Annotated in this window: 70 protein-coding genes, 1 tRNA gene and 2 pseudogenes (2 of these 73 running past the window's edge); 38 read left to right on the top strand and 35 right to left on the bottom strand. The window is 52.8% G+C overall.

Features of this window, described 5'->3' with window-relative positions; translation table 11 throughout:
- Both A4S02_RS09570 and A4S02_RS09580 read left to right on the top strand, forming a co-directional pair.
- Positions 1-19: the end of an META domain-containing protein gene (locus tag A4S02_RS09570; RefSeq protein WP_019089936.1), read on the top strand. Its footprint begins 806 nt before the window's first position; the window shows 19 of its 825 coding nt (coding positions 807-825); the start codon falls outside the window, past its left edge; the stop codon is at positions 17-19.
- Between the two features lie 217 nt (positions 20-236).
- Positions 237-737 carry a CHRD domain-containing protein gene (locus A4S02_RS09580; protein ID WP_070324238.1) on the top strand — a complete coding sequence of 167 codons (501 nt, stop codon included), beginning with the start codon at positions 237-239 and terminating at the stop codon, positions 735-737.
- Between the two features lie 112 nt (positions 738-849).
- Here the strand turns inward: A4S02_RS09580 and A4S02_RS09585 are convergent, their stop codons facing one another.
- From A4S02_RS09585 to A4S02_RS09595, 3 genes are all read right to left on the bottom strand, one after another.
- The gene (locus A4S02_RS09585) at positions 850-1,284 is read right to left on the bottom strand and encodes a hypothetical protein (protein ID WP_019089939.1); all 435 of its coding nucleotides are present in this window, start codon (positions 1,282-1,284) and stop codon (positions 850-852) included.
- A 110-nt stretch (positions 1,285-1,394) separates the two neighbouring features.
- The gene (locus A4S02_RS09590) at positions 1,395-1,787 is read right to left on the bottom strand and encodes a DUF805 domain-containing protein (protein ID WP_019089940.1); all 393 of its coding nucleotides are present in this window, start codon (positions 1,785-1,787) and stop codon (positions 1,395-1,397) included.
- A gap of 93 nt (positions 1,788-1,880) precedes the next feature.
- On the bottom strand, positions 1,881-2,828 hold the full coding sequence (locus tag A4S02_RS09595; protein ID WP_070323624.1) for a hypothetical protein: 948 nt from the start codon (positions 2,826-2,828) through the stop codon (positions 1,881-1,883).
- A gap of 243 nt (positions 2,829-3,071) precedes the next feature.
- On the opposite strand from A4S02_RS09595, the gene A4S02_RS09600 reads away from it, so the two are divergent.
- Together A4S02_RS09600 and A4S02_RS09605 are read left to right on the top strand one after the other, a co-directional pair.
- On the top strand, positions 3,072-3,758 hold the full coding sequence (locus A4S02_RS09600; RefSeq protein WP_019089943.1) for a YoaK family protein: 687 nt from the start codon (positions 3,072-3,074) through the stop codon (positions 3,756-3,758).
- A 31-nt stretch (positions 3,759-3,789) separates the two neighbouring features.
- A complete protein-coding gene (locus A4S02_RS09605) occupies positions 3,790-4,593 on the top strand; it encodes a hypothetical protein (protein WP_070323625.1) in 804 nt (267 codons plus the stop codon).
- A gap of 65 nt (positions 4,594-4,658) precedes the next feature.
- On the opposite strand, the gene A4S02_RS09610 is transcribed toward A4S02_RS09605, so the two are convergent.
- On the bottom strand, positions 4,659-4,847 hold the full coding sequence (locus A4S02_RS09610) for a hypothetical protein (protein ID WP_019089945.1): 189 nt from the start codon (positions 4,845-4,847) through the stop codon (positions 4,659-4,661).
- A gap of 167 nt (positions 4,848-5,014) precedes the next feature.
- Between A4S02_RS09610 and A4S02_RS09615 the strand changes: the two genes are divergently transcribed.
- Positions 5,015-5,287: a hypothetical protein gene (locus A4S02_RS09615; protein ID WP_019089946.1), complete on the top strand. Its 273-nt coding sequence runs from the start codon at positions 5,015-5,017 to the stop codon at positions 5,285-5,287.
- Positions 5,288-5,389: 102 nt separating this feature from the next.
- Here the strand turns inward: A4S02_RS09615 and A4S02_RS09620 are convergent, their stop codons facing one another.
- Entirely contained in the window at positions 5,390-5,836 is a 447-nt protein-coding gene (locus A4S02_RS09620) for a hypothetical protein (RefSeq protein ID WP_208858877.1), read from the bottom strand.
- A 5-nt stretch (positions 5,837-5,841) separates the two neighbouring features.
- Complete coding sequence (locus A4S02_RS09625) at positions 5,842-6,138, bottom strand: YggT family protein (RefSeq protein ID WP_157885539.1); 297 nt, start codon at positions 6,136-6,138, stop codon at positions 5,842-5,844.
- 135 nt (positions 6,139-6,273) lie between these two features.
- On the opposite strand from A4S02_RS09625, the gene A4S02_RS09630 reads away from it, so the two are divergent.
- Positions 6,274-6,349: transfer RNA gene (locus tag A4S02_RS09630), tRNA-Ala, on the top strand.
- 323 nt (positions 6,350-6,672) lie between these two features.
- Complete coding sequence (locus A4S02_RS09635; RefSeq protein WP_070323628.1) at positions 6,673-7,791, top strand: DNA-methyltransferase; 1,119 nt, start codon at positions 6,673-6,675, stop codon at positions 7,789-7,791.
- Position 7,792: 1 nt separating this feature from the next.
- On the opposite strand, the gene A4S02_RS09640 is transcribed toward A4S02_RS09635, so the two are convergent.
- From A4S02_RS09640 to A4S02_RS09660, 5 genes are all read right to left on the bottom strand, one after another.
- Entirely contained in the window at positions 7,793-8,374 is a 582-nt protein-coding gene (locus A4S02_RS09640; RefSeq protein WP_070323629.1) for a hypothetical protein, read from the bottom strand.
- Between the two features lie 172 nt (positions 8,375-8,546).
- Positions 8,547-9,596: a tyrosine-type recombinase/integrase gene (locus A4S02_RS09645; protein ID WP_070323630.1), complete on the bottom strand. Its 1,050-nt coding sequence runs from the start codon at positions 9,594-9,596 to the stop codon at positions 8,547-8,549.
- Positions 9,596-9,853 carry a helix-turn-helix transcriptional regulator gene (locus A4S02_RS09650; protein ID WP_070323631.1) on the bottom strand — a complete coding sequence of 86 codons (258 nt, stop codon included), beginning with the start codon at positions 9,851-9,853 and terminating at the stop codon, positions 9,596-9,598. The genes A4S02_RS09645 and A4S02_RS09650 overlap by 1 nt, the downstream gene beginning before the upstream one ends.
- Positions 9,850-10,197, bottom strand: coding sequence for a hypothetical protein (locus tag A4S02_RS09655; protein WP_070323632.1), 348 nt, complete (start codon positions 10,195-10,197; stop codon positions 9,850-9,852). Before A4S02_RS09655 ends, A4S02_RS09650 begins: the two co-directional genes overlap by 4 nt.
- On the bottom strand, positions 10,173-10,469 hold the full coding sequence (locus A4S02_RS09660; protein ID WP_070323633.1) for a hypothetical protein: 297 nt from the start codon (positions 10,467-10,469) through the stop codon (positions 10,173-10,175). Before A4S02_RS09660 ends, A4S02_RS09655 begins: the two co-directional genes overlap by 25 nt.
- 84 nt (positions 10,470-10,553) lie before the next feature.
- On the opposite strand from A4S02_RS09660, the gene A4S02_RS09665 reads away from it, so the two are divergent.
- Positions 10,554-11,378, top strand: coding sequence for an IS5-like element IS12528 family transposase (locus A4S02_RS09665; RefSeq protein ID WP_082246712.1), 825 nt, complete (start codon positions 10,554-10,556; stop codon positions 11,376-11,378).
- Here A4S02_RS09665 and A4S02_RS09670 read toward each other — a convergent pair.
- The 4 genes from A4S02_RS09670 to A4S02_RS09685 all read right to left on the bottom strand — a co-directional run bounded on the left by A4S02_RS09670 (position 11,350) and on the right by A4S02_RS09685 (position 13,614).
- Complete coding sequence (locus A4S02_RS09670; protein ID WP_157885540.1) at positions 11,350-11,631, bottom strand: hypothetical protein; 282 nt, start codon at positions 11,629-11,631, stop codon at positions 11,350-11,352. The two genes, A4S02_RS09665 and A4S02_RS09670, sit on opposite strands and share 29 nt — an antisense overlap.
- Before the next feature lie 105 nt (positions 11,632-11,736).
- Positions 11,737-12,491 (bottom strand): IS5 family transposase gene (locus A4S02_RS15190; protein WP_087651418.1). Its coding sequence is split into 2 segments (ribosomal slippage): positions 11,737-12,152 and positions 12,152-12,491, totalling 756 coding nucleotides; the frame shifts between segments, so codons are not numbered across the junction.
- Between the two features lie 216 nt (positions 12,492-12,707).
- Positions 12,708-12,968 carry a hypothetical protein gene (locus tag A4S02_RS15800; RefSeq protein ID WP_162272820.1) on the bottom strand — a complete coding sequence of 87 codons (261 nt, stop codon included), beginning with the start codon at positions 12,966-12,968 and terminating at the stop codon, positions 12,708-12,710.
- Between the two features lie 4 nt (positions 12,969-12,972).
- Positions 12,973-13,614: a LexA family transcriptional regulator gene (locus A4S02_RS09685; RefSeq protein WP_070323635.1), complete on the bottom strand. Its 642-nt coding sequence runs from the start codon at positions 13,612-13,614 to the stop codon at positions 12,973-12,975.
- An 84-nt stretch (positions 13,615-13,698) separates the two neighbouring features.
- Between A4S02_RS09685 and A4S02_RS09690 the strand changes: the two genes are divergently transcribed.
- From A4S02_RS09690 to A4S02_RS09750, 13 genes and pseudogenes are all read left to right on the top strand, one after another.
- Positions 13,699-13,950 (top strand): transcriptional regulator, encoded by a 252-nt coding sequence (locus tag A4S02_RS09690; protein ID WP_019089958.1) that lies wholly within the window; start codon positions 13,699-13,701, stop codon positions 13,948-13,950.
- 605 nt (positions 13,951-14,555) lie between these two features.
- The gene (locus A4S02_RS09705; RefSeq protein WP_070323639.1) at positions 14,556-15,035 is read left to right on the top strand and encodes a hypothetical protein; all 480 of its coding nucleotides are present in this window, start codon (positions 14,556-14,558) and stop codon (positions 15,033-15,035) included.
- Positions 15,035-15,229, top strand: coding sequence for a hypothetical protein (locus A4S02_RS09710; protein ID WP_070323640.1), 195 nt, complete (start codon positions 15,035-15,037; stop codon positions 15,227-15,229). The genes A4S02_RS09705 and A4S02_RS09710 overlap by 1 nt, the downstream gene beginning before the upstream one ends.
- Positions 15,216-15,401 (top strand): hypothetical protein, encoded by a 186-nt coding sequence (locus A4S02_RS09715; RefSeq protein WP_070323641.1) that lies wholly within the window; start codon positions 15,216-15,218, stop codon positions 15,399-15,401. Before A4S02_RS09710 ends, A4S02_RS09715 begins: the two co-directional genes overlap by 14 nt.
- Positions 15,394-15,813, top strand: a complete 420-nt coding sequence (locus A4S02_RS09720) for a hypothetical protein (RefSeq protein ID WP_070323642.1) — start codon at positions 15,394-15,396, stop codon at positions 15,811-15,813. Before A4S02_RS09715 ends, A4S02_RS09720 begins: the two co-directional genes overlap by 8 nt.
- Positions 15,810-16,010: a hypothetical protein gene (locus A4S02_RS09725; protein ID WP_070323643.1), complete on the top strand. Its 201-nt coding sequence runs from the start codon at positions 15,810-15,812 to the stop codon at positions 16,008-16,010. The genes A4S02_RS09720 and A4S02_RS09725 overlap by 4 nt, the downstream gene beginning before the upstream one ends.
- 32 nt (positions 16,011-16,042) lie before the next feature.
- On the top strand, positions 16,043-17,125 hold the full coding sequence (locus A4S02_RS09730) for an IS5 family transposase (protein ID WP_208858931.1): 1,083 nt from the start codon (positions 16,043-16,045) through the stop codon (positions 17,123-17,125).
- A gap of 176 nt (positions 17,126-17,301) precedes the next feature.
- A pseudogene (locus A4S02_RS16410) lies at positions 17,302-17,355 on the top strand (hypothetical protein); the annotation flags it as partial.
- Complete coding sequence (locus tag A4S02_RS15945; protein ID WP_208858878.1) at positions 17,356-17,535, top strand: hypothetical protein; 180 nt, start codon at positions 17,356-17,358, stop codon at positions 17,533-17,535.
- A complete protein-coding gene (locus tag A4S02_RS09735; RefSeq protein ID WP_070323644.1) occupies positions 17,532-17,714 on the top strand; it encodes a hypothetical protein in 183 nt (60 codons plus the stop codon). The genes A4S02_RS15945 and A4S02_RS09735 overlap by 4 nt, the downstream gene beginning before the upstream one ends.
- A complete protein-coding gene (locus tag A4S02_RS09740; RefSeq protein WP_070323645.1) occupies positions 17,707-18,018 on the top strand; it encodes a hypothetical protein in 312 nt (103 codons plus the stop codon). The genes A4S02_RS09735 and A4S02_RS09740 overlap by 8 nt, the downstream gene beginning before the upstream one ends.
- Positions 18,019-18,059: 41 nt before the next feature.
- Positions 18,060-18,440: a hypothetical protein gene (locus tag A4S02_RS09745; RefSeq protein WP_019089525.1), complete on the top strand. Its 381-nt coding sequence runs from the start codon at positions 18,060-18,062 to the stop codon at positions 18,438-18,440.
- Between the two features lies 1 nt (position 18,441).
- Positions 18,442-18,642 carry a hypothetical protein gene (locus A4S02_RS09750; protein ID WP_019089524.1) on the top strand — a complete coding sequence of 67 codons (201 nt, stop codon included), beginning with the start codon at positions 18,442-18,444 and terminating at the stop codon, positions 18,640-18,642.
- A gap of 152 nt (positions 18,643-18,794) precedes the next feature.
- Here the strand turns inward: A4S02_RS09750 and A4S02_RS15680 are convergent, their stop codons facing one another.
- Complete coding sequence (locus tag A4S02_RS15680) at positions 18,795-19,265, bottom strand: hypothetical protein (RefSeq protein ID WP_157885542.1); 471 nt, start codon at positions 19,263-19,265, stop codon at positions 18,795-18,797.
- Between the two features lie 887 nt (positions 19,266-20,152).
- Here A4S02_RS15680 and A4S02_RS09755 point away from each other — a divergent pair.
- Complete coding sequence (locus A4S02_RS09755) at positions 20,153-21,229, top strand: Hint domain-containing protein (RefSeq protein WP_408736032.1); 1,077 nt, start codon at positions 20,153-20,155, stop codon at positions 21,227-21,229.
- A 115-nt stretch (positions 21,230-21,344) separates the two neighbouring features.
- On the opposite strand, the gene A4S02_RS09760 is transcribed toward A4S02_RS09755, so the two are convergent.
- The gene (locus A4S02_RS09760; RefSeq protein ID WP_070323647.1) at positions 21,345-21,587 is read right to left on the bottom strand and encodes a hypothetical protein; all 243 of its coding nucleotides are present in this window, start codon (positions 21,585-21,587) and stop codon (positions 21,345-21,347) included.
- Positions 21,588-21,854: 267 nt separating this feature from the next.
- Positions 21,855-22,679 carry an IS5-like element IS12528 family transposase gene (locus A4S02_RS09765; protein WP_082246809.1) on the bottom strand — a complete coding sequence of 275 codons (825 nt, stop codon included), beginning with the start codon at positions 22,677-22,679 and terminating at the stop codon, positions 21,855-21,857.
- Positions 22,680-22,830: 151 nt separating this feature from the next.
- Between A4S02_RS09765 and A4S02_RS09770 the strand changes: the two genes are divergently transcribed.
- From A4S02_RS09770 to A4S02_RS09785, 4 genes are all read left to right on the top strand, one after another.
- The gene (locus A4S02_RS09770) at positions 22,831-23,202 is read left to right on the top strand and encodes a hypothetical protein (RefSeq protein ID WP_019089518.1); all 372 of its coding nucleotides are present in this window, start codon (positions 22,831-22,833) and stop codon (positions 23,200-23,202) included.
- A gap of 315 nt (positions 23,203-23,517) precedes the next feature.
- Positions 23,518-23,733: a hypothetical protein gene (locus A4S02_RS15685; protein WP_228142357.1), complete on the top strand. Its 216-nt coding sequence runs from the start codon at positions 23,518-23,520 to the stop codon at positions 23,731-23,733.
- A gap of 81 nt (positions 23,734-23,814) precedes the next feature.
- Positions 23,815-24,569, top strand: a protein-coding gene (locus A4S02_RS15200; RefSeq protein WP_087651418.1) for an IS5 family transposase whose coding sequence is annotated in 2 segments (ribosomal slippage) — positions 23,815-24,154 and positions 24,154-24,569 — 756 coding nt in all. Because the reading frame shifts where the segments join, the coding sequence is not laid out codon by codon here.
- Between the two features lie 63 nt (positions 24,570-24,632).
- Positions 24,633-25,655 carry an MFS transporter gene (locus tag A4S02_RS09785; protein ID WP_265733683.1) on the top strand — a complete coding sequence of 341 codons (1,023 nt, stop codon included), beginning with the start codon at positions 24,633-24,635 and terminating at the stop codon, positions 25,653-25,655.
- Positions 25,656-25,735: 80 nt separating this feature from the next.
- Here the strand turns inward: A4S02_RS09785 and A4S02_RS09790 are convergent, their stop codons facing one another.
- Entirely contained in the window at positions 25,736-27,415 is a 1,680-nt protein-coding gene (locus tag A4S02_RS09790) for a Hint domain-containing protein (protein WP_070323649.1), read from the bottom strand.
- Between the two features lie 403 nt (positions 27,416-27,818).
- Between A4S02_RS09790 and A4S02_RS09795 the strand changes: the two genes are divergently transcribed.
- On the top strand, positions 27,819-28,028 hold the full coding sequence (locus A4S02_RS09795) for a hypothetical protein (protein ID WP_070323650.1): 210 nt from the start codon (positions 27,819-27,821) through the stop codon (positions 28,026-28,028).
- Positions 28,029-28,042: 14 nt separating this feature from the next.
- On the opposite strand, the gene A4S02_RS09800 is transcribed toward A4S02_RS09795, so the two are convergent.
- The gene (locus tag A4S02_RS09800; RefSeq protein ID WP_019089514.1) at positions 28,043-29,140 is read right to left on the bottom strand and encodes a class I SAM-dependent methyltransferase; all 1,098 of its coding nucleotides are present in this window, start codon (positions 29,138-29,140) and stop codon (positions 28,043-28,045) included.
- 107 nt (positions 29,141-29,247) lie between these two features.
- Between A4S02_RS09800 and A4S02_RS09805 the strand changes: the two genes are divergently transcribed.
- The 4 genes from A4S02_RS09805 (at position 29,248) to A4S02_RS09820 (ending at position 34,390) form a co-directional block, all read left to right on the top strand.
- Positions 29,248-30,324, top strand: coding sequence for a glycosyltransferase family 61 protein (locus tag A4S02_RS09805; RefSeq protein ID WP_070323651.1), 1,077 nt, complete (start codon positions 29,248-29,250; stop codon positions 30,322-30,324).
- A 106-nt stretch (positions 30,325-30,430) separates the two neighbouring features.
- Positions 30,431-30,892: a (2Fe-2S)-binding protein gene (locus A4S02_RS09810; protein WP_070323652.1), complete on the top strand. Its 462-nt coding sequence runs from the start codon at positions 30,431-30,433 to the stop codon at positions 30,890-30,892.
- Positions 30,889-33,081 carry a xanthine dehydrogenase family protein molybdopterin-binding subunit gene (locus A4S02_RS09815; protein WP_070323653.1) on the top strand — a complete coding sequence of 731 codons (2,193 nt, stop codon included), beginning with the start codon at positions 30,889-30,891 and terminating at the stop codon, positions 33,079-33,081. Before A4S02_RS09810 ends, A4S02_RS09815 begins: the two co-directional genes overlap by 4 nt.
- A 4-nt stretch (positions 33,082-33,085) precedes the next feature.
- On the top strand, positions 33,086-34,390 hold the full coding sequence (locus A4S02_RS09820) for a cytochrome c (protein ID WP_070323654.1): 1,305 nt from the start codon (positions 33,086-33,088) through the stop codon (positions 34,388-34,390).
- Positions 34,391-34,504: 114 nt separating this feature from the next.
- On the opposite strand, the gene aldA is transcribed toward A4S02_RS09820, so the two are convergent.
- From aldA to A4S02_RS09880, 12 genes and pseudogenes are all read right to left on the bottom strand, one after another.
- Positions 34,505-35,953: an aldehyde dehydrogenase gene (gene aldA, locus A4S02_RS09825; RefSeq protein ID WP_070323655.1), complete on the bottom strand. Its 1,449-nt coding sequence runs from the start codon at positions 35,951-35,953 to the stop codon at positions 34,505-34,507.
- 105 nt (positions 35,954-36,058) lie between these two features.
- Entirely contained in the window at positions 36,059-36,925 is an 867-nt protein-coding gene (locus A4S02_RS09830) for a LysR family transcriptional regulator (RefSeq protein WP_070323656.1), read from the bottom strand.
- Positions 36,926-36,931: 6 nt separating this feature from the next.
- The gene (locus tag A4S02_RS09835) at positions 36,932-37,828 is read right to left on the bottom strand and encodes an aldo/keto reductase (protein ID WP_070323657.1); all 897 of its coding nucleotides are present in this window, start codon (positions 37,826-37,828) and stop codon (positions 36,932-36,934) included.
- A gap of 84 nt (positions 37,829-37,912) precedes the next feature.
- Positions 37,913-38,665, bottom strand: coding sequence for a hypothetical protein (locus A4S02_RS09840; protein ID WP_070323658.1), 753 nt, complete (start codon positions 38,663-38,665; stop codon positions 37,913-37,915).
- Between the two features lie 128 nt (positions 38,666-38,793).
- Positions 38,794-39,384, bottom strand: a complete 591-nt coding sequence (locus A4S02_RS09845; RefSeq protein WP_070323659.1) for a thioredoxin domain-containing protein — start codon at positions 39,382-39,384, stop codon at positions 38,794-38,796.
- A gap of 48 nt (positions 39,385-39,432) precedes the next feature.
- Complete coding sequence (locus A4S02_RS09850; RefSeq protein ID WP_208858879.1) at positions 39,433-40,812, bottom strand: outer membrane beta-barrel protein; 1,380 nt, start codon at positions 40,810-40,812, stop codon at positions 39,433-39,435.
- A gap of 109 nt (positions 40,813-40,921) precedes the next feature.
- Positions 40,922-41,431, bottom strand: a complete 510-nt coding sequence (locus tag A4S02_RS09855) for a c-type cytochrome (RefSeq protein WP_070323661.1) — start codon at positions 41,429-41,431, stop codon at positions 40,922-40,924.
- 2 nt (positions 41,432-41,433) lie between these two features.
- The gene (gene mauA, locus A4S02_RS09860; RefSeq protein WP_070323662.1) at positions 41,434-42,021 is read right to left on the bottom strand and encodes a methylamine dehydrogenase (amicyanin) small subunit; all 588 of its coding nucleotides are present in this window, start codon (positions 42,019-42,021) and stop codon (positions 41,434-41,436) included.
- Positions 42,008-42,550, bottom strand: a complete 543-nt coding sequence (locus tag A4S02_RS09865) for a redoxin family protein (protein WP_228142358.1) — start codon at positions 42,548-42,550, stop codon at positions 42,008-42,010. The genes mauA and A4S02_RS09865 overlap by 14 nt, the downstream gene beginning before the upstream one ends.
- A 59-nt stretch (positions 42,551-42,609) precedes the next feature.
- Complete coding sequence (locus tag A4S02_RS09870) at positions 42,610-43,152, bottom strand: MauE/DoxX family redox-associated membrane protein (protein WP_003625999.1); 543 nt, start codon at positions 43,150-43,152, stop codon at positions 42,610-42,612.
- Positions 43,149-44,353 (bottom strand): annotated as a pseudogene (locus A4S02_RS09875) (amine dehydrogenase large subunit). The gene A4S02_RS09870 and the pseudogene A4S02_RS09875 overlap by 4 nt, the downstream one beginning before the upstream one ends.
- 152 nt (positions 44,354-44,505) lie before the next feature.
- Complete coding sequence (locus A4S02_RS09880; protein WP_019089501.1) at positions 44,506-45,417, bottom strand: LysR family transcriptional regulator; 912 nt, start codon at positions 45,415-45,417, stop codon at positions 44,506-44,508.
- 62 nt (positions 45,418-45,479) lie between these two features.
- Here A4S02_RS09880 and A4S02_RS09885 point away from each other — a divergent pair, with 62 nt between their 5' ends.
- Positions 45,480-46,016: a PACE efflux transporter gene (locus A4S02_RS09885; protein ID WP_082246811.1), complete on the top strand. Its 537-nt coding sequence runs from the start codon at positions 45,480-45,482 to the stop codon at positions 46,014-46,016.
- A 73-nt stretch (positions 46,017-46,089) separates the two neighbouring features.
- On the opposite strand, the gene A4S02_RS16175 is transcribed toward A4S02_RS09885, so the two are convergent.
- From A4S02_RS16175 to A4S02_RS09900, 3 genes are all read right to left on the bottom strand, one after another.
- A complete protein-coding gene (locus A4S02_RS16175) occupies positions 46,090-46,782 on the bottom strand; it encodes a hypothetical protein (RefSeq protein ID WP_228142359.1) in 693 nt (230 codons plus the stop codon).
- Positions 46,783-46,800: 18 nt separating this feature from the next.
- Positions 46,801-47,597, bottom strand: a protein-coding gene (locus tag A4S02_RS09895) for an IS5 family transposase (protein WP_082779839.1) whose coding sequence is annotated in 2 segments (ribosomal slippage) — positions 46,801-47,258 and positions 47,258-47,597 — 798 coding nt in all. Because the reading frame shifts where the segments join, the coding sequence is not laid out codon by codon here.
- 21 nt (positions 47,598-47,618) lie between these two features.
- Positions 47,619-48,389, bottom strand: coding sequence for a hypothetical protein (locus A4S02_RS09900; protein WP_228142360.1), 771 nt, complete (start codon positions 48,387-48,389; stop codon positions 47,619-47,621).
- Positions 48,390-48,613: 224 nt separating this feature from the next.
- Here A4S02_RS09900 and A4S02_RS15205 point away from each other — a divergent pair.
- The 6 genes from A4S02_RS15205 to A4S02_RS09935 form a co-directional block, all read left to right on the top strand.
- Positions 48,614-49,368, top strand: a protein-coding gene (locus A4S02_RS15205) for an IS5 family transposase (protein ID WP_087651418.1) whose coding sequence is annotated in 2 segments (ribosomal slippage) — positions 48,614-48,953 and positions 48,953-49,368 — 756 coding nt in all. Because the reading frame shifts where the segments join, the coding sequence is not laid out codon by codon here.
- 222 nt (positions 49,369-49,590) lie between these two features.
- Positions 49,591-49,824, top strand: coding sequence for a (2Fe-2S)-binding protein (locus A4S02_RS09915; protein WP_026019415.1), 234 nt, complete (start codon positions 49,591-49,593; stop codon positions 49,822-49,824).
- A gap of 66 nt (positions 49,825-49,890) precedes the next feature.
- On the top strand, positions 49,891-50,862 hold the full coding sequence (locus A4S02_RS09920; protein ID WP_070323663.1) for an NAD(P)H-dependent glycerol-3-phosphate dehydrogenase: 972 nt from the start codon (positions 49,891-49,893) through the stop codon (positions 50,860-50,862).
- Between the two features lie 156 nt (positions 50,863-51,018).
- Positions 51,019-51,552 carry a Dps family protein gene (locus tag A4S02_RS09925; RefSeq protein WP_019089540.1) on the top strand — a complete coding sequence of 178 codons (534 nt, stop codon included), beginning with the start codon at positions 51,019-51,021 and terminating at the stop codon, positions 51,550-51,552.
- Positions 51,553-51,725: 173 nt separating this feature from the next.
- Complete coding sequence (locus A4S02_RS09930; protein WP_082246712.1) at positions 51,726-52,550, top strand: IS5-like element IS12528 family transposase; 825 nt, start codon at positions 51,726-51,728, stop codon at positions 52,548-52,550.
- A gap of 321 nt (positions 52,551-52,871) precedes the next feature.
- Positions 52,872-53,276, top strand: the 5' portion of a protein-coding gene (locus tag A4S02_RS09935) for a hypothetical protein (protein WP_070323664.1). It continues 30 nt past the right edge of the window; the window shows 405 of its 435 coding nt (coding positions 1-405); it begins with the start codon at positions 52,872-52,874; its stop codon lies beyond the right edge, outside the window.

Genomic DNA, 53,276 nt, shown 5'->3' on the forward strand with positions numbered 1-53,276 from the left:
TTTGCGGCAGGTGTTTTAACCTTTCCGCGCGGCGGTTCTGGGGTCTGCTTGGCCCCTATCCATCACGCGAGCGTGAGAGGCAGCGGGCTTAACACACTCGCCTGCCCAGCCCCATAATGGCAGTATGTGGTGCAGATACATGCCCTTACCCACCTTTTGGCGCAGGAACCTCTGCCGCAAAGGGTCGTTATAGGCATATCGCATGAATGTTTTTATGCTTGAAAGGGCGCTTTCGTATGATTTCAGCCAGCAAAAAGGTATTTCGCAAGGTGGCTTTGGGGGTCACGCTTGCGGTTACGGTGGCTCCGGCGGCTGTAAGCGCGCTGGTTTCTACCGCCCATGCAGAACGCAGCGAACGCTTTGGCGGTGATTTTACAACCGAGCACAGCGCGACATCCCACCCAACCGGCAAAGTGGTTGCGGTATTTTTCCCTTCCACGCATGAGCTGCGCTACACCATTACGTGGGATGGGCTAAGCGGCCCGGTTACGGTGGCGCATTTTCATGGCCCGGCAGGTCCGGGGCAGGAAGCAGACCATATGATCACCCTGAAAGGCCCGTTTAAAAGCCCGTTTTCTGGCACCGCCATTTTAACGGCAGAGCAGGAAAAAGCGCTGCATGATGGCAAAATGTACCTCAACCTGCACACCGCCGCCTACCCTAAGGGAGAAGCCCGCGCGCAACTGGTATCTCCTTACAATGGTGATACAGATGAGGCAGACCCCAACCGCACCTAAGCCCTGCCCCCACCTATAAAAACGGCCCCGCCGCCTTGCCCCATATCCGGGGTGTAGGCAGCGGGGCCGCTTTGCGTTTTAAGCCCAGATGTTGGGCATAAGGTGCAGCGTATTACAGGTGCTGTGCACCTTCTGGCTGGGCTTCACCACCCTGCGGGGCAGCATTAGGCTGCTGCTGGTTGGGCTGCATGGTGCCCGGTGTGGTGGAATGTTCTACATCATACGCCGTGGCTTTTTGCTGATAGGTGCCTTTGGAACCGGGGTGCTCCTTATCATACAGCGCGGCTTTGGCGCGGGCTTCCTTACGGTATTCATGACGGCGATACATGCCCGCAGCACACCCGGCAGCCGCACCCAGCACACCATGATGGTTGGCCACATGGCCACCCACGGCACCGGCTGCGCCGTACTTCAGGCAGCCGCCCGGTTCACTAGCGTTTGCGGCGGTGCCAATGGTGGCGGCCATAATGGTTGCAAGGCCCAGGGTTACAATCTTACGCATTCTTTTATCCGTCTTTTCTATGGCCTGCCGGTTTGGGGCAGGCATCTGCCAAACTTCTATAGCAAATAGATATGGCAGCAGCTTTGTTCAACACCACCACCCTAACCTGCAAACAGTGGCGGAATGTGGGCCAAGGCAGAATATAGGGGGGCAGGCTATGCGGGCGGCCCATAGGCATTGGGGCCTTGCGTGCCTTTGGCGCATAAAAGGTAAATCCAATAACCCACGCCTATATATGGAAGAAAACACAAAACAGAAAACCAGCCGTTTCTGTCTATGTCATGATGCCTTCTTACCAAAGCAGAAACAATGGCGCATAAAAAAAAGATATATCCTACAAAAAGTGCAGCATAAAACGCATACAGACACGTTGCGGCACTTATAGAAGACCCTCCGTATTTATAAAACAGATACATCACACCTACATGCGCAAGATATGTAAGTATAAATATAAGAACAACCCATGCGCTCCATATCCGAAAATCGGAAACAGACAGGCGGCCTGTGTACTTAAAACTTTGTTTAAGTTGTTCTATCAAAACAGACATACATCCCCCATTTCGCAAAGCCCGCAACGCAAAAGCCCGCCAGCATTCCTGCCAGCGGGCCTGCTTATGTGTTGGGGCTGTGGTTGGTGCGTATTACCGTACCGCCCCCGCCTGTGATGCCGCCTGACGGGCAAATTCTGCCTGTGCTGCGGCTTCTCGCGATTCGGCTTTTTGCGCCACGTCATCCTGAATAGCCTGCTGCGAGGGCAGCGGGGTATAGGGCACCGGCTTGGGTGCTGGCGCAGGTGTGGGGGCCATAACAGCCGGCGGCGGGGCAGAAACAACCTGCGGCGCATGGGCGGAAGGTGCTGCCATATGCGGCGTGGCCGCCACAGCACGCGGGGCCACATAAGCCGGAGCAGATACAGCCGGGCGCGGTGTAGCCACATGCGCAACAGGGGCAGAAACCGCACGCGCAGGCGCTGAAACCCCGTGTGTAGCAGCCACACCTGCCGGAACAGCCGCCGCAGCGGCAACGGGTGGCACGGCACGGATAGGCGGCGGGGGTTCAGACGGCCATCTGGGTTTTTCATCCGAGGCACGCTGGTTATCTATACCCGGTGCGGCGTTGCCATTGCGGGCAGCCTTGAGCAGATCCGGCCCCATAAGGGCGGTGCGAGAGCACACGGCCTCACGCTGGTCTCGGTTCAGGGTGCGGGTATCAAACATCTGGTCTGGGCCAAGGCGCAGCATACCAATGCCGCCCCATGCGTAATCGGACGAGGCCCTTACATCTGGCAGTTCAGACAGTTCCCGCCCCAGTTTTTTAACTGTGGTGTCTGTTATCAGCTTGTTGTGGTAGCAAAAATACATCAGCCCGCCCACATTGGCCGCATTTGTGCCCAATACGGTGGGTATGCCATCGTAATCTAAAATACCGGGCGCGGCTGTGGCCAATGTCATGGGGGCTGGGCCGGGGCGCATCTTCATAATTTGCAGCCCGTAATGAGGGTTCTTCTCCGCCGCATAAGCCGCCGGGGGCGCGGCCAACAGGGCAGTGCAGGCCCCCAACGCCAGAAAAACAGGACGGAATCCCAACATCTACTTTGTTCCTTGCTTTGGTCTGGCCGCAGAATACGGAAAAAACCCACCTACCAGCAAGGCCCGCCGCGCGTGCCATGCCGCATAAACTTGCGCATAGATGCATGATATCCACACCCACGGCCACCCCCATTTCTGTGCAGATACAGGCTTACGCCCCTGTGAATGGCCCATAGCCCCCACAGCGGGCACAAAGGCTGCGGGTGGATTTTCTGTAATGTCTCTGTATGTTCAAGAGTGAATATGGCTGAACTTTCCCCTTCCTCTTCCGTGCGGGTTTCTGCGCGGCGCATTTTGGTGCTGGACCTTTTGGCCGGGTATGTAGATGCGCTGGGCTTTGTGTATTTGGGCGGGCTGTTTGCCTCTGCCATGACAGGCAACACAACACATCTGGCCGCCGCCCTTGTTGGGGGCATTTGGCCGCATGCCTTTATGTTGCTGGGTATTTTAGGCACGTTTTTTGTGGTGGCCATGCTGGCTACTCTGGCGCGGTTGCGCTGGCAGGCGGCCATTGGCATAGCCTGCGTGGGCGTGCTGCTGGGGGCCACGCAAATTGCCATGCTTACGCCGTGGCACCGCACGCTGGCCCTTGTGCTGTTGCCCGCCCTTATGGCCGTGCAGGGGGAAACGATAGCCCGCTTTTCTGGCACCGCTATCCAAACCATTGTGATCACCAGCAATCTGCTCAAATGTGCCTCTGCACTGGCAACATCATTGGCGGCGCGCTGGCCGGGCAGCACTGTTAAACCGCCTGCGCCGGGGGCGGCCTTGTTGCCGGGGCTTTCCTGGCTGGGGTTTGCGGCTGGGGCTCTGTGTGGCACCTTAGCCATGGCGTGGCATGTGCCGTTGCCCTTTATCTGGCCCCTGCCATTATTGGTTTTGCTGTATCTGGACATTGCCCGCGCCGAAGCCCATAACACGCCGCCCTAAACGCCACCCCACCCTTTTACGAACAAGAGTAATGACTGTTCTGCCCTGCCCTTCCCTGCCTTCTTCTGCCTCTGTTGCTTCCCTTTTTTATCGTGCACGCGGGCTTGCCGCGCTGGTGCTGCTGCCCACGCTGGCAGGCTGCGGATATATAGATAGCCGCACCGCCCATAAGGGCCAGTTGGCCGTAATTGGCATGACAAATGAGGATTTACAGGCCTGCGCGGGCATTCCCGATAAAACGCAGAAGATAGATGAGCACACCACGGTTTATCAGTATGTGCGCTCGGTCAACATGCCTTCCACCAACGATTCCTCGCTGTTTCCGCTCCAGACCTTTGTGAACATGACACAAACCACCTTTGGCGGTGCAGGCAAAACCTGTGTGGCCAGCCTGCGGATGGTGGATGGCCGTGTGTATGACCTGCATTACAGCGGCGATAATGACCGCATGATTGGCACAGATGGCGCGTGCTCTACCGTTGTAAAAGGCTGCATCCGTTCCCCCGTGGCCTCCACCAACCGGTTCCATGATAGGTTGATTGGGTTTGGCCCGGTTTCGGCCTTTCATGAACCCAGTATAGAGGCCCAAAGGCGTGCGCTGCATTCGGTTTATGAGCAGCCAGCACCACAGCGTATCCTCAACCCACAGCCGGATTCTGCTGGCACGCCATCTTCCGCCGCAACGCCTGCGGTGCAGGCCGCACCGGCAGCGCAGGCTGTTCCGGTTTCTCAAACGCTTACGGGCTCGCAGGCTGTGGCAGCAGCTTGGGCGGCCAAAGCGCAGGAAGCAACACCCGCTACGGGGCCAGCCCAAAACAGCAACGCCCAGCACTAAGGCCGGGCGTTTAAGAGCATACGGGCTGCGGAATTATGCCCCGCGCCCGATATGTTATGCTGGGTTCAGGCCTGGCCGCGTGCGCCTTCCTGCAACTGGGCTTCCAGCTTGCGCAGGCGTTCACCCAGCGCTTTTGCGTGCTCTGGCCGATCCTTCAGCGCAATATCGTATTCCCGCTTTACCTGTTCCATTTCACGGCTGATATCCGTGGCGGATGGCAGATGATGGGTATGGTTTTCTGTTTTTTCAGACATAAAAATTTCTTCCTTGGTTGCGTAAAGCCTGCCTTAAACATTGGGGCCGCCCCCGCTGCCGACAACCCGCACAAAAGCAGACCAGCATTACCCGCCATAACGCCATGCCCAGATAGCGGTTGACCACGCGGGGCAAAAGAGTAAGGGTGACGCTGTTTTGATTTGGCATGATTCCGGTGGAATCTGCGGGGCTTGAGATGCATGGATATGGCACCAGCCCGGCAACCTGTTTACCGCCGGAGCACTATAAAGGGGTTTTTGGGATGGGCATGTTTCTGTGCATTGCACTGTTGGGCCTGGATCTGATGTTGTATTTCCTGGGCATGAACGTTGCAGCTATGGGTTCTGCTGTTATCGCGTTTCTTGTTCCGGTTATCGTGATGTGCAGCTACAGCCTGATCCACATTGAAAAAGACCCGAACCCTTCTTCCGGTCACTAATACAGGCTGGCGGGTTTTTACCTGCCATACTGCACAAAAGCCGCCGCAGCCTTATTGGCCCCGGCGGTTTTTTTTGTGCCTGCATGTGTAGGGTGCGCGGCCTTACTGCGCGGTGCGGGCCAGTTGCGCATGAGTAAAGGCACAGGCCCCGTTATGATAGGGCGCGCAATTTTGCTCCTCACTCCCTACCACGCCATGCGCCCCCATGCGGAAGGTAATGCGGCATGATTGGCCGTTATATTCCGGATCTGTTGTAATCACCCATGTGTTGCCGTGGTGAGCGGCTGCGCCCTCGGCTGAGCCTGCGCAGGTATCCCCCACAACAGCAACCTCGGCAAAGGTTTCATCCCCCGTTTGCACCAGTTTAAGGGTGCCTTGGCCGCCTGCCATGCTGCCGGTGTAAATTTGGGCGGGGGTGGATGGCGGCGTATCCTGCGCCCATGCCGGTGTGGCGGCTATGGTGGCGCAAAACAGGCCCACTGTGCGAAAAAGATGCGGCATGGCGGTTGCTCCGTTTCTAACAAACCGGGCTAACGCCAGCCGCCGCACGTTATTTAATGAGACATAAGCGCACGAAACAGGCTGACCAGCCCCGGCTGTAGCACATACTGGATAACCAGCAGCACCACCATTGGGCTAAAGTCCATGCCGCCCGGCATTGGCAGCATACGCCGCACGGGGGCCAGCACGGGTTCTGTTATCCGTTCCAGAAACACGCCTATTTTCCAGACAATCTGGTTGCGGCTATCCAGAATGCTAAAGGCATACAGGTTTACAAAAATACAGGCTGCCAGAAGCACCCAGCTATACAGTTCCAGAAGCCGCATCAGCAGCATGAAAACGAAAAACACGAACGCCAAATCCTGCCTTGCTAAAAAACCGGGCACACCCTTATGGCATGCCCGCATATCTGCCATTGGGCGCCTACAATACAGCTTGACAGCGAATTGGTAAGCCCTATACACCCAAAAATCTATGGAACAGGCGGGGCTGTAGCTCAGATGGGAGAGCGCCTCGTTCGCAATGAGGAGGTCAGGGGTTCGATTCCCCTCAGCTCCACCACCCTCCTGTTCAACCCCTTGTTTTTATTGGGTTTTTGGTGAAAAGTGTAAAATTTACAATACCATTTTACAGTTGGTGATGGTTTTCATGGGTTTTAAAGTCAGGCTTTTCCAGCCTCACAAAGCATTCTCAGATCTCAAGACATCAATATCTTCTACCTATTTTTGATACATATCTCCCATTGATGCCTAATGCTTTCAATATAGAGCAAACGTCACAGCAAAGTTGTTCTATAAAATTTCATACCTCCAATGTACCAAATTGGCTTGTACGATCCTTTAGAAATTGGTACCTCTCCTTAGATATCAGTGGAGAGACCAAAAATGAGCGGTGCCGTTTCTTACCCCAACCACCATAAACCTGCGCACATTCGGCCCATCAAACCTCATGGCATACATGAGATAAAAGAACACAAAATTCACCATGGTGACTGCCTAGCTACGCTTGATAAAATCCAGTCAAAATCTGTAGATGTAATAATTACATCTCCACCTTATAATATAAATTTATCTTATAATTCATACAATGATAACAAAACGGAATTAGAATATTTAGAATGGATGGAGCATTTATTTAAACGACTCAAACGAGTTTTAAAAGATGATGGATCTTTTTTCCTGAATATTTCAGGATCAAGCCGCCAACCATGGCTGCCATTTCTGATTACGACTCGTCTCAAAGAATACTTTGAACTACAAAATCATATTGTATGGGTCAAATCCATTGCAGTCGATCGCGAAACAAGTGGTCACTTCAAACCGATCTCTGGTGCTCGCTTCACACACCACAATCACGAACATATCTTTCACCTCACAAAAAAAGGTGACGTAAAGCTTGATCGCCTATCAATAGGCGTTCCATTTGCTGACAAGAGCAATATCAACCGCTTTGGTCATAAAGCAGACATACGTTGTCGTGGTAATACTTGGTTCATTCCTTATAGAACGGTAAATAGCAAAGCAAAAAAATTCTCGCACCCAGGAACCTTCCCTATAGAATTACCATTGTGGTGTATTTTTTTACATGGGAAGAAAAATCCCACCGTATTGGATCCTTTTCTTGGAGCAGGAAGCACTTTAGTCGCTGCCGATTTTTCAGGAGGCAAAGGTATTGGAATTGAGATAGACGATACCTATGTAAAGACAGCAGTGCAACGGCTAAAGGATTCCATTATGACATCCAAAAAAGTTACTTTAAACAAAGAAGAAATGGATCTCCTTTTACTTCAAGATCCTGAAACAAGGAAAGATGGGGGCTTCCAAAGCTTACTAGTAAGCTTACAAGAGCGCCTCAACAAGACAACTGGCGACCTTACTCTGGAAGATTCTGACTTAGAACGCATTCCTAAATATGCTTTTAATTACAACCAAGGCGGCTGGGAAGAGCGGCTAAAAGATATTTTCGGCCGTGTCCTGGGAGCAGATCTCGGTAAAACGAGTTAGTCTAATTCTTTCGAAATATAGTAATTCCTCGGAAGCGATGATTGGTACTTTTCCACATACCAATCGTCGCTTCGACCGTGAATTGATCTTTCCTGTACATTGGCAAAACTTGGTCTAACCAAACAATATGTGTTCCAGAACGCAGACGCTGCAAGGCTCGCATAACTTTGTTACGTTTGACCATAGTTGTGCCGTAATGCTCACAATCTTCCACAGAATACGGTGGATCTGCCAGTACAAGATCGTATTTTTCTAATGGAACCGTTTCAAGTGTTTGTGCATCATCAAGGAAAGTTGGATTAACGTCTGGGTTAATGTCTACAGTATCTCCAGGAAAAGCTTCCAGATCTACTTTGCCACTAAAAACGTGCAAGGTTGAAACTTTATCTGGAAATAACGCCTTGATCCTCCGCAGGTAAGTAGGGGGATACCCACCATAGTAAGAAGACTTTACGCGATAATTATTACCCATGATCCAAGTGCCGACCACACGCTCATCTTCTCCCATAAAAATATTTTCAGGAAAGCCTGTTTCTCGGATATAATTTTGGATACGATCCTGCCACGTAAGAGCGGACTTCATTTATTTCACCACACCTTCTTATTGATGCGGATCTCTTACAAGGTGTATTTTATTTCTCCAAATTTTACCCTTTTTCCTATTATTTTTGAATTTGCTAATTCTCAATTAACCGTTTGAAATAAAACAATATAAAGTGATTTTCCTCTCTCCACGAAAATTAATTAATAGTAAATCATTCATTACCCGATGAAAGTAACTTCTCCGGCCCAACAAGCCGCAGCATAGCCTCCTCAGCCACCACACGCTGTCTCACGCCTTTGGTGTATCGTTCCACCTCTGCCAGTGATTGATGGCCGGTGATGGATGCAATCTGGTGAGGTGTGCAGCCTGCTTCTGCCATGCGGCGTGCAGCTGCTTTGCGCAAACCATGCGGGCCTAGTTTTGCCTGCACGCCTGCCTTGATGGCGCATTCCTTAAACCAGTTATAAAATGCGTTCCCACTGGCGAATGGCTTGCCGGTCTGTGTCACCAGAAAAGCCTGCTCACCACATGGGCCGGCTTCAATAGCCGCCAGTAGCTGTGGGTGCATGGGAATAAACAGATGCGCTTCGGTTTTCTCCTGCACCACCTCTATGCTGCCGTTATGAATGTTCTTTGGCCCCATGCAGATCACGTCACTACGGCGCTGCCCTGTATAAAGTAGCAATGCGAGTGCCAAACGGGCACGTGTTCCTAACGGCCATCGGGCTTCAAAAGCCTCTATGTCGGCCTCTGACCATGTGGGGAACGGCTTCTTCTTGTATTTCAGCTTCTTGATATCCCGCACGGGATTATCCGTCCGCCATCCATGATCAAATGCAAACTGGAACATCTGCCGCAGGACGTTGCGCAAGGCATTGGCTTGCGCTGGTGTGCGGCTCATGCTTTCCAGTATCGCACGGATATGTCGGGGCTCGGCTGTTTTCACCATCTTGTTGCCGTGGATCTCGACAAAGCTGTCGATCAGGCGCCTGTAAGATTTCTGCGATGGTGCTTTCAGCTCCTTAAACTGGTTGGATTTACGCCAGGCAACGGCCAGCGCTTTCATGCTGCCCGGTAATGTACCAGAAGCACCCACCTCTTCCCGCTCTTCGCGCAAGGCTTCGGCATACGCACGCATGAACTCATCCGAACCTAACCGGCCCGGCAGTTCCTTGCGTGGGTATCCCTCTCTGCGGAAGTAGTAATAGGTTTTGCGCTTGCTGCGGATTACCTGGACGAAATCAAGCTTTAGTCTGGCCATCAGTCCCAATCGCTTGTTGGGAAATAGCCTTGACGCCTATCTTCTATCCACGCATCCAAATCATCCCGCACCCAACCTTTTATGGTTCCAGTAATGGGTATGGGCTTCGGCATTTTGCCGCTTGCCACGGCCTGATCCAGCATTGCTGGTGAAATATCCAGATACTGTGCTGCCTTTTCACGCCTCATGATGCGCGGCCAATCTGGCAGCATTGGTTTGGCTTTTGTGCGTACAGGCGCCTGTGCTGTCTGGCTCATGCCGCCCTCTCCTTTCGCGCTGCAATCAGCTCCACATCGTCTGCCCAGCCGATTATGCCGCGCTGTCCGTCTATTTCATCCTGTTCGCATTCAGGAAACCGGATGAGAAAGTTCCTGTCCTCTGTGGCTGTTATTTCAAACAGGCCATCATCCACCTTGCGCATTTCTAAAAACCATTCAGGCAAGCAGGGTGTTGTGCTTTTGCCCGATACAATCCAGCGGCCAGCCTTGCGCTCCTTGCTGCAATCAGGGAATTCAATCTGATTGCCTGTGCGCTGGTCTGTTACCGTGCCTTGGTATCTGCCTGCCTGATTGCGCGTTAGTGCCGCCTGGTATCGGGGCATTCCATGCACTCCGCCAGTGATCCATACTGCGGTTCGTCCGGCATGGCATCTGCAATCGGCACAATCCAAGCTGGTGGAAAGTTCAGTATCTGGCCATCAGCAAAAACTACCGTGTGTTTGACGGGTGTTTTTCCAAACATCAGCGTGCGTGTTTCGCGGCCAATGGTTGGGTATGCGTGCCGGCCTTTGCCGGATGGGTCTTTCACCACAACATCACGGGCTACGGGAACAATGCGCATGCCAGGGAACGTGGCGGATTGTGTGTAGGTCATGGGGTATGATCCTTCTGTAAGAGCCCTTTTGGAAATTCGCTATGATAGGTTTTCAAGAGGTTTTGAGCGTGATTCAAAGGCAGGATGTGGACGCCAGCACAACGAGGCCGCATGGCCGGAATTACACGCAAGACGAAACGCTATCCGTCTGATCTGACAGATGAGGAATGGGAGCGCATAGCGCCTCTGATGCCCCCTGCGAACCGGCGTGGTCGGAAACGGACAACCGATTTCCGTGAGATCATCAATGCTCTGCGCTATCTCGTGCGCTCAGGCTGCGGTTGGGAGATGCTTCCGGTTCATTTTGGCCCATGGCAAACGGTTTACTGGTGGTTCCGCAGGCTGATGCGCCGTTTCCTGTTCCAGACCATTCATGATGTCTGTCTGATGCTCGATCGTGAAGCGACAGGACGCGAAACCAGTCCATCGGGTGGTGTCATTGATAGCCAGAGTATCAAGGCACCCCACGCAAAGACACGTGGTTATGACGCAGGCAAGAAGATCGTCGGTCGGAAACGTCACATCGCAGTTGATACGGATGGCCGCCTTCTCCTGGTCCAGCTGACAACAGCCGATATTTCGGACAGTGCAGGAGGACAGATGATCCTTGATGCCATTCGTAAACGCTGGCCTTGGGTGAAGCACCTGTTTGCCGATGGAGCCTATGACCGTCTCCAGTTGATGGATAAGGCCACGTTTCTCGACTTCACAGTCGAGATCATCCGGCGGTCAGAGACAGCAAAAGGGTTTGAAATCCTGCCGCGTCGGTGGGTTGTGGAACGGACCTTCGGTTGGATGATCCGCTGGCGTCGCCTTGTAAAGGACTACGAACAGCGGATCGACGTCGCAGAGGCCATGATCCACATCGCCATGGGAAGCCTCATGCTACGCCGAAACGCTCATCCGTGAATTTCCAAAAGGGCTCTAAGAATGGTGAGTGTGAGATGCTTTCCATCCATTCATCCAGAGCGGCCACAGTAAACAGGCCATTGCCTTCAACTATGGTGCAGCGCGGGCCTTTGCCTTTTTCACATAGGCCGTGAAAGGTATCTGGTTGCAGGCCGCAATACAGGGCTGCCAAGCCAAAGCCTACGTACCGGGTGGCATCTGCGCCGCTTTCTTCCAGCGCGGTATCCACCAGTTTCAGGGCAGCGCGCTGCACGCGGGCGGCCTGCATGGCGTTTGGTGTGGGTAATGTTGGGTCTAGCAGCGGGCCAATGGCCGTGATCAGCTGCGATGCAGCACGGGAGCGCTCTACGGCGTGTCGTCAGTTAAGCAGGATGATGATTGAGGCGAACTGCACGGCTGCGAGGAAGGTCGATTTCAGTTTATCGTAGCGGGTTGCGATAGCGCGAAACTGCTTGAGTTTATTGAAGAACCTCTCAACAAGGTTCCGTTCGCGGTAGAGAGAAAAATCGGTTTTCCGTCGTGTCGTTCTGTTGCGTTTTGGCGGGATGACCGGGGTAATCCCGCGCTGTATCAGCCGATCGATCAACCTGTCCGCGTCATACGCCTTGTCAGCAAGGAAAGCATCCGGTTCGATGTTTTCCAGAAGTGGTTCTGCCTGGGTGATATCGGCATCCTGTCCCGGTGTGATGCCGAGTTCCACTGGATTGCCCAGAGCGTCGCAGATGGCATGGATCTTTGTAGTTAGCCCGCCTCGTGATCGTCCGATGGCCTGATCCGTGCCCCTTTTTTGAGAGCTCCGGCACTATGCTGATGCGCTCGGACAATTGTGCTGTCGATCATCATGTATTCGTTGTCGTAATCAGCGGCCAGATAACGAAATATCCGTTCGATGACGCCGCTTTCACACCAGCGGCGCAGACGCCGGTGCACGTTTTTCCAGTCACCGAAACGGGCAGGAAGGTCGCGCCATGGAATACCCGCGCGATAGCGATACAACACCGCCTCCACGAACAGACGGTTGTTCACCGCAGTGCCGCCGACATAGCCTTCTCGACCAGGAAGAAGATCCTTTATCCGCTCCCACTGGTCATCGCGTAAACTATAGCGCCGCATCTGTCTGTCTCCCCAAAAAAACGGGAAAACAGTCAGCACACGCAGACACAAAGTACAACCCTCACGTGCCACTCTCAGGGCTTAACTGACGACACGCCGTAGCGCAGCATCCGATACCGTGCGGAGTTCCGCAATAAGTGTCATTCATTCCTCCATCGCGTCATGGCGATAGAGGAATACTAGGCATTGCCTACTTAGTCAGTCAATAGGCAATGCCTAGTTTTTCATCCAAGGTTTATAACCTTTGGAGAAATAGCACTTCTGCATGAGGGATTTTCTAGGCCCAATTTGATCAAGAGTGCCTGTTAATGTCTCTCTTGGAGGGCCGAGTATTTGCGCCACCTGCAGTTCACAAGCTGCCTTATCTTGTGGGCTAACATCAGGGTAATAGACATTATCGTATGAATTCGATCTATTCCCGCCACATCCAGAAAGTAAAAGCATTACACCAACAGCGTATAAAAACTTTCCATTCATGAAATTATCCTAACATATGAAAATCAATAGGCGCTGCCCATTCTATTTCTGGATTATAAATAGGTGGAACCATTGGATTTACTGACGTTAATACAAATGAACCGGGCTCTGGCCCTGCTGCAACGGTTTTCAACACAACTTGGCCATCTGATAATTTGGCTACAATATCGCGCCCGATAAATTTTAAGCCCAAGCATGGCCGTCCAGGTAAGCGAATGCCTATTACTTCACCTGGTCTGTAACGGGGCACCATAGATTCCCCGGTAACTCGCAGCACTATCCCATCGTATATTGGGAATGGCAGATGCACTTCGCCATCTTCTTGAATGTCCCCATTTTCAAAGATAACTACACGATCAGCTCCAGCGACAAACCCTGACACAGGAAGCCGCAACGATGGGTTACCATCACAGTTAGAGTGACGTAATGCTTCTTTGGGAGATCCTAAGTCGTTCCCACACAGCTCTTCTAACGAAACATTATAAAGAGCAGCTAAAGCTGACAGCCGTTCTAGGGAAGGTTTGCTGCGACCTATTTCCCATTGCGCGACTGAGGCTGGTGCGATGCCTAACGCCCTCGCGACCTTTGCTTGAGAAAGGCGTGTTGCATTACGAAACCGCTTCAGTCGTTCAGGCCATGTATCCATAATTTTTTATATCAGTAGGAAACGCCTACTATCACCTAGCATTTGCCTATTGCATTATTGCTAGGCATTGCCTATTGGTTGGATATGAAAGAAGCGGTTGTAGATAGAGCGATCAAATTGGCAGGCGGCCCTACTGAATTGGCTCGGCGTCTCAATATTAAGGCGCCGTCTATCCATTCATGGCGCAAAATCCCGCCAAAACGAGTGCTTACTGTTGCAGAAATCACAGGCATTCCGCCTTGGGAGCTGCGACCAGATCTATACCCTTCTCCAGAAAATTCGACCGGCATCCTGCGTGCCGATCCGCAAATACAAATTGAGGGTGAACTCGCATGAACCATAACCAGAGCAGTACGCCCAAGCCCTCACCCTGTCAGCCGGAATCGTTTCGGGCGTTTAAGGCCGAATTACGCGTGCACTGGCAAATGTCTGCTTTCAGAATGGCGTTCATGCCGCCACGCATGATGCCAGATGTACCAGACCTAAGGTGTCAAACTGAAGGGATAGCTAATCCAACATTGCTATTTCGCTCCGTGCGTGATGGTGAAAGCAATTCTTCACGCCTTATATGGAAACGCTATACCTCATGGCGGGCTTTTTTCCGGCATGTGCATATCTTGGGTTTCCCTGCTCTTTATCTGCGGGGCCACTGAGATGTCAGTTTATCTACAGCCTCTTTCCCGCGCGTGCATTCCGTCCAAGAGCCATCTTCTGGGTGCTCTTCATGCCACTTTATGCATGAAACCGTTGCCCAGTCGTTTTCTCGTTGGAAAGTGGATTTTGAATAGTTCCCGGCCACTTCAAATCGTGCGCCACACTTTTCGCAAACGGCAATACCATACATCGGAATCGTCCTTTTATGTTTTTGGGAAACACATAATGGACGTAGCTGGCAGCGGTATCAATGCTGCTGCCAGCACCCCTGCTGCGGATAATGCGCCATGCTAACCGCAGCTATCAAAACTGCCACCCGCACAGCCATCAAAGCCTGTGGTGGGCTGGATTCAATATCTCGCGCTGTGCGTGTCGGCATCACGCAGCTGTCCGATTACTGCAACCGTGAAAAAGCGGCTGTGGTGCCGGTAGATGTTGCTGTCGAGTTGGATAAAGAAGCGCAAGAGCCGCTTATTCTTTCCGTTATGGCTCAGGCAGAAGGTTTTGCTCTGGTTCCGGTCAAGTTCGGCAACGGTCTGCTACCGCACGATATGGGCAAGTTTGCCAAGGCTACCAGTGAAGTTCTGCAAAAGGGCTTTGAAAGCATGGCAGATGGCAATGTGGATGTGCAGGAAGCACATGAAATCCTCATACATGCGCAACGTGCCCGTACATCGCTGCATCATATTGAAGCCACAGCGCACAGGATCATCGCTGACGGCAAGCCGTTGCAGGTGAGCGTTGCAGATGGAGCAAGCATATCCTGATGGCACGTGAAGCACTCAACTGGCGGGAGCTAGATCCTAAAATCCGGCACTATGCCCGCTGTGGTTTCAGTATTCGCCGTCAAGCCAGCAAGCTGAGTATTTCGGAAATATCCATTAAAAAGCGCCGTGCTTTTCTTGGAATTACAAAGAATAAGCATGCAGCGCAGGAGAATTCTTCTCATGTCGCGTCATAAAAACGCCAAATCTGCACGCCGGTTTTTCCGCCGCCGTCCTCTCAATACGCGGGTATTGCGTGAAAGTGCGCGCGTGCAGCCTGATCTTTCCATGCAGTCGCGCGTGTCCAGTGGCTTTACATGGCGTGCGCCACGCAAGGCCATTCGGCAGACAAGGCAGTACAATGGCTGAGGCGCTGCTGGATGGATATGATTTCTGCGGTCGGTTGCGTAATGCCATTGCTGCGGAAAAAAGCCTTGCTGCCTTTGCCCGTAAGCATGGACTGAAAGAACAGTCCGTGCGTGATGCAGAAGCCATGCAAACTATTAGTGATGGTGTCTGCAAAGCTCTTGGCTTGGTCAAAGTTCTGCGCTATCCAGTGCGGGACGGCAGTGGTCGGCTTGCATCACTCCGCGAAATCCAAGAAAAACTGAATACTTTTATCCGGCGTTGTGGAACGCAGGAAGCTGCTGCACGCCGGTTTGGTATCAGCAAAGGCCACCTGTCTAACATCCAGAATGCACGGCGCGGCGTTATGCCTGTGCTTAATGTGCTGGGTTACGGTTTTCCGGTGCTGTGCTTTATTGTTCGGAACGCAGCATGAGCGGCAAGCTGAAAGCGGCAGAAGTTTCTGCCATGCTGGCCAGCCAGATGGAGGCTTTGGCGCGTGAGCTGCTGCCCGGTGGCAAGAAAACCGGCGCTGAATGGATGGCCGGATCTGTAGCAGGTGAACCGGGCACAAAGCTGGCTGTGCATCTGGAGGGTTCGAAAAACCCTCTGGTTTTAGGTCTCTCTGTGTGATTCCCTCTCTTGTGTGATGACTGGAGGAGTGGCTGATGACGCAGTCTGGTTTCTTTGATGTTGAAGAGCGGCTTGCTCGGTTGAGTGGGCTTGGTGACCAACTTGAAGCATTTTCCCAGACTGTGGATTTTGAGGTATTCCGTCCGGAGCTGAACAAGGCGTTGGCCTATTCAGACAGAAGCAAAGGCGGGCGTCCTCCGTTTGATCCAGTGCTAATGTTCAAAATTCTGGTCATCCAGACGCTGAACAATTTGTCCGACGAACGGACGGAATACCTGATCAACGACCGCCTGTCCTTCATGCGCTTTCTTGGTCTGGGGCTGTCTGACCGCGTGCCTGATGCCAAGACCGTCTGGCTGTTTCGTGAGCGTCTGACACAGGCGGGAGCAATTGATGTTTTGTTCAACCGCTTTGATGCGACCCTGCGGAATGCCGGTTATCTCCCCATGTCAGGTCAGATCCTGGATGCTACACTGGTAGCGGCCCCAAAGCAGCGCAATACCAATGAAGAGAAGGCCGATCTGCGCGAAGGACGGATCCCGCAGGATTGGCAGGACAAGCCCTCAAAGCTGTCCCATAAAGATCGTCATGCCCGATGGACATTGAAGTTCACGAAAGCAAAGCGTCAGGATGACGGGAGTATGCCCGCAACAGATCTGGCCATCCCTTTCTTTGGCTATAAATCGCATGTTTCCATCGACCGGAAATTTCGGCTGATCCGCAAATGGAAAGCGACCGATGCAGCGGCCAGCGATGGTGCCAGACTACGCGAGGGCCTGCTGGATAAAACCAATATGGCATCAACAGTCTGGGCGGATACAGCCTACCGCTCAAAAGCCAATGAGGACTTCATGGACAAGCATGGCTTTGTCTCGAAGGTTCACAGGAAAAAGCCTCATCTCAAGCCGATGCCACGACATATCCAGAGATCCAACGCCGGAAAGTCCGTTATTCGGTCGCGTGTCGAGCATGTTTTTGCCGATCAGAAATCGCAGACAGGACTGTTCATACGAACCGTAGGGATAACCCGAGCCACCATGAGGATCGGGCTGGCCAATATCGTCTATAATATGCGCCGCTTTCTCCTCCTGGAGCGGATTAACGCGAGCGCGTAGCAATTCAGGGCATGAGACCCTCTCTCTGCTCAATACGCAGAGTGAAAATCAGGTCCACGAACCAGCAATCAACTCGCTAAAAACCTGAAATCAGGCAGAAGGGAAATCAATCAACGGTTCTTCGAACCCTCCATCTGGGCACAGCGGCGCTGGCAAGTTCCACACTACTGAAAGATCTGAACGCGGGCCACGATATTGCGGCCAGTGATCAGCTTCTGCTGTGGAACCACATGCACCGCAATGGCCAGCTGATTACGGTGCCCGGCCTTACGGCACGGCGTCATGCGGAATGGCTGCTCTGGAGCGGAGTTAATCCGTGTGATCCGCAGCCAGTAGCACCTGCACCCTCCCCTACTTCCACAGATCAACTCAACGCGGCGGAAATCGACCGCGTGAAGGAAAACGCATGAGTGAGCGAGATCCTCTGTCCCGGCATGAACTGGATTGCCTGGCAGATCTGCTGTTCGACCGTTTTGCCCAGCGTCTGCGGCAAAGCGGCTTTCGGCTAAATGAAGAAAACATCCTCATCGAGCGCGTGGATATCATCAACACGCTGCCCGTGAGCCTGCGTGGCGCTGGCTATGGCTGACACACCAACAGCCAAGGCTACCATCGCCCAAACAGCAAAGGCTGGTGGCATTGCCAGCACATTGGTTGTGGCTCTCACACAGTTGCCTCAGCCATATGCCCATTGGGTGGAAATTGGCCTGAGCGCCGCAGCTATTCTGGGGTTTGTGGCAACGCAGATCCCGGCACCGCCTGCCGGTTCCAAGCTGTGGCCGGTTTACCGGGTTCTTAACGTTTTCGCTGCCAACTGGGGCCAAGCCGCCAACGCAGCCATTCTGATGCGCACAAAGGCTACGGCCACGCCATCAGAGCCAAAGGCTAACTAAAAGTTAGCCTTCTCATCTTCATCTGAGAAAGAAGTCACCAAATGAAAAAAGCATTCCTCGCATTGGGGCTGCTGCCCCTTCTGGCTGCCTGTGGCGCAACCCCGCAAGCCAAGCTGAACCAGACTGTTTTCGATGTGGACAGTTCCTACCACGTTTTGGCGCAGCCGATTCCTGATGCCATTAAAGGCAATGTGCCGGGCATCGCCCTGACGGATACGCAGAAGGATATTGCCAAGCGGGCAAGCCAGACCGTGTTCAATGAAATTTCGTCTCTGGAAACCTCTATTGAGCACGGCAACAGCATCACCCAGACGGGTGTGAATGCACTCCAGACCGATTTTCTATCATTCGAAACCTGCTGGGCAGGCCTGAAAACCGGCACCACGCCGGATGCCTGCGCAGCTCTTGGCGGGAGCAAATAACATGAACGCAACAGAAATCAGCGCCATCCTTGGCGTAGTTGGCACCGTGGCTGGTCTGGCTGAGAAATACGGGCCGGAAGTGTATGAAACGGTCAAGGAAGCCCTGGAGCAGTCCAAGAGCAAAACCGGGCCAAGTGTGGCGGATATTCAGGCCATCTTTGCCAAGTGTCAGGCCGATAACGCGGCCATCCAGTCTGCATGACGCCGGATTTTGAGTGCGGCATGATTGTTGGTGGCGGGGGAGTTTTCCTCGCCACCATCATCTTGGCTGTGGGCTGGCACGCGCTGGTGGCGAGGTCAGACTTTTGGAAATCGCGTTAATGTAATTTAATAACGCATGTCTTTTGCAGCCAATTAAAGAACATCACTCTTCTCTCTATATTTGGAAAAAATATCCTTACAAAAATCTGAACTTGTTATCGTACTTTCGTTAGCTCCGTCCATTTCACCTTCTGAATATGCTGTCTCAAAATAAATTCGTGCTTCCTCATAGTATGGAACATGTAGACGGCGAAAAATTTCTGCAAAATCTGGAATATTAGGATAATCCCAATCGCCTCTAGTAAAATGAGACATGAAGAATGTCCCTGGATACAAAAGTTTTAGTAAATATTGTTGACCTTTCGTGCCAAGAAAATAATGGAGGTGATGATCTCTTCTTGATGGCGACCGAGTATGAAAGAAACACTCGTTTTTGTTGTGAACAATGTGAAAGTTTCTGGGGCCATTACCTTCGTCACTTTCCCATTCAAGCCATCCATTTTCCGCGTTAACAGCTTCGCCACATTTATCGCAGCGCCATGCAGTCAAAGGGGTATGTGACATATTTTGTCCTTTTCCACATAAATTTTCTGAACAAGCTTTTAGCTCAACCTAAATTTATTTGAATATCAAATTTAAGTACGTAAACGTAAATTTTGAGTTTACAGTTTAGATGTAACCCATTGAAAAATAACCAGCCTATTTTACCTGATTTTCCACAGCAACCCATTGATAATAAAAGATTATTACACACCTCTCAGCTCCACCACCCTCCTGTTCAACCCCTTGTTTTTATTGGGTTTTTTGGTGGAAAGTAAAAACTTTCTTCACAAAGTTTTCATACCCCCTCTTTTTCAGGCCGTTTTTAGACCGTTCTGGCTTCGTGTTTCCCAACGTTTTTCATGTAGGTCACGCAGTACCCACAGGGCATTCTTATGCGCTGAGATTGTCCAGACATAAATAGAATCAATAATTTTTATAAGTAGATAACTTATTTTTATTAAACATCACCAAAATATCATTTCATCTTATGCACCATCTCATCAGACCACAATATAAATATGCGCCATTATAGGCTCTTAAGTGGGTGTTTTTAAATAGATTTAAAAATAATTTGTATTATATTAACATTTTTTTATTGCTATTATTTTCCAATCTAAATAGTGTTTTTTCAAGAAAAACTATCCCTTTGAAAATTACATTTTAAATAAACTGGAAACAAAGATGACAACCACTCGGAGGGTTCGAAAAACCCTATTTAAGACTTTTTGTCTGCAACAATATCAATGGGTTATGATTTCATAATTGACCAAAAGGAGGGTTTTTCGAACCCTTCAACTGGCCAGCCAACATGGAGCCAAAATTCCGATGGAACCTATAATCTAACAGGCTCCAATGGCGTAACCATACTGCAAAATGTCAGCTTCTATCTCGGTTCTGACCCTTCTAAAATGGTATGGGATAGTGCTCAGGGCATTCTAAACTGCTTTCTGGCTGGCAGCATGATCCTCACTTCATCCGGCCTTCAGAAAGTTGAAGATATTCGGATTGGTGATGAAATTATTGCATATGTAGATGGCAAAGAAATTTCCCGCCCCGTTATTTGGGCTGGCAAAAAACGTGCATCTGTGCGTGCTGATTTACCAGATGATGAGGCAGGATACCCGGTACGTATCGCAAAAGATGCTATTGCCGAAAACGTGCCTTACAAGGATATGCTGGTTACAGCCGAGCATTGCCTGTTTTTTGATGGCAAGTTTGTACCGGCCCGTATGCTTGTAAACGGTCGCTCTATTTCTTATGATAAATCAATCACTTCTTATGATTATTATCATATCGAGACTGAAAGCCATTCCGTTATCATGGCTGATGGTATGCTAACGGAAAGCTATCTGGATACTGGCAATCGCTCTAGCTTTAAACAGTCAGGTAACCTTGTTTCCATCGCCCCTTCTCGGAACCTGACATGGAATGATGCGGCTGCACCGCTTGATGTCTCTCGTGCATTTGCGGAACCCCTGTTCCGGCAGATTGAAGCACGCGCCAATCAAGCTGGGTACGCAGCGCCAACAGAAGCACCTGCCCTGACAAATGAAGCAGATATACACCTTGTAACCGAAACCGGGGCCATTATTCGTAAGGTGCGTGAGCATAATGGCCACGTCATGTTCATGCTTCCACCTGGCGTAAAATCCGTGCGCATTATCTCCAACGCCAGTCGCCCGACTGATGTTTTTGGCCCCTTTGTAGATGATCGCCGTTACATGGGTGTGGCTGTTGCTGATGTGCGCCTACTTTGCGCCCAACACCAATACGACATTACAGCCCACCTTCAGGCAGAAAAGCCAGAAGGCTGGCATGCTACAGATTGGGCAGATTGCGCATGGACAAATGGTGATGCCGTGCTGCCTCTCGGCAACCATCTGTCGGGCGATAAGGTGGGCATCCTTTCCCTGACCATCCGTGCTGCTGGGCCTTACCTTACCCAAACACAACACATGGCACAGATGAAAGTACACTCCGCTTAACCACTTTATTCGGAAAACATTTTAAACAGGCTCTATTTTTACAAATAGAGCCTGTTTGATACATTTACTGCCTATAAGCCGTTTTTACGCAAGCAGCATAATACACCCATACACCTTATTGTAGGTGCGGTGCTCCGGATGAATGTTCTTTTACTATCTCAAGCGCTTCGGCCATTCCCGGAATTTCCACGCTGCCTGCACACACTTTTTCAAGTGCTTCTTGCAAATTGCGTAAACTTTGCTGGGACAACCCGCTTACGGCAAGCTTTAAAACGTCTTTCAGCCCTTCAACCTGCATATAAAGTTTTTGCGGGTCTAGTTCGGTACCTGTCAGCATACGGGCTTCATCATCAGTCATCTTAATTATCCTGTTATGTCTTTTTTCCTGCCGCATAATGAACGTAGCTGGCTGCAGTATCAATGTGAGGGTAAATTTTTCCGTCATATAGTTAATTATTATAAAACTTAATGAAAGCTTCCTACTATATAGGCCATTATTAAATTTTAAATGTGAAGTATTATATGCATACGTGCAAAAATAATAGGAACAACACCTGTTGCATTATTACACATATCTAATTTTTTTATGCGCATCTCTTGCTGGAATTAGAGCCCTTTTGGAAATTCACGGATGAGCGTTTCGGCGTAGCATGAGGCTTCCCATGGCGATGTGGATCATGGCCTCTGCGACGTCGATCCGCTGTTCGTAGTCCTTCACAAGGCGACGCCAGCGGATCATCCAACCGAAGGTCCGTTCCACAACCCACCGACGCGGCAGGATTTCAAACCCTTTTGCTGTCTCTGACCGCCGGATGATCTCGACTGTGAAGTCGAGAAAAGTGGCCTTATCCATCAACTGGAGGCGGTCATAGGCTCCATCGGCAAACAGGTGCTTCACCCAAGGCCAGCGTTTACGAATGGCATCAAGGATCATCTGTCCTCCTGCACTGTCCGAAATATCGGCTGTTGTCAGCTGGACCAGGAGAAGGCGGCCATCCGTATCAACTGCGATGTGACGTTTCCGACCGACGATCTTCTTGCCTGCGTCATAACCACGTGTCTTTGGGTGGGGTGCCTTGATACTCTGGCTATCAATGACACCACCCGATGGACTGGTTTCGCGTCCTGTCGCTTCACGATCGAGCATCAGACAGACATCATGAATGGTCTGGAACAGGAAACGGCGCATCAGCCTGCGGAACCACCAGTAAACCGTTTGCCATGGGCCAAAATGAACCGGAAGCATCTCCCAACCGCAGCCTGAGCGCACGAGATAGCGCAGAGCATTGATGATCTCACGGAAATCGGTTGTCCGTTTCCGACCACGCCGGTTCGCAGGGGGCATCAGAGGCGCTATGCGCTCCCATTCCTCATCTGTCAGATCAGACGGATAGCGTTTCGTCTTGCGTGTAATTCCGGCCATGCGGCCTCGTTGTGCTGGCGTCCACATCCTGCCTTTGAATCACGCTCAAAACCTCTTGAAAACCTATCATAGCGAATTTCCAAAAGGGCTCTTATACCTATACAGCATAGAAGCTCCCGTACGTTATAATTCTATCTCGGAAAGATGCAAAAAAGTGTCAAAAATTAAAACGGTAGCAATGCTGAGCGTCCTTTTGCTGCCAATGGCAACAGTAGCTTGCTCCAACAGCGGCAATAAAACGCTAAAAAACGCCACGCAGGCTTCTGTGGATGCACAAATTATTGACGGCGTAACCACAAAAGAACAGATAAAGCAGATATTCGGTGACCCGCTGAACGTTAACTATACAGATAGCGGCAAAGAAATCTGGAAATACGAAATGGTGCATAGCTCTGTAGATGGCATCAACTTCGTTCCCGGCATGGCTTATTTTGGGTCTCGCAACCACGGCATTTCCAAACAGCTTGCCATTATCTTTGATGGTGACAAGGTGCTGCACCACACCATGGCAACCTCTAAAACAGTTACCGGCACTGGCGTGCTGAACTAAACGTCATGCAGGAAGTAAGCGTATAAATTTACGCTTACTTCCTTATTTTTAGGCTATTTTAAATCTATATTTTTAAAATTCTTACATACAGATACCTTACTGCGGCCCCAACACTTCGCACTCCCTAAAAACATACATCAATTTCAGCCAAGGCACGTCTATGTTAAGGGGTAAGCTGTCTCTGAAAATTGTGTTGCCTCTCACCAGCAGATAACGTCAGGCCAGATAAGTGTTGTCAGTGTATAGGAATGAAAATTCATATATAAATTTTCAGAATATTTCTTATTGATGACGTAAAAAGTGTGGAAGACAAATATGCCTACCAATATTAACACCCCTCCGCCCCCAACGCACAAGCCCGCAACTTCACTCCAGACACCTTATATTGTTGCCTGGTTTTTGTGCTTGGTCTTTTATCTTCTGCAATACTCTACACGCTCTGCCCCCAGCGTTATGGTGAGCGAGCTTGTTTCCTCCTTTGGGCTTACAACGGTGGGGTTGGGGTCCTTACTACGGCGTGTCGTCAGTTAAGCCCTGAGAGTGGCACGTGAGGGTTGTACTTTGTGTCTGCGTGTGCTGACTGTTTTCCCGTTTTTTTGGGGAGACAGACAGATGCGGCGCTATAGTTTACGCGATGACCAGTGGGAGCGGATAAAGGATCTTCTTCCTGGTCGAGAAGGCTATGTCGGCGGCACTGCGGTGAACAACCGTCTGTTCGTGGAGGCGGTGTTGTATCGCTATCGCGCGGGTATTCCATGGCGCGACCTTCCTGCCCGTTTCGGTGACTGGAAAAACGTGCACCGGCGTCTGCGCCGCTGGTGTGAAAGCGGCGTCATCGAACGGATATTTCGTTATCTGGCCGCTGATTACGACAACGAATACATGATGATCGACAGCACAATTGTCCGAGCGCATCAGCATAGTGCCGGAGCTCTCAAAAAAGGGGCACGGATCAGGCCATCGGACGATCACGAGGCGGGCTAACTACAAAGATCCATGCCATCTGCGACGCTCTGGGCAATCCAGTGGAACTCGGCATCACACCGGGACAGGATGCCGATATCACCCAGGCAGAACCACTTCTGGAAAACATCGAACCGGATGCTTTCCTTGCTGACAAGGCGTATGACGCGGACAGGTTGATCGATCGGCTGATACAGCGCGGGATTACCCCGGTCATCCCGCCAAAACGCAACAGAACGACACGACGGAAAACCGATTTTTCTCTCTACCGCGAACGGAACCTTGTTGAGAGGTTCTTCAATAAACTCAAGCAGTTTCGCGCTATCGCAACCCGCTACGATAAACTGAAATCGACCTTCCTCGCAGCCGTGCAGTTCGCCTCAATCATCATCCTGCTTAACTGACGACACGCCGTAGGGCTGTATTATTACACCTATTCCTTCTGCTCCATTATCTCGGGCGCTGCGGTGGATCGGTGGGGGGCCAAATATACCATCTCATTTGGTGCGCTGGTGCTGGCTATTGGCACCTGCCTGTTTGGCTGGGGTGATGAATGGATGGCAAGCCTTGGCCGCCTTATGCAAGGTGCGGGCTCGGCTTTTGCATTTGTGGGGGCGGTTTATCTGGCTGCTCGGGGCTTTCCCAAAAAGTATCTGGCCACGGCTGTGGGGGCCACACAGTGCGCGGGCATGCTGGGCGGCGCCATGGGGCAATCCACCGTAGCATGGCTGATTCATGGTGTTATCAACTGGCATTTTTACTGGATTGATACCGGGCTGCTGATTGCCCTGATAGCCGTTTTTCTGTTTGTAATGACTCCGCAAGAAAAAAAGGCAGATACCGCACACATAGCCAAAGCCTCTGGCTCCATGTTTGCGCCATATAAAAGCGTGCTCACCAACCCGCAATCTTATCTGTGCGGCCTGTGTGCGGGGTTGCTGTTTTTACCCACCACCGTGGGCAGCATGACATGGGGCATTACGTTTTTAACCCAAAGCTGGCACGTTGGGTGCCACGAGGCCGTTATGCGGGCCGCCATGGTGCCTGTGGGCTGGATGCTTGGCTGCCCTGCCCTTGGGTATTTAACAGATAAAATCGGGCGCAGAAAACCCGTGCTACTGGGCGGCATTATTGTTATGGCGCTTACGGTTGCGGCCATTATCTACCTGCCGGGCAACACCTTTCCGCCTTATGTATTGGCTTTGCTGCTGGGCTTTTCTTCTGGTGCCGCCATGATCCCCTACACCATCATCAAGGAAGTAAATGCGAATGATGTAAAAGGCAGCGCCACAGGGGCCATTAACTTTTTGGTGTTTGTTATGAGCGCCATTGTCTCTCCGCTGTTTGCTGCATTCCTGCAACATCTGGGGCATGGACGACCGCTCAACGGGGCAGACTTTACAGAGGGCTTTAGCTTTGGCTTGGCCGGTATTGTGCTGGCAGGCGCGCTCACCTTTCTGCTGCGTGAAACCGGGCAGAAAAAGCAGTAAACTGGGCGCTTTCCTTACCATATGCAAAAGGCCCTACCCTTTCAGGTAGAGCCTCTTGCAAACACTCAGAACTGCTAAAATCAGGCAGACTGCGTGTTAATTTCAGAAACTTTCTGATCTTCCACAAGATATGGGCCTGCTGCCCGAATAGTCATGGAAAGAATGCCCATTTTGCCGTTGGTCAGATAATCCCCAAGGGGCAGCACCGCATCACCATTGGTCCATGCGCAATCTGCCCAATCGGCATTATGCCAGCCAGCGGGTTTTTCCGCCTGAAGGTGTGCCGTAATGTCATGCGCCTGTCTGGCGCAGAAAAGGCACACATCCGCAACAGCCACACCCATATTACGGCGATCATTCACAAACGGGCCAACCACATCTGCCGGGCGGCTAGCGCGGGAAACCACACGCACAAACTGCGTGCCAGAAGGCAGCATAAAGCTGTACTGCTGGGTTTCCTTACGCAGGGGCCGCACAATGGCACCTGTGTTTGTGATCAGATGCAGATCTGGATCTGTGGTTGTTTCTGCTTTTTTGGCACGCGGAGCATGGCCGGAAATCTTATCTGCACGCACATTCAGCACCCGGAACAAAGGTTCAACAAAAGAACGCTCAACCCCTAGTGGGGCTCCCGCATCACACGCCCAGCTTTTGGCTTTACCGCGCAGCGCCACAACCTTGCCAAGCTGGCGGAAGGTGGAACGGTTGCCGGTATCCAGATAGCTTTCTGTCTGCACACCATCGGCAGTGATAACGGAGTGCTGCTCTGTTTCGATATGATAGTAATCGTATGAAGTAATGGATTTATCGTAAAAGATGGATACGCCATTCACCAGCATACGGGCCGGCACAAGCTTGCCATTAAAGAACAGGCAATGTTCTGCCGTAATCAGCATATCCTTATAAGGCACGCCGGGGGCAATGGCGTTTTCAAGAATACGCACAGGCCAGCCGGCTTCATCATCCGCAAGATCGGCCCGCACATTTGCATGCGCTTTACCGGCCCAAACAACCGGGGCGGCAACGTGTGTGTTCTGCTGCCAGTCAAAGGTTACAACCTCATCACCCAACCGGATGTCTTCCACCGCTTTTTCACCTTCCGGTGTGCGGATCATGCTGCCAGCAAGAAAGCAGGTAACGGTTACGGTATCTCCGTTAAAGGAGTAATCGTCCTTGGTATAACCATCCGCAAAGGTCACGTTTGCCAGAACTGTTCCGTTCTGATCCACAATTTCGTTGCCATTGCCGCTCCAGCTCAGGCTTGTGGTCTCACCATTGGAAAAAACAATCTGATCGCGCGGAGACAGGTTGTTGATTGTGAGCGTTCCGCTGGACGCATAATTGTTCACAATAAGCGTATTAGATGCGCTGGAATCTGACGGAGAGGCCCCAAAGGTAATTGGCGCCTTTAGCGTGCCAACAGACAGGGTGCCACCGTTTGCAATGGTAACGGTATTGCCTGTCAGGGTGCCATTTACTGCAAAGTTGGTCGATTCAACAGTGAAGGATGAGGCATTATTCGTAACCGTACTGTTAATATAAAGATAACCGTCTCCGGTTATCGTAACATCCCCTTCAACGGTCATGGTAGGGGAATGGAAATTGGAATTTGAAGTATCACCTTCAGTCCAACTGCCATAATTATACGCTTCAACGTTAACTGTAATTGGATAGGCGGTTCCGTCTAAAATAACATCGTCATTATCATAAGTATTTGGAACACCCCAGTTACCACTTGTATTTACAGTTATTGTCGTCATGCCCTCATTTTTCACGTAATATGATACTGCATATACAGTCAGAGAGGGATTTAGAGTGACGCTAATTATAATTCAACATAAATGTTAACATATAGGCAACACGTTAACTATGCAGAAACGTTTGTTTTACTTTTTCGAAATAACCCATATAATCTCCGGCTGAGCTCAACACTGCATTCAGGCCGTACTTGCCATATACCGTTTAAAAATGGCCTTTACGGGGATATATCCCTTATAATTATCGTAATACTATATAAATTTATATAGTTTCTTTATCGTTACAAACACCCCACGCCAATACGGTTTATGCCTTCTGCCACGGCCTTGCTGAAACCGCTCCCCAGCATACACCAACATGCGCTACATATACTGAAACCGCTTTTGCCCCGCACAAGGACCACTCATGACAAATGCACCCGCCCCCACGCCAGAAGAAGACTGGACAGAACAAGACCCAATAGACGCAGAAATTGATGCCCGCGTTGCGCAGGTACATCAGGCAGCCGGGTTACCGCCAGAACGGCCCACACGTTTTGGGCCGATGGTTACCATTGCGCTGCCTATGCTTATTGCCGGCTTGTGGATGTTTGTTTTCCCGCTTTTTTTTGGTTGATACGGCAGCGGCCCTTATTTGCGCCGCAGGCCAACCACCTTACGCAGCGGGGCTGTCAGCTTCCATGATGAGGAAGCCCGCATGATCTCCACATCTTGGCGGGCCTGTTGCACTTCCTGCGCCAGATGCTCTTCGCGCAGGCTGCCATAAAACTGCGGGCCCTGCTTTTTAACCGCCTCCAGCGTAGAGCCAGCGCAAATTACCTTTTTGGCTTCGGGGTTCAGTTCTGTGCAGAAAGGCTGCTGCATCATGTCCGGGATAGAGGAGGACAAAAAGTCATCCACCCGCATGTTGCCAAACTGGGCCTTGGCATCATCTGGCAGGCCGTTTTTCCAGTCTTCCATCATCCAGCGCAGGGCATGCACGGGGTGGAAGTGGTCTTCCACAATGCAATACTGAATATCACACCATTTTTCAAAAAGGCTGATATTGCCTTCCGGCGTGGCGTTAAAATAGTGTGATGGATACCCGTGCACGGGCTGCAAAAACGGATAATCTATACGCACAATGCCGCCGGGTTTGAGCACACGGCAGATTTCCGCCGCAACCTCCCACGGGCGCTTGGTGTGTTCCAGCGTGGCAGCACACAGCACAAAATCAAACTGGGCATCGGCAAACGGCAGGTTTTCCCCCACACACACCACATCGGTGCTCAGGGCGGGAAACACATCTACATTCACCATTTGCTCGGTTACGGTATCACGCAGCCCGGCCCCTACATCCAGAAACATCCAATCCGGGTGTTGCTTTTGCAGGCCCGCAATATAGCCGCCGTAATTATGGGCCGAAATGGGCGGAAAAGGCGGAATATGGAACTCCTGCCTTATGGCATCTGTCATGTAATTGGCGGGCTGGCCGTAGGTGCGCGGTGTAACGGGATTTTGGCGGAAGGCAATACGTTCCAGCTTGCGTTCACGCATGGCGGCTACCAAATCCTGATTGGCAGCCTGCATACGCCCTTCGTGCTGGCCATGCTGGGCATAATGCTGGGGGGCAGAAAGCCCGCATGCGGCCACATCCGGGTTGGCCTGCCAGTAGGCCAGATCATCCGCCGGGGTTTTAAAAACTGGTGTTCTGATAACAGGCACTTCGTTATAGGAACCGTCTTGCATCCACTCTACCTTGCATACTGTGCGTGCCAAAGTTCCGCCCTATTGCCTGAACCCAAGCCCCACCCCTATACTTGGCACACCCTTGCCAAACGCTAAAGCCCCCTGCCATGTCTGTACCTCTTTCTACTTTTCCGTGCGTATTTCAGGCTTCTGGAGGCCGGGGGCTGATTGAAGCCTCATGCCGCAAGGCCGGAAACTTTGCCTTTGGCGGCACCCTGCCCGATGGCACACACAGCCTGCTGACAGACTGGCACACAGATACACCGTCCATATACCGCTACAGCTTTGGCCCCGGAGTGTTTGACCCCGCCCTGGCCCTGTTTGCGTGGGAAGGCCACCCCCTGCATGATACGGTTTATACCCAAGGCCTTAATGCACTGGCTCGCTGGCACGCAGCCCCGGCCAGCACCCCCATAGAACAGCACAATTGCACCGCTTGGGCAGGGTTTGACCACTGGAACACCAATTACTACCACTGGGTGGCGCACACGGTTCCGGCACTTTATTATTTTCTAAAATATGCAGGGCAGAACGATGTGTTTTTGCTGCCCCCCCTTACCCCGTGGCAGGAACAGTTTGTAACCCTTGCCGGGCTGGCGCCTGAACGGCGGCTGATCACCCATCCGGGCACGCGCTATGCTTTTTCCCGCGTGGTGTATACAGATTTTGTGCGCGGCAAAACGGATTTTACGGCATCAGAAACATCTCTTGCAGCTTATGCTGCGTTGCGTCAGGCCGCCAGCACCACGCCCAAACGCGGGCGCTACCTGTTTTTGGAACGCGGCGAGGCCACAAACCGCCGCATGCCTAACGAGGCCGAATTGGCCGAGGCCCTGACAACGCTGGGCTTTGCCCGCGTGCGCCCAGAACGCCTGCCCGTAGCCCAACAGATAGACCTGTTTGCACAGGCCGATATGGTGGTGGGCTTTTTGGGCGCGGGCCTTGCCAATGTGGCATGGTGCCAACCCGGCACACTGGTGTACGAACTGGTGCCCAGCCATCACCTCAATCCATGTTTTCTGGCCATGTGTATTCAGGGTGGTTTGCAGTATTGGGCAGACAAGGTGGAAACCGGCGTTGCGCATGAAGACCACTACACACCCGCAAGCTTGCCCCTACCTGTGGGCGAGATTGTCAGCCACGCGCAAGTCCTGCTGCATTTCCGGCAAAAGCAGGTTGGGTGAAAATCCACGTCTGTATTCTTACATATATATTCAAGAGGATTCCGTTTCGCTCCCGCTCCAAAAGTGTTAGGCTGGTATCTCCCCCGCCAGCTACAGGAGCCCTCCTATGCCAACCCTTGTGATAAACGGCCAACCGCACAGCGTGGACGTTGATGCCGACACGCCGTTGCTATGGGTGTTGCGCGATATTCTGGGCTTAAATGCCGCCAAGTTTGGCTGTGGCATTGCCCAGTGTGGGGCCTGCACTGTGTATGTAGATGGCAAGGCCGTGCGTGCGTGCAACCTGCCCGTTGGGCTGGTGGGAGAGCGCGCCATTACCACCCCAGAGGGGCTGGATATGGCCGACCCGATTGTGCAGGCTATCAAATCTGCGTGGGTGGAACTGGATGTGGTGCAGTGCGGATACTGCCAGCCGGGGCAGGTTATGACTGCCGTGGCCCTGCTACGCACCACCCCCAACCCCACGGATGAACAGATAGACAGCGCCATGTCTGGCAATATGTGCCGTTGTGGCACGTATATGCGTATTCGCGCAGCCATTCACCAGGCAGCGGGAGAACTGGCATGAGCACACATTCCCCTTCATCCGCCGCGCGGTTAAAAACTGGCCGCAGGCGCGTACTGCAAGCGGGCGGCGCATTGTTGCTGGCAACACTGTGGCCCACGCCACGCGGGCGGGCGGCGCAGGCCACGCAGGCAGGCACCGGCGTGCTGGTGGAAGATGTTGCCGCCCCTTTTGCACCCAATGCCTTTATCCGTATTGCCGCAGACAATACCATTACCCTCATTTTACCAAACATTGAGATGGGGCAAGGTATTTACACATCCTCTGTGATGCTAATAGCAGAAGAACTGGGGGTAGACCCGTTTGCCGTGCAGATAGAGGCCGCGCCCCCCGGTGGCGGGGCAGAAATTACCGGCGGTTCCACCTCTATCATGACAGAATGGTTGCCGTTGCGCCAGGCCGGTGCGGCAGCACGCACCATGCTGGTGCAGGCCGCGGCCACACACTGGGGCGTTGCACCAAAAAGCTGCACAACCGCTACCGGCGCCGTGATACACCGGCCCTCTAACCGCACTCTGCCATTTGGTGATGTCGCCGCAGATGCCGCCAAACTGCCCGTGCCCAAAAACCCCAAACTGAAAGATGCCGCCAGTTACAAGCTGATTGGCAACAAGCACCATCGACTGGATAGCCAGATCAAAGTGGATGGCACAGCCCGCTTTGGCATGGATGTGCAGGTGCCGGGCATGAAAATTGGCACCGTGGCCGCCTGCCCCGTGCAGGGTGGCACTCTGCGCGGCATGAACCGCAACGCCGCCTTGGCCGTAAACGGTGTGCACGCTGTACTGGTAACAGACAATAAAGATACCGTATGCGTGGTGGCAGACCATTACTGGGCCGCGCGCAAGGGCCTGAAAGCCCTGCATATTCAGTGGGATTTTGGAAAAAATGCCGACATTACCACCCAGACCATTTATGATGATCTGCACGCAGGGCTAAACGGCCCGGCCATAGTAGCCAACGCCAAGGCAGATGCGCCAGGTGTGATTGGCAAATCTGGCACCACTTACACAGCCACCTATCAGCAGCCCTTGCTGGCCCATTCCCCTATGGAGCCCATAAACTGCACCGCCCATGTGCGGCCAGATGGGTGTGATATATGGGCTGGCACGCAGGTGGCCGAGCGTGCGCGAGATACCGCAGCCGAAATAACCGGCCTGCCCGCCAGCAAAATTACAGTGCACAGCCAGTATATTGGCGGCGGTTTTGGCCGCAGGCTGGAGCATGAATACGTGACCCAGTGCGTGCAGTTTGCAAAACAGGTGCCCTACCCGCTGAAAATTATCTGGAGCCGGGAAGAAGACATCACAAAGGACAGGTATCGCCCGGCCTATGTCGATCAACTCACCGCCGCGCTGGATGACAAAGGATATATCACCGCGCTGCAACATCGCATTGTCGGCCCCGCCGTGGTGGCGCGGTGGGACCCACCAGAACTGACAAAGGATGGGTATGATGATGATCTCTCCCTTGCCACGGTGGTTACACCCTACACCTACCCCGCCTATCGGCTGGAATTTGCCCGGCGTGAGGCCCCCGGCATCACCACCGCATGGTGGCGTGGCGTAGGTGGCACGCGCGGCCTGTTTGTGGTGGAAGGGTTTATAGATGAACTGGCCGCCCGCGCGGGGGCAGACCCTGTGGCCTATCGGTGCGCTATGGTGCAGCACAACCCGCGCGCGCTGGCTGTGCTGGAACGCGTGGCGGAATATGCAGGCTGGGGCACACCGATGCCCAAGGGCCGGGCGCGTGGTGTGGCCTTGCAGTTTGCGTTTGGATCCTACATGGCCAGCATTGCAGAAATTGAAATGCCCAGCCCGGATGAGGTTATCATCCACTGCGTAACTGCTGCGGTAGATTGCGGGCAGGTGATTAACCCGGACCAAGTGATTGCGCAAATAGAGGGCGGGCTAATTTTTGGCTTTTCCGCCGCCCTGTATAACGAGATCACATTGGAAAACGGGCGCGTGCAGCAGCAGAACTTCAACACATGGCGCGTGATGCGCATGAACGAGGCCCCGCGCCGCATTGATGTGGTGGTGATGCCCAGCAATGAAGACCCCGGCGGCATTGGTGAAGTTGGCACCGCTGCCGCCGCCCCCCTGCTGGCCAACGCCATGGCAGCGGCACAAAAGCGGCGTTACCGCAGCCTGCCCCTGCTTTCTGCCCGCAACACGGAAGGGAAAGAGTAAGACCATGACACATGATTTTTCTTTCCTACCCGCAAAACGTGTGTCCTTTTCTGGCAAAGGCACATTGGCGGCCCTGCTGCTGGCAACCTTATGCCTACCCACCCACGTGGCCCATGCCAACGCTGCCGAGGAAGGTACACCCGGCAGCACGCCGGTGGAACGCGGGCAGTACCTCACCCGTGCATCGGATTGTGAGGTCTGCCACACAGCCCCCGGCGGCATGCCCTATGCTGGCGGGCGAGCGTTTAAGTTACCGGGCATGGGAGTGGTGTATTCCACCAACATTACGGCAGATAAGCAGCACGGCGTAGGTGCCTGGAGCGATGCGGAGTTTGTTGCCGCCGTAAAGCAGGGTGTTTCCCCCGGTGGCAAGCACCTTTACCCCGCCATGCCCTACCCTGCTTATTCGCGCCTGAGTGATCAGGATGTGCGGGACATTCGGACCTATATGGCCACACTGCCTACATCTGCCACCACCCCGCCAGAAAACAAACTGCGTTTTCCTTTTTCCATACGCAGTTTGATGATTTTCTGGAACATCGTAAACGGCCCGGCCTCTGCCTACCCGGATGACACCACAAAATCCGCCCAATGGAACCGCGGCCGCTGGTTAGTGGAAGGTGCAGGCCATTGTGCAGATTGCCACAGCCCGCGCACACTCACTTTTGGGCTTTCCACCAGCAAGGCGTTTGGCGGCAATATGCTCAATGGCTGGCGCATCTATAACATTTCGTCCGACCGCAAAACCGGTATTGGCGGCTGGACAGATGCCGAACTGGCGCAATACCTTTCCACCGGCCATGCAGATGGCCACGGCACGGCATCTGGTGATATGGCGGACGTTATTGGCCACAGCCTGCGCTACCTTACCCCTGCGGATATTCAGGCTATGGTGACGTATCTGCGCAGCACAAAACCTGTGAACACACCGCAGGATTCCGTAACCTTCCGCAATACAGCCAGCGGAGATGCCAACCTGCCGCAAAATAGCAGGGGCGCGCGGCTTTATGCCTCGGCCTGTGCGGGCTGCCATCTGCCAGATGGCACAGGGCGGCAAAGCAGCTTTGCCAGCATTGCGGGTGGGCGCTCATTGGGTGCGGATAATGGCCGTAACCTGATACAGGTTTTGGTAAATGGCAGTGGCCTGCAAACCACAACAGGCGTGCAGATTATGCCGCACTTTACAGGGGGTGGTTTAAGCAACCGTGATCTTGCAGATATTACCACGTTTGTGATGACACACTTTACCACAGCCCAACCGCATGATCTGGAAAAACAGATTGAGCAGATTATAAAAGATCAGGAGTAAGTCTTTCCTGAAAACACAAAAAAACCGTGCCGGGTGCGTTTTGCTCCGGCACGGTTTTTTGTATCCGCTACGCCACGCCACACAGTTTAAGTGGGTCGTGGCAGAGTTTGGATATTAGGCGTTTAGATAAATGGTTTTGGTGCGCACATAGGCTTCTAACCCGTGCTGGCCGTCCTCACCCCCCAATCCGCTTTCACGATACCCGTGGTGGAAGCCCTGCGGTTCTTCCCCTGAGCCACGGTTGACGTAAATTTCCCCAAAATCCAGCTCCCGGCTCATACGCAGGATACGGGAAAGATCATTGGTGAACAGATAGGCGGAAAGCCCATAGCGGCTATCATTGGCGCGGGCCAGAGCCTCATCAAAGTCCTTCACCTTGATAAGGGAGAGCACGGGGCCAAACACCTCGTCCTGCACAATGTCCATATCCGGGGTAATGTCTGTCAGCAATGTGGGGGCGTAGAATGTGCCTTTATCAAAGGCGCCACCCGTAAGGCGTTTGCCACCCAGTTCCAGCTTTGCGCCCTGCGATACGGCTTTTTGCACAATGCCATCCACTTTTTCCAGTTCGGTTTCGTTCACCTTGGGGCCCATATCGGTGGCATCATCCATCGGGTCCCCCACCTTCAGGCTGGCGATACGATCCTTTAAAGCTATGGCAAAGCGATCATACACATCTTCATGCACATAGGTGCGTTCGTTGGCTGTGCACACCTGTCCGGCATTGAAGAACCGTGCCGTAACGGCGGCTTCTACCGCTGCGGGAATATCTGCATCTTCCATGACAATAAAAGGTGCTTTACCGCCTAGCTCCAGCCGCACTTCCTTAAGATGCTCGGCTGCGGCTGCCATAATCTTTTTACCTGCGGGGGTAGAGCCTGTCATGGTAATGAGTGGGGTATCTTTATGCGCCACCAGCGGCACGCCCACACCTTGGCCGCTGCCCGTAACCACATTGACCACACCTGCGGGAATACCGGCTTCCTGCACCAGTTCAGCCAGCGCCAGGCCAGAAAGCGGTGTGCCATCAGCAGGTTTAAGAACAATGGTGTTACCCGCAGCCAGTGCCGGAGCAATTTTACGCGCGCACAAAGCCAGCGGGAAGTTCCACGCGGCAATGGCCCCTACCACACCATGCGGCACGCGGTCGATCAGGATTTTTTCACCCTCACGTTCACCGGGTATAATTTCCCCCTGAAGCCTGCGGGCATTTTCTGCCGCAAAACGCAGTAGACCAGCCGCAAAATCTACCTCGGCACGGGCTTCCTTAATGGGTTTGCCCATTTCCGAGGTGATAATGGTGGCCAGACGTTCCTTATCCCGCTCTACAAGGTTTTTAAACGCGTAAAGATAATCGGCCCGCTGGCTGGCGGGTTTGCTGCTCCACCCCTTAAAGGCAGCTTTTGCGGCGGCCACGGCTTTTTCTACATCCTGCGGGTTGCCTTCTGCGGCTTGGCCAACTTCTTCCCCCGTAGCGGGGCTGTTGATGGGTGTATAAGTGCCGGATGTGGGTTTGACCCATTCATTATTGATGAACAGATCCTGCTGTTTGACATCAGCCATGAGATGTTCTCCTTTTTTCTGAAATTCTGCTTGCAGTATGACGCACGTATGTGTTCATTAAAAGTAATGATATATCAGTAAACAATTTACAAAAAGTGAACGGTTTTAGTCTGTCTCGGATGGGCAAATAGTGTTGATAAACCTGCGCAGCAAAGGTTTTGCGCCATTGCGCCGCCATACGCAGTAAACCGGGGCTGGGCGTAGCCCCTGCACAGCAAGAACGCGCACATCAACCGGTTCTTTTTGTGCAAAAATAGTTTTGGGAAAACAGGAAATACCAATACCATCGTGCACACAGGCCCGAATGACATCGTAAGATTCCACTGTCTGAATAGCACGGGGGACAAAGCCCTGCTCTGCCATCCAGCGTTCAAAGGCGCTGCGGTAAAAGCAATCTGTATGGAACAAAAGCACCGTGGTGCTAGGCCAATGAATATCCTGCAAACTGCAGATATTTAGTGGGGCCACCAGTACCAGTTCTTCTGTAAAAACAAAGCGGCTTTCAAGAAGCGGATGTACAATGGGGCCATCTGTTATGGCCAGATCCAGTTCCTGATCATCCAGCATATGTTCCAACGTATAGCTGGCACGGCGTAGCAGGCGTATTTCTACATCCGGGTGGGCGGCCATAAAGGCAGGCATATATTGAGGCAAAAAATGTGCCAAGGCCACATCCAGCGCCCCTATACGCAAAATACCACGCGGTACATCGGGCTGAAAAAAGCTTGCAAGGTTATGGGCTTTTTCCACAACATCTCGTGCCTCATGGTAAAAGAGGCGGCCTTCTGGTGTGGGTATAAGCCGCCCTTTTTCCCTCGCAAACAGATCCTGCCCCAAAAGCTGTTCCAGCTCCTTCAGGCGCGCCGTAATGTTGGATGCTACGCAGTGCATGCGGCGCGAGGCCGCAACCACCGAGCCCTCCTCCATCACGGCGCAGAAAATCTGCAACTGCGCCAGACGGAGTGCTTCCATAGTCAATCAGAACTCTTCGTATGTTGCGGGGTCCTGCCCGTGGCTGCGGCCATCTGGGCGGGCAAGGGTTGCCATGTCCTTCATGTCCTGCTCTGTCAGGGAGAAATCAAAGATATCCATATTGGAAATCTGATGCTCCTTGCTGGCAGCTTTAGGAATAGGCACGCACCCAAGCTGATGGTGCCAGCGCAGGATAACCTGCACAGAGGACTTGTTGAGCCGCTGGGCAATTTTTTGAATCAGTGGGTCTTGCAGCAGCTTGTTTGCGCGGCCAAGCGGGCTCCATGACTGCGTAAGAATGTTCAGCTTTTTGTGCACCGCCCGCATCTCATCCTGCGGGAAGTAAGGCGAAAGCTCAATCTGGTTTATAGATGGCAGAACGCCTGTTTCTTTCTGCAATTTTTCCAGATGTTCGGGCAGGAAGTTACACACGGCAATAGAACGTACATAGCCACGTTTCTTGGCTTCAATCAGCGCCTGCCATGCTTCTACATACTTGCCAACCTTGGGGTTGGGCCAATGGATGTAATACAGATCGTAATAATCTAACTGCGCGCGGTAGAGGGATTCCTCAATCGTTGTCAGCGCTTCGTTGTATTCATGGTGGCGGCCCGGCAATTTGGAGGCAATGCGCAGATCCTCCCGCTTTTTGCCGCTTTTGCGCACGGCATGGCCTACGGCACCTTCGTTTTCATAATTAAAGGCGCTATCCAGCGCGTGATACCCTACATCCAATGCGCTGACCATTGCTTCCATGCCAGCTATACCGTTCAGCTTGTACGTCCCAAAGGTAATAACGGGAAAAGTAAGACCATCGTGCAGTGTGATATCGGGGATACCCAAAACGTGCTCTCCTGAATCTGACGTTAAACGGTAACATGCTGGTTTTGCGTGCAAAACCATGCCACATGCTATCCCCAACGCCTACCCGAAGGAGAAGTTGCACTGGGCTGTGCTCATGCCTGCCTTGCAGAAGGTGAACACTGTCTAGGGCAAGGGTGGCAAGCCCAAAAGGTTTTCCCTTAGAGCACGAAAGATTTTTTCATAAACCATTAGATCTTCAGTTTCCGGTAATGTCAGATTCAACAAGATATAGGGCATATCCGGGCGCGTGGTATTCTGCCCCGCAAGCGGCAGCCCTATAAGTGTGGCTTGTGGCGTGTTGTCCTTGGTATCCGGCGCGGAATCTTCTGCCTGTAGGCCAAAAATTTGCGCCTGATCTTTGGCTGGGGGTGCAGGCTGTTCTGTGCTTTGGGCCGGTGCTGCAACAAGCATATCTTTGTCTTCCACAAGTAATCCGCTTTCCAGCAGAATATCTATCAAACACCGTGCGCCTGTTTGTGTATGCGCATGCTTTTTGTGCACCGAAACATCAAGAATATGTGCCGATAAATCCTTTTCGCTCATCCCATGCTTCACATGCTCTGTGGCGATAAATTCCATTATGGCAGAATTGCTGGAAACAGCCTTACGCCAGCATGCCTGTGCATCAGCCCCAAAAGCGTATTCCAGCGCATGCCCCAACTTTTGGCCTAAAGGCGTAACCGTTTTTTCTGCCCCACCCGCAATAATGCCGATATCCATTAGGAATTTATTGTTTCTGCTAATAGCAGCAGATCCCATCTTGGTCAGGCGTGCAAGTATATCCAAGGTAGGGTTATCGGGCACATGGCTGTACGCGATAATAATCTTCTCCAAGCCTTCAAGAGAGATTTTGGGGAGATGAAAGGAGTCGGTCATGGTGGCACTCCTGCTCTTTTCCAGAACTTAATTTAAATCTGGCAAGTTATGAGCAGGAGAGTCAATAAAAAACTATTACGATTATTTATAATATGATTGCTAAATATTTTATAAATACACATCCAACATCACGCGCGGTTGCGGCGCGTGTGCTGCATGTAGGTTTGCACCGTGCTGAACCCGCTTTCCCACGCGTTCAGCAGGCTTTCTAGATGCTCACGGTTGTTCACCAACCCACGGGCAATAAGCGTACCCTGCTGATCGAACAAAAACGCAGCAGGCAGTTTATCTACCTGCAAGGCACGGCCCAGTGCCGGATCATTAATAAACGCAGCAGCAGGTGTGTTGGTTTGCTGGGCAAAGTGCTGCTGAATGGTTGGGGCATCATCCCCCGCCAGCACCAGTTCCAGATTTTCACGCCCGCAGAAGTTGCGTGCAATAGGAATAACCTTGCGAGAGATCGGGCATGTTGCAGAAACAAACAGCACCAGCCGCGGCTTGGCGCCGCCTGCCAGCGCCAACACGCCAGCCGCCAGTGTGTGAAAAGGCTGCGGTGGGCAGGCATCTCCGGGTTGCGGACCGCGTGAGCTGGTAAGTGCGCCCACTGGAGCAATTTCCTGAAACAAGCGGCGGATACGGCGCAGCATCAGGCCCATAACAATGCAGGCGGCAAGCAGCACAACAGTAAGGGCAGCATTGGCGTATATCAGGTTCTGCACGGGCTGATCCTTTGTGTTGTGCCGGTGATGGGTGAGCGTAACGGGTTTTTAAAATGCCCAGATGGCATCACAACTAAACCAGAACATGTTGTTCATGCCGTTATTGGCATAGTTCACGTTTGGATCATCCGTAGGGGAAACACGGTTAAAGGGCTTTGTGCCGTTAAGGGATTTATCAAGCCGCAGTTCCGGGCGGATGGAAAAAGACCCTTTGGGCAGTTTAAGAAAACCGGGGCGATACGTAACACCCACCGTGAGTTCCCCATACGTGGTGCCGGGTGCGTAATCATACGGATAGTTCTGGCCACGCAGTTCGTTCACGTAAGACATAGGGGATGTGTTGTTGCCCACCACGCCACCATTGTTATCTCGGAAGATTTCACCACGCGCGTTAAACGTCAGTTCATCGCTGAAATCATGCGCGAAATAGGCCGTTACACCGTACACATCATCCCGCAGATAATCATCATGGAAGTAGGTGGCGTTCAGGGTGACGGTGGTTTTATCGTTAATTTTGTAGGAGGCCAGAAGGTCTCCGATATATTCCATATCGTGGTTGGCTTCTCGCCCAATGGCATAGATGCTCTGCTGCGGGCCAAAATAGCCAATAGCGGCAACATCCAGCTTGCCACCGGCAAGTTCTGTAAACTGCAAACCAAAGTAACCTTTGGGCCGGGTATTGTTTTTGGCATGGCCAAAGGTGGTGGAGTTACCGGCGTTAACACCCATAACAAGGGCCATGTGGTCTGTCATATGCCATGTGGCCAGAACACCCACGGTTTCAAACGGCACAATAAAATCGGATGAATAGTTGTAGGAATAAAAAGGCCGTTCCAGCGCATCTGTGCCTTCAAAACCCTGAATGCCATATTGCTGGCCAATTTGCAGGTCAATCCCGCCTTTTGTCAGCCATGGCAGGTGGGCATCAATATGCGCCTGTGTGGGTGTCCACTGGTACATGCCTGTCAGGTTGCCATCACCCATACCAATGGTGGGGTTAAAGCGAGCATCGGAACCGTACAGAACCTCAAACACAAAACCCAGACCGTAGCCATCGCCCAGTTCTGTTACCGGGTGGGAGAGCGTGCCGGTAATCTGATTAAGTGTGGCCGTATTGGCCCTATCTACGTAAGACTGCGCCCAGTTGCGGCCTGTTTTGGTCCATGGGTTGCCGTTTACGCCTGCTTCTACCACAATATGGCCTTCAACATCATCAAACCATGAGTGATTGGAAGGGCTTTTCAAATTCATCTCATCCTGCTGGACCTGCTTTTTTTCTGCTGCTGTTTCTTCCACCGCCAAAGGGCGCTCGGCATCATCGGGGGTGGTTTTTTCCTGCGCAAATGCAGGCAATGCTACCAGTTGCAGGGCAAAACACATACCGGCGGACAAACGGTGGCGCAAACGCATGCTCCCTGATACTCCCATTATCCACAAACAACCGCGGCTGGGGGCGGGTTTGCTTCTGTTTTACAATATTGTGGCACCTAAGCCGTGATCTAGCCGAGAGCAGCCCTGTAGAACAGGGCTTGCCGTGTTACTTTACTGTTGCAGCCGCGCCATTGTTGCCGCGATGACACGCCGCCAAAGACCGCTCCAGCACATGGGCACGGTTGGCCATAAAATCTGGCATAGAAAGCGGATGCTGGCGCCATTCATGCACTTCTGCCGCTGTATAGGGCTTAAAGCCCGGCGGCGTGCTTTTGCCGCCCAGATCAATCAGCACAAAGTTCATGACATCTGCCAACTGCTGATCATCCCGAATGAGGGACATGGAAACACCGGGCACCTGCACCAGGTATTTCCGCCCTTCATCCGTGCAGGCAAAGCTGCCTACGCTATCACGCAGCATAGGCACAAAGGTTGGGCCGGATACGCCTGCAATACCGTGGCACCCCCCGCAGTGCGAAAGATAGGCAACCTGCGTGGGGTTTAAACTTGTGGCCCCCGGCACGGCATCTGCCGCGTGTGCCACCCCGCCTGCCCCAACCAGTGTTGCACACGCTGCAACAGCAGGTATGGCAAGGCGGTAAACAGCACGCAACATAATCAGGAAGCTTTCCCGATCACCGCGGCTGTGGAGCAGTTGTACATTTCAGATGTGCCCGTGCCAAAGCACCAGATAATGTCGTTATTGGCCATGGGGCGGTAGGACGGCTGATCTCCATCCGTGTTCAGGCAGGTAACTTCGTTACAGGAATCCTGACCACAGCAATCACGATACGCAATCATGTAGGAGTTGCCATCCTGCGGGTTGTAGCAGCTACCAATCCAAGATGTGGGAGAAGGCGCCGTACCCGGCGGGCAGCTATGTACGCCACCACCACAGGTAGAGCACAAATTGCCGTCAATAGCGCAATAACGCCAGTAATCGCACGCATTGGCATCTTTAGCCTGCGCCTTGGAGCCAAATGGCGTTGTGGCCTTGGCCACAGCCATGGCTGCGGAGGAAGAAGCCGCATTGGCGCGGCTTACCGGCAACAGCGGAAACAGCGGCACGGCAGCGGCCACGCCGCCCAGCTTTGCCACCACGCCACGGCGGGAGGTTTTGCCCGCAAAACGGCGGAGCAGAGATTCGGTCAGCCGGTCAAACAGGGTGCCCTGTTCTGCGGAGTTCTTGTTTTCAGACGGCAGCATGAGACATTGCTCCTGTATCGGTCAGACCCTGCGGGGGTGTGGCGGTAACGTTGCCAAGCAGCCCTTCGATCTGACGCCGGGTATTCACGAGGTCTTTGGCCAGAATGGTGCCGCGTTCATCAAGCAGCACCATGACTGGCATACGGTTAATTTGCAGCACAAGGGCCAGCTCCACGCCGGTTATCAGGGGAATACCCTGCATTTCCGGGCGGGCAGCCACCATGCTTTTCAGTTCAGGTTCGGGGCCATCGCCCACAAAAATAAGGTCCAGCCCACGCTCGGCAGCCACCTGCCGTGCAATGGGGATAACGCGCTTACACACCGGGCATTCCGCCGCCACAAACAGCAAAAGCTGCTTGGCACCTGCGGGCAGGGTATCCCCCACCACAAAAGGCTGGCCCTGTAGCGTATGCAAAACCAGACGCGGCACAATCTGCCCCACATCCAGCCCCGGCTTGGCTTCCTGATTTCCTAGTGGTGCAAGGCGTTCGTGCAGCACACCAATCTGGCGGGCCAAGGCCACCAGCATAACGGCAAGCCCAAGGGCCAGAACCGTTAGCAGCCCCTGTCAGATGTACAGAAACAGCATCATGCTTCCTGCCCTCCGCCAGATCCGGGCACGCGTTCTGGCGGCAGGGCCACCAGTGCCAGCCACACCAGATACAGCGCCACACCCGCCATAACGCCCTGCCCCCATACAAAGGCAGAAACGCCAGATGCAAAGCATGGGGCCAGTGCCAGCGGCACGCACAGCACGGTGCGGGCGACCAGCTTCCATGAAAGGGTTTCAGACACCAAACCGGGTGTGCACCCGCAAGACAGGCTGGTGCGCCCACGGGCTACGTTAATGCCCATGGCAAGCGCAAACACCACCAGCATGGCCGCAGCAGCCAAACCGCCAAACCCGGCGGCAAAGCCGGAAAACAGCGCCAGACCAGCCAGAACCTCTGCCCCGGCCAAGCCCCATGCCACACCTTCGTATGACCATGAAGGCAAAAGCCGGTAAGAGGCCAGCGTGCCTAAAAACGCATCATGCCCACGCAGTTTGGAAACACCAGCCACCAAAAACATGGTGCCAATGCCACCTGCGCACAGGGCTGCCAGCGGGGCTGTTTCAGCCAGCAGGCTCATCCTTCACCCGGCGCAACCGTAAAGATAAGGGATGTGCCAAGGGCTTTCATGGTGCGCAGGGGCTTGCCCGTTAGCGCATCGGAAACAAAGAAATCACCGTTATCTTCATTGACGGTGAACATCAGCGGATGTTCATCCTGCGTTACACCCACAAGGTTGCTGGCCACTTTAAGCGGATAGCGGCGGATACGCTTGTGGGTTTGCGTATCATACACCCACACTTCCGTGCCGTTATCTTTATGTGTCCAGAACGTGCCTTTGTGCATCAGCACGTACATCTGATGGGATGCCTTGTGCAGGGCTGCAATCTGCCAGCCACCGGGCCGCCATGTCACTTCAAACGGCTTGGAGGAATCGGGCGCGGCTTTCAGCCCCGCACCTTCCTGCAAGGACCACGGTTTTTCCACCGTGCTGTTTCCCCCATTTTTGTGGGGTAAACCATGCCGCTGTAGCTGATAAAGTAAGCCGTGCCATCTGCCGCAACAGTGGGGCTTTGTTCAAAAATGCCGTCCTTATCGGGTTCAAAGAACGGTGCGGTGTGCGTCATGCCCACTTTGCCGTCTGCCCCAAGGTTAACATTGGCCAGCGTGCCATCTGCACATAGGGAGGAGAAGCCGGAATTGCCCCACGGATACACCAGTGCGCAACCGGGAATTTCTACCGTCTGCGTGACCTTATGGGCGGCGTTGTCCACCACTTCCACTGCGTTGCTGGGGCTCATCTGATACACGTAGGAACGTGAACCATCGGCATTCAGCGCGAAGTCATTCTTTTTAGGAGTGACCAGCGCACGGGCGGGCAGTTTTTCATCGGATGTGAGCTTGAGCGTGCTGGCATCATATTCGGCCAGCAGATCGTTCCGTGCGCCACGGTTGCCACGCTCCCATGTGGTTTCTGCCACATAAATGCGCTTGGCATCGGGCGTAAGCGCCATGTTGGCGTTATAAGCGGCCTGCACCATGCCCAGGAGTTTGCCTTTATCGGCATCCACTACGTAAACGCGGCCATCCTTATTGTGGGTGTAAACCGCATCTTCCACCAAAATGGTGTGGGGGGAATAAGCTGGCAGGGTAATAACGTCACTCTGCTCGGTCTGTAATACGGGTTCCGCTGCCTGAGCGGCGGTTCCTCCCATGGTCAGAATGGCTGCACTGCCCAGAAGAGCGCGCAGCAGGGAGGGACGGACTTTTTGAAGAGACATGCGAACTGTTTCTCTCGATACCGGAATGTTTCGGTATCATAGCGTTTCTCATTTCGTCTGCAAGACAAAACATACGCTTTAAAGCGCCACTGTTGTTTTGTTACAACGGCTCTATTTTATTAAATATCAACCCATTACAATTCATCGCGTGTTTATGAACTGCTCTTCGGTCCTCTATATAAAACAGACTCCGAGGCACATAGGCGTTGCCGTAACCAGCGCGCAGCCGCGCCCTGCGGGCGTTTGTGATGCCACACTACAGCCAGTGGCACGGGCCTATCTCCGGCATCAAACGCCAAGGGGGGCGTAACAATATCTGGCGCTGCGGGAGAGGCCGCCAGAATATGATCTGAAATAAATGACCAGCCGATATTGTGCTTCACCAGCTCCAGAATCACCCAGTGGCTTTCCACCCACCAGACCTCGCCCGCTACGCGCAGATGTTGGCGTTCGCGCTCCTGCCCACGGGCCGCCACCATGATCTGCCGATACCGTTTAAGATCTTCCCACGCTATAGGGCCGCATGATGCCAGCGGGTGGTTGCGGCCACATACCAGTTTAAGCGGCACCCGCCCGATGGTGCGGAATGCCAGATCTGGCGGCATACGTGTTTGCTGCCACATCACCCCCAGATGCGCGGCCCCTTCCTGCACAAGCTGGCCGACATCCTCCATTAGCGGAAAAAGAATTTCCATTTCCACATAAGGGAAGTGCTCAGCAAATTCGGCAAAAACCGGGCCAAGAGCGTATTCTGGATACAGCTCATCTATAGCCACAACCAGCCGGTTTTCGACCTGATTTTCTAAAGATCGGGCTACGCCTATCAGATGTTCGCGCCGGTCTAGCACCACGCGGGCCTCACGCAGCAGGCGTTCACCTTCTGGTGTCAATACAGGCGTGCGCCCGGTGCGTAGGAACAATTCCAGCCCCAGATCCACTTCCAGATTGGCCACATGCGTGCTGATAGCAGATTGCGCGCGCCCTAAACGGCGGGCTGCTGCGGAAAATGAGCCAGCATCTGCCGTGGCAACAAAGGCTTCAAGCTGTTCGAGCGAGACATTCATCCATCTATTTTCCTGATGGTTCTTATCTTTCCTTTAGTCGGGATGACGATAGATTGCGCCGCATGTCAACGCAAACATTCAGTTCCCTTCAGGCCGCCTCGGCCTCCTCTGCCATGGCAGATCATCATGCCGCACAAAATGCTCCGGCTGTGGGCACGCGCGGCACGTCAGACCGTGTGCGCCACGTGTTGCTGTTTGAGCTTATCGCGCTGGCCATTGTTATCCCCACGGGCAGCACGCTGTTTGGGCTGCACGAATCCTCCATGGGGATGATTGGCATTGGCAGCGCCATAACAGCCACAATATGGAACTACCTCTATAACGTGGTGTTTGACCGCGTAATGGCGCGGCTTTATGCCACCACCCACAAAACGGTGGGCGTGCGCATTGTGCATACACTGCTGTTTGAAGCCGGGTTACAGGTTGTGCTGCTGCCTGCCATTGCATGGTACCTGCACGAAAGCGTGCTGAAGGCGTTTTCGCTCAGCATGTCCATTGCCGTGTTTTATCTGGTGTACGCTTTTGTGTTCAACATGGCGTATGACCGGATCTTCCCCGTTCCGGCAGATCACCCGGCAACGGGCAAGGCCAACGGGTAAGCTGGCCAAAAATACCCCCCTATCCTGCGTGGCAGAGATAGGGGGCAAGAATGACACAGAATTGCTGATATTTTTACGGCTGATGTGCTGCTGCCAGCCGATCTTTTCTGACATACACGAACCGATCATCCGGCATCTGCGTATAGTCTTTTTCTAGAACCTGTAAAAAACAGGGCATAAACTGTTCTGCCGGATACGCACCCCAAACAACCCAGTGATCATAATAAATAACTGGGGGTTCATCCTTTGGCAGATCTACGCAAATATCGCGCGTATATCCATGCCACGGATGGGCTGCATAATCGGCCTCCCACGGCAGATAGGCGTGATATTTCTTCATGGAAAGGCGGTTGGCGTAAATATAAACATCGGGATTATACGGCAAAACAAGAATACGCTCATCCGGTGCTGCATATTTCCGAATAAGCGTTGCAAAGCCCACGGTAGGGTTTTCCCTAAAGCGGTGCCAGCCTGCCGCATGCCTTTGCGCCGCCGTTTGCCCAAATGGGGATGAAACAGCATGGCGCGCCCCAATAGCCGTTAACGCCACACAGGCAACAGCTACAAAAACCATCACTTTAGGCTTGGATGCCAACACACGCACAAGCAGCAACGCCCCAAGGCCCAAAGCTGCCATCAGAAACGAGCCGTTCTGAAAGCCAACACTACCACGTGCCTGCAAGCTGAGTATTCCCAGCAGGACACATAGCGCCGTCACCCTATGCCGCCCGTATAATAGCAGCAACGCATCCTCCACAACCAACATGCAAACAGCTAGGGCCTGTTAGGGCTTGATCCAGTCTGCTGCGGCAGCGATGTGGATGACCGCGAGGAACGACGTTGCTGTTTTTTCATATCTGGTTGCGACAGCGCGCCACTCCTTGAGGCGAGCCCAGAGGTTCTCAACGAGATGCCGACACCGATAGGCCCATTTGGGGCAGGCGACCGGGCCATCGCGTCGTTTCGCGGGAATGGCTGGCCGTGCTCCCATGTCCCATATTCGTTCACGCATGGCGTTCGACGCGTAGCCCTTGTCCGCTACTACCCACAGGGGAGTGGCGGGAAGGCTGTCGAGCATGGCTGGTGCCAGAGGCAGTTCATGAGCCTGTCCAGGGGCCAGCGCAAAACCGAAGGCTTTTCCATGTCCATCAGCGATCACGCAGACTTTTGTGCCATAGCCGCCGCGAGAGCGGCCAAGTGCTTCACGATGGTCTCGCTCTTCGAAAGAGGCCCCTTTTTTTGGGCTCCCGCCGCTTTGTGGTGAGCCCTGATGTTCGTGCCATCCAGAAAAGTCATTCCGAATGCCACTCCCTGTTGTTCCTGAACCAGTGCGAGCAGCCGCTCCCATACGCCGAGCTTCGCCCAGCGGATGAAAAGCTGCGCAGCCCGCCACCACGGACCCAGTTCAGCGGGGATACTCCGCCATTTCGCGCCATTCTCATGACGCCAGAAAATCGCTGCTATCGTCCGCCGCAGATCATGTGGCGGCGTCTTGCCCCTCGGGCGAACCTCCTCAATCAGAGGTTCCCAGATCGCCCATGTCTCGTCCGTAAAGGTGCCTGTTCTGTCTCCTTCTTCCATCCCTACAATATGGGAAGAAATTCAAGATCTAACAGGCCCTAGTGTTTGAACAATACGATCTGGAGTCAAAGAAAACTGTAAACTGTGCCAGAACTGGTTTACGTCCATTGGAATATAATGCGCATACCACTGCTGATTGGCGATAAAATGAAACGCAATCATGCCGCCAATATCACCATATACCAGCAGCCAGAGCAGCATGATGGCAACAGCAGCCATGCCCCCTAGCATCATACCCACAATGGGAGCCTGATATTGCCGAGGGGCAGAAAGAAACACGCACAAAACAGCCAGAGCCAGCGCGGCGGAACACAGGCCGAACGGATAAGCGGCAAAAGGCAGCAGGCCCAAGGCAAACCCGCCTATAAAAGCCTGCATACGCAAAACCGGCGCGCCACATGCAAGCGGCACAGCCAGCAAGGCCAGCGCAATAACAGCCAGCGCCCCGCCTATTGTCCAGTAATCATCCAGATTAAGGCCCTGCACCACCCATACGCTGCCCACTGTTCCCAACCACAAGGCAGAAGCCAGATAACGCTGCCATTTCAACTGCAACAGTGGAGAGAAAAAGACCGCAGCCCCAGCCGCCGCCGCACATGCGGTAGAAACCAGGCGCATTAACCAGACCTGAGACCACCCCACAAAATGGCCAACCACCCACGAAAGCGTAAAAACCAGAGGGCCGTGCGCATCTATATAGTCCTGGTAAAGTCTATCCCCACGGTGCAGCGCAATGGCCCCTAAAAAATGGCCAGATTCATCACCAAAGGGCAGATACCCAAGGCCTTCCATGTTTCTGTAAATAAAAAAGAACGTGCAAAGCAGGAAGAGCACATATGATGTTCTTGTTATATTTTTATCCACACATCCTCGCATTTTAAATAAAGATTTTTTAAGATGCGCTTCTTATATTTTTACGGCGTGTCGTCAGTTAAGCCCTGAGAGTGGCACGTGAGGGTTGTACTTTGTGTCTGCGTGTGCTGACTGTTTTCCCGTTTTTTTGGGGAGACAGACAGATGCGGCGCTATAGTTTACGCGATGACCAGTGGGAGCGGATAAAGGATCTTCTTCCTGGTCGAGAAGGCTATGTCGGCGGCACTGCGGTGAACAACCGTCTGTTCGTGGAGGCGGTGTTGTATCGCTATCGCGCGGGTATTCCATGGCGCGACCTTCCTGCCCGTTTCGGTGACTGGAAAAACGTGCACCGGCGTCTGCGCCGCTGGTGTGAAAGCGGCGTCATCGAACGGATATTTCGTTATCTGGCCGCTGATTACGACAACGAATACATGATGATCGACAGCACAATTGTCCGAGCGCATCAGCATAGTGCCGGAGCTCTCAAAAAAGGGGCACGGATCAGGCCATCGGACGATCACGAGGCGGGCTAACTACAAAGATCCATGCCATCTGCGACGCTCTGGGCAATCCAGTGGAACTCGGCATCACACCGGGACAGGATGCCGATATCACCCAGGCAGAACCACTTCTGGAAAACATCGAACCGGATGCTTTCCTTGCTGACAAGGCGTATGACGCGGACAGGTTGATCGATCGGCTGATACAGCGCGGGATTACCCCGGTCATCCCGCCAAAACGCAACAGAACGACACGACGGAAAACCGATTTTTCTCTCTACCGCGAACGGAACCTTGTTGAGAGGTTCTTCAATAAACTCAAGCAGTTTCGCGCTATCGCAACCCGCTACGATAAACTGAAATCGACCTTCCTCGCAGCCGTGCAGTTCGCCTCAATCATCATCCTGCTTAACTGACGACACGCCGTAATATTAATGAAGTTTATTATTTTTTTGTGCATATGCAAAAATTTGATACGAATATTGCAAAAATCACATACCATGCTCAGGCGCTGCATCCCCATATGCACATGCAGAACACAGACAAATGAGAACCTCTTGCAAAAAACAATTGCGATTCATTCTTATTTGTGGTCAGGTCTTACACAGAATCGATCAACCACCACAAAGGTGCTGCGTATGGTTGTCTGCTCTTGCAATCGTCTCACTCATAAAGACGTTGAAGCCGCAGTGGCGGATGGGGCCACCCGCCCGCGTGAAATTTATGCCGCACGCAACTGCAAGGCTCAGTGCGGGAACTGCGTAAAAGGCGTTGTCTGCCTGCTGCGTGAAGCCCGGCTGAAACACATGAAAAAAGCCGAAGTTCCGGCCCACATGGTGCCAGTTGCTGCTGATGTGGCGTTGTCTGCCTAAGGCACACAGGACTACTGCTTTATATCGTGCTTGCGCCCCGGTTGGGGTTCTGGCACCACTTAGGGCATGAAACACCGTATTCTGGTTATGGGGGCTGGCGCATGGGGTACCGCGCTGGCCTTGCACGCAGCACGCACCGGGGCACAGGTTTATTTGTGGGCGCGCCATCCTGCCCGCCTGCCCTCTGGGGCTATGCCGCGCCTGCCAGATTTTCCGCTACCAGATTCCATAACCGTTTCCTCTGCGCCGCCACCGGCAGATGTGGCCTGCGCACTTATGGTTATTCCCACCCAGCATATGGCCTCTGTACTGCCGCTGGTACCTGCGGGCGTACCCGCTGTGCTGTGCTGCAAAGGCATAGAACGCAGCACATTGGCTTTTCCGCTGGATGTGTTGCACCGGCTGCGGCCAGATGTGCCGGGGGCTGTGCTTTCCGGCCCCAACTTTGCGCGCGAGGTTGCGGCAGACCTTCCGGCGGCATCTGTTGTGGCCTCGGCCAATGTGGATCTGGCACGCAAACTGGTGGATCTGCTCTCCACCCCGCGCCTGCGCCTGTATGCCAGCGCAGATGTAACCGGCGTGCAGCTTGGGGGGGCAGCCAAAAACGTTATTGCCGTGGCTGCGGGCATTACTATTGGCGCCGGGTTGGGAGAAAACGCCCGCGCGGCCCTTATTACCCGTGGGTTGGCAGAAATAACCCGCCTTGGCGTAGCCTTGGGGGCATACCCCGCCACACTGGCAGGCCTTGCCGGGTTAGGAGACCTGCTGCTGACCTGCACGGGTGAGGCATCGCGCAATTATCAGATGGGGTTGGCCCTTGGCCGCGGGCACGCCACCCAAACCGCACTGGCCACCCTGCCCGGTGTGGCAGAAGGTGTCACCACAGCGGATGCCCTGCTGGCCTTGGCCCGCCAGCATAAAGTGGATGTGCCCATTACCGCCTGCATTGCCGCGTTTTTAGAAGGTGTGCTCACACTCCCACAAGCGCAGGAACAACTTTTAACCCGCCCCCTGCGTACGGAACTTGATACCCCTTAAAAGCGTTGCACCCCTACATTCACATGGATGTGAGGATTGTGATCTTTCCATGTCAGACCTTGCACCATGCTTTTATCGTACCACGTGTAAAAGCAGCACTTGGCAACTACCACTGTGGTGTTGCCAAAAAGTGAAAACAGGAGGTTCGTTCAGACCATGAGCACAGCCACAGCAAAAGAAGCCCATATCAAGGAATATCTTGGCACGCCAACAGACCTGAAGGCCGATAAAGTAAAGGCCGTAGCAGGTGGCTTGTCTGAAGTTCTGGCCGATGTGTTTGCCCTGTATATTAAAACCAAAAATTTCCATTGGCATATGAGCGGTCGCCATTTTCGGGATTACCACCTGCTTTTGGATGAACAGAGCCAGCAGATTTTTGCCATGACAGACCCCATGGCAGAACGTGCCCGTAAAATTGGGGGCACCACGCTGCATTCTGTTGGGGAAATTGCCCGCAAAACCAAAATTTCTGATAACGATGCCTTGTACGTTACCCCAGAAGACATGCTTTCAGAACTGCGGGAAGATAACCTTACGCTCACCAAGCGCCTGCGTGCCGTGCATGCCATTGCATCCGATGCCGGAGATGTGGCAACAACCAGCCTGATTGAAAACTGGATTGATGAAACCGAACGCCGCACGTGGTTCCTGTTTGAAAGCACGCGCCCGGTTTTTGGACATAACGAGTAAATATACCCGTTAATATCTAAAAGTTTTAAAAAATAACTTTTCAGTAAAGCGGCCTAGATGATGGGCCGCTTTACTATTTTGTAATATACAGAAAAAATCTTACCTATAAGAGCCCTTTTGGAAATTCGCTATGATAGGTTTTCAAGAGGTTTTGAGCGTGATTCAAAGGCAGGATGTGGACGCCAGCACAACGAGGCCGCATGGCCGGAATTACACGCAAGACGAAACGCTATCCGTCTGATCTGACAGATGAGGAATGGGAGCGCATAGCGCCTCTGATGCCCCCTGCGAACCGGCGTGGTCGGAAACGGACAACCGATTTCCGTGAGATCATCAATGCTCTGCGCTATCTCGTGCGCTCAGGCTGCGGTTGGGAGATGCTTCCGGTTCATTTTGGCCCATGGCAAACGGTTTACTGGTGGTTCCGCAGGCTGATGCGCCGTTTCCTGTTCCAGACCATTCATGATGTCTGTCTGATGCTCGATCGTGAAGCGACAGGACGCGAAACCAGTCCATCGGGTGGTGTCATTGATAGCCAGAGTATCAAGGCACCCCACGCAAAGACACGTGGTTATGACGCAGGCAAGAAGATCGTCGGTCGGAAACGTCACATCGCAGTTGATACGGATGGCCGCCTTCTCCTGGTCCAGCTGACAACAGCCGATATTTCGGACAGTGCAGGAGGACAGATGATCCTTGATGCCATTCGTAAACGCTGGCCTTGGGTGAAGCACCTGTTTGCCGATGGAGCCTATGACCGCCTCCAGTTGATGGATAAGGCCACTTTTCTCGACTTCACAGTCGAGATCATCCGGCGGTCAGAGACAGCAAAAGGGTTTGAAATCCTGCCGCGTCGGTGGGTTGTGGAACGGACCTTCGGTTGGATGATCCGCTGGCGTCGCCTTGTGAAGGACTACGAACAGCGGATCGACGTCGCAGAGGCCATGATCCACATCGCCATGGGAAGCCTCATGCTACGCCGAAACGCTCATCCGTGAATTTCCAAAAGGGCTCTAAGACCTATTGAATAAACGCAGATATATTTTTTAGTGCCTTGTAATATATCAGTTTTCTCAAAAAACATTTCTGTATCACGCTGCCGGCATATCGAATATTCGGGTGAACTTTAAATATAGATTGTAAGTTTATTTAGTTATTATGATAATTTTAAATAAACATAAAATACTTCTCCTATTTTGTGATATTTTACATAACTTTTCCTGTTTAGAAAATATTAATGTATTGCTGCAAAAATAATTAAGAATTTCTTATCTAAATTGGCTGGTTTTAAGCCACCAGCATATTAAAGGCTTAAAAACATGGCAGATGACGTAACAACCATTTCCTCCAACACAAGCTGGCTCAATTATAACGGCGACGGCACTCAAGATTCTGACACTCCGCCAGATAACGCCACATCTGGTTTAGGCACAGGCCCAACCCTGAACGTTACCAATGGGGCTTTGCTAGAAATTTCCGACTACCTGAACCTAAATGCAGCCACCCTTAATATTACAGATGGCGCCACCGTTTCCGTTGTTCCCGATGGTATTTTAGGTGGTGACCTAACTAACGCTGCAGGAGGCACCGTTAACATTGATGGCGGCACCCTGACGCTCAGCAATGAATTTAATGGCAACCAGTCTGTTTATAATATCACCAACGGCACATTATCTGTTGGCAATGATTTCAACGGCAATCAGGCTGTTTACAATATTTACAAA

The organism is Acetobacter ascendens, assembly GCF_001766235.1.
In the GTDB taxonomy this organism is placed as follows: domain Bacteria; phylum Pseudomonadota; class Alphaproteobacteria; order Acetobacterales; family Acetobacteraceae; genus Acetobacter; species Acetobacter ascendens.

What these genes read in the sequence shown, in the direction of transcription:
- A4S02_RS09580 (WP_070324238.1), top strand. Translation starts at nt 237, where the DNA reads ATGATTTCAGCCAGCAAAAAGGTATTTCGCAAGGTGGCTTTGGGGGTC.
- A4S02_RS09585 (WP_019089939.1), bottom strand. Translation starts at nt 1,284, where the DNA reads ATGCCTGCCCCAAACCGGCAGGCCATAGAAAAGACGGATAAAAGAATG.
- A4S02_RS09590 (WP_019089940.1), bottom strand. Translation starts at nt 1,787, where the DNA reads ATGTCTGTTTTGATAGAACAACTTAAACAAAGTTTTAAGTACACAGGC.
- A4S02_RS09595 (WP_070323624.1), bottom strand. Translation starts at nt 2,828, where the DNA reads ATGTTGGGATTCCGTCCTGTTTTTCTGGCGTTGGGGGCCTGCACTGCC.
- A4S02_RS09600 (WP_019089943.1), top strand. Translation starts at nt 3,072, where the DNA reads ATGGCTGAACTTTCCCCTTCCTCTTCCGTGCGGGTTTCTGCGCGGCGC.
- A4S02_RS09605 (WP_070323625.1), top strand. Translation starts at nt 3,790, where the DNA reads ATGACTGTTCTGCCCTGCCCTTCCCTGCCTTCTTCTGCCTCTGTTGCT.
- A4S02_RS09610 (WP_019089945.1), bottom strand. Translation starts at nt 4,847, where the DNA reads ATGTCTGAAAAAACAGAAAACCATACCCATCATCTGCCATCCGCCACG.
- A4S02_RS09615 (WP_019089946.1), top strand. Translation starts at nt 5,015, where the DNA reads ATGATTCCGGTGGAATCTGCGGGGCTTGAGATGCATGGATATGGCACC.
- A4S02_RS09635 (WP_070323628.1), top strand. Translation starts at nt 6,673, where the DNA reads ATGAGCGGTGCCGTTTCTTACCCCAACCACCATAAACCTGCGCACATT.
- A4S02_RS09640 (WP_070323629.1), bottom strand. Translation starts at nt 8,374, where the DNA reads ATGAAGTCCGCTCTTACGTGGCAGGATCGTATCCAAAATTATATCCGA.
- A4S02_RS09645 (WP_070323630.1), bottom strand. Translation starts at nt 9,596, where the DNA reads ATGGCCAGACTAAAGCTTGATTTCGTCCAGGTAATCCGCAGCAAGCGC.
- A4S02_RS09650 (WP_070323631.1), bottom strand. Translation starts at nt 9,853, where the DNA reads ATGAGCCAGACAGCACAGGCGCCTGTACGCACAAAAGCCAAACCAATG.
- A4S02_RS09655 (WP_070323632.1), bottom strand. Translation starts at nt 10,197, where the DNA reads ATGCCCCGATACCAGGCGGCACTAACGCGCAATCAGGCAGGCAGATAC.
- A4S02_RS09660 (WP_070323633.1), bottom strand. Translation starts at nt 10,469, where the DNA reads ATGACCTACACACAATCCGCCACGTTCCCTGGCATGCGCATTGTTCCC.
- A4S02_RS09665 (WP_082246712.1), top strand. Translation starts at nt 10,554, where the DNA reads ATGTGGACGCCAGCACAACGAGGCCGCATGGCCGGAATTACACGCAAG.
- A4S02_RS15800 (WP_162272820.1), bottom strand. Translation starts at nt 12,968, where the DNA reads ATGAATGGAAAGTTTTTATACGCTGTTGGTGTAATGCTTTTACTTTCT.
- A4S02_RS09685 (WP_070323635.1), bottom strand. Translation starts at nt 13,614, where the DNA reads ATGGATACATGGCCTGAACGACTGAAGCGGTTTCGTAATGCAACACGC.
- A4S02_RS09690 (WP_019089958.1), top strand. Translation starts at nt 13,699, where the DNA reads ATGAAAGAAGCGGTTGTAGATAGAGCGATCAAATTGGCAGGCGGCCCT.
- A4S02_RS09705 (WP_070323639.1), top strand. Translation starts at nt 14,556, where the DNA reads ATGCTAACCGCAGCTATCAAAACTGCCACCCGCACAGCCATCAAAGCC.
- A4S02_RS09710 (WP_070323640.1), top strand. Translation starts at nt 15,035, where the DNA reads ATGGCACGTGAAGCACTCAACTGGCGGGAGCTAGATCCTAAAATCCGG.
- A4S02_RS09715 (WP_070323641.1), top strand. Translation starts at nt 15,216, where the DNA reads ATGTCGCGTCATAAAAACGCCAAATCTGCACGCCGGTTTTTCCGCCGC.
- A4S02_RS09720 (WP_070323642.1), top strand. Translation starts at nt 15,394, where the DNA reads ATGGCTGAGGCGCTGCTGGATGGATATGATTTCTGCGGTCGGTTGCGT.
- A4S02_RS09725 (WP_070323643.1), top strand. Translation starts at nt 15,810, where the DNA reads ATGAGCGGCAAGCTGAAAGCGGCAGAAGTTTCTGCCATGCTGGCCAGC.
- A4S02_RS15945 (WP_208858878.1), top strand. Translation starts at nt 17,356, where the DNA reads ATGCACCGCAATGGCCAGCTGATTACGGTGCCCGGCCTTACGGCACGG.
- A4S02_RS09735 (WP_070323644.1), top strand. Translation starts at nt 17,532, where the DNA reads ATGAGTGAGCGAGATCCTCTGTCCCGGCATGAACTGGATTGCCTGGCA.
- A4S02_RS09740 (WP_070323645.1), top strand. Translation starts at nt 17,707, where the DNA reads ATGGCTGACACACCAACAGCCAAGGCTACCATCGCCCAAACAGCAAAG.
- A4S02_RS09745 (WP_019089525.1), top strand. Translation starts at nt 18,060, where the DNA reads ATGAAAAAAGCATTCCTCGCATTGGGGCTGCTGCCCCTTCTGGCTGCC.
- A4S02_RS09750 (WP_019089524.1), top strand. Translation starts at nt 18,442, where the DNA reads ATGAACGCAACAGAAATCAGCGCCATCCTTGGCGTAGTTGGCACCGTG.
- A4S02_RS15680 (WP_157885542.1), bottom strand. Translation starts at nt 19,265, where the DNA reads ATGTCACATACCCCTTTGACTGCATGGCGCTGCGATAAATGTGGCGAA.
- A4S02_RS09755 (WP_408736032.1), top strand. Translation starts at nt 20,153, where the DNA reads ATGGTATGGGATAGTGCTCAGGGCATTCTAAACTGCTTTCTGGCTGGC.
- A4S02_RS09760 (WP_070323647.1), bottom strand. Translation starts at nt 21,587, where the DNA reads ATGACTGATGATGAAGCCCGTATGCTGACAGGTACCGAACTAGACCCG.
- A4S02_RS09765 (WP_082246809.1), bottom strand. Translation starts at nt 22,679, where the DNA reads ATGTGGACGCCAGCACAACGAGGCCGCATGGCCGGAATTACACGCAAG.
- A4S02_RS09770 (WP_019089518.1), top strand. Translation starts at nt 22,831, where the DNA reads ATGCTGAGCGTCCTTTTGCTGCCAATGGCAACAGTAGCTTGCTCCAAC.
- A4S02_RS15685 (WP_228142357.1), top strand. Translation starts at nt 23,518, where the DNA reads ATGCCTACCAATATTAACACCCCTCCGCCCCCAACGCACAAGCCCGCA.
- A4S02_RS09790 (WP_070323649.1), bottom strand. Translation starts at nt 27,415, where the DNA reads ATGACGACAATAACTGTAAATACAAGTGGTAACTGGGGTGTTCCAAAT.
- A4S02_RS09795 (WP_070323650.1), top strand. Translation starts at nt 27,819, where the DNA reads ATGACAAATGCACCCGCCCCCACGCCAGAAGAAGACTGGACAGAACAA.
- A4S02_RS09800 (WP_019089514.1), bottom strand. Translation starts at nt 29,140, where the DNA reads ATGCAAGACGGTTCCTATAACGAAGTGCCTGTTATCAGAACACCAGTT.
- A4S02_RS09805 (WP_070323651.1), top strand. Translation starts at nt 29,248, where the DNA reads ATGTCTGTACCTCTTTCTACTTTTCCGTGCGTATTTCAGGCTTCTGGA.
- A4S02_RS09810 (WP_070323652.1), top strand. Translation starts at nt 30,431, where the DNA reads ATGCCAACCCTTGTGATAAACGGCCAACCGCACAGCGTGGACGTTGAT.
- A4S02_RS09815 (WP_070323653.1), top strand. Translation starts at nt 30,889, where the DNA reads ATGAGCACACATTCCCCTTCATCCGCCGCGCGGTTAAAAACTGGCCGC.
- A4S02_RS09820 (WP_070323654.1), top strand. Translation starts at nt 33,086, where the DNA reads ATGACACATGATTTTTCTTTCCTACCCGCAAAACGTGTGTCCTTTTCT.
- aldA (WP_070323655.1), bottom strand. Translation starts at nt 35,953, where the DNA reads ATGGCTGATGTCAAACAGCAGGATCTGTTCATCAATAATGAATGGGTC.
- A4S02_RS09830 (WP_070323656.1), bottom strand. Translation starts at nt 36,925, where the DNA reads ATGGAAGCACTCCGTCTGGCGCAGTTGCAGATTTTCTGCGCCGTGATG.
- A4S02_RS09835 (WP_070323657.1), bottom strand. Translation starts at nt 37,828, where the DNA reads ATGGTTTTGCACGCAAAACCAGCATGTTACCGTTTAACGTCAGATTCA.
- A4S02_RS09840 (WP_070323658.1), bottom strand. Translation starts at nt 38,665, where the DNA reads ATGACCGACTCCTTTCATCTCCCCAAAATCTCTCTTGAAGGCTTGGAG.
- A4S02_RS09850 (WP_208858879.1), bottom strand. Translation starts at nt 40,812, where the DNA reads ATGGGAGTATCAGGGAGCATGCGTTTGCGCCACCGTTTGTCCGCCGGT.
- A4S02_RS09855 (WP_070323661.1), bottom strand. Translation starts at nt 41,431, where the DNA reads ATGTTGCGTGCTGTTTACCGCCTTGCCATACCTGCTGTTGCAGCGTGT.
- mauA (WP_070323662.1), bottom strand. Translation starts at nt 42,021, where the DNA reads ATGCTGCCGTCTGAAAACAAGAACTCCGCAGAACAGGGCACCCTGTTT.
- A4S02_RS09865 (WP_228142358.1), bottom strand. Translation starts at nt 42,550, where the DNA reads ATGCTGGTGGCCTTGGCCCGCCAGATTGGTGTGCTGCACGAACGCCTT.
- A4S02_RS09870 (WP_003625999.1), bottom strand. Translation starts at nt 43,152, where the DNA reads ATGAGCCTGCTGGCTGAAACAGCCCCGCTGGCAGCCCTGTGCGCAGGT.
- A4S02_RS09880 (WP_019089501.1), bottom strand. Translation starts at nt 45,417, where the DNA reads ATGAATGTCTCGCTCGAACAGCTTGAAGCCTTTGTTGCCACGGCAGAT.
- A4S02_RS09885 (WP_082246811.1), top strand. Translation starts at nt 45,480, where the DNA reads ATGTCAACGCAAACATTCAGTTCCCTTCAGGCCGCCTCGGCCTCCTCT.
- A4S02_RS16175 (WP_228142359.1), bottom strand. Translation starts at nt 46,782, where the DNA reads ATGTTGGTTGTGGAGGATGCGTTGCTGCTATTATACGGGCGGCATAGG.
- A4S02_RS09900 (WP_228142360.1), bottom strand. Translation starts at nt 48,389, where the DNA reads ATGGAAGGCCTTGGGTATCTGCCCTTTGGTGATGAATCTGGCCATTTT.
- A4S02_RS09915 (WP_026019415.1), top strand. Translation starts at nt 49,591, where the DNA reads ATGGTTGTCTGCTCTTGCAATCGTCTCACTCATAAAGACGTTGAAGCC.
- A4S02_RS09920 (WP_070323663.1), top strand. Translation starts at nt 49,891, where the DNA reads ATGAAACACCGTATTCTGGTTATGGGGGCTGGCGCATGGGGTACCGCG.
- A4S02_RS09925 (WP_019089540.1), top strand. Translation starts at nt 51,019, where the DNA reads ATGAGCACAGCCACAGCAAAAGAAGCCCATATCAAGGAATATCTTGGC.
- A4S02_RS09930 (WP_082246712.1), top strand. Translation starts at nt 51,726, where the DNA reads ATGTGGACGCCAGCACAACGAGGCCGCATGGCCGGAATTACACGCAAG.